45 protein-coding genes are annotated in these 45365 nt (G+C 54.0%); 27 read left to right on the top strand and 18 right to left on the bottom strand.

All coding sequences use genetic code 11. The annotated features are described in order from the left end of the window. Nucleotides 1-740 precede the first annotated feature (740 nt). Entirely contained in the window at nucleotides 741-1472 is a 732-nt protein-coding gene (locus tag B2A78_RS23760) for a class I SAM-dependent methyltransferase (protein ID WP_077732536.1), read from the top strand. Between the two features lie 279 nt (nucleotides 1473-1751). On the opposite strand, the gene B2A78_RS26955 is transcribed toward B2A78_RS23760, so the two are convergent. The 3 genes from B2A78_RS26955 to B2A78_RS23775 are packed head-to-tail and all read right to left on the bottom strand — an operon-like array spanning nucleotide 1752 to nucleotide 3071. Next, nucleotides 1752-2048: a transposase gene (locus B2A78_RS26955; protein WP_276205424.1), complete on the bottom strand. Its 297-nt coding sequence runs from the start codon at nucleotides 2046-2048 to the stop codon at nucleotides 1752-1754. Nucleotides 2049-2052: 4 nt separating this feature from the next. Beyond that, on the bottom strand, nucleotides 2053-2433 hold the full coding sequence (locus B2A78_RS23770) for a PilZ domain-containing protein (protein ID WP_077732537.1): 381 nt from the start codon (nucleotides 2431-2433) through the stop codon (nucleotides 2053-2055). Between the two features lie 17 nt (nucleotides 2434-2450). Next, the gene (locus B2A78_RS23775; protein ID WP_077732538.1) at nucleotides 2451-3071 is read right to left on the bottom strand and encodes an FHA domain-containing protein; all 621 of its coding nucleotides are present in this window, start codon (nucleotides 3069-3071) and stop codon (nucleotides 2451-2453) included. Nucleotides 3072-3384: 313 nt separating this feature from the next. Between B2A78_RS23775 and B2A78_RS23780 the strand changes: the two genes are divergently transcribed. The 15 genes from B2A78_RS23780 to waaA all read left to right on the top strand — a co-directional run bounded on the left by B2A78_RS23780 (nucleotide 3385) and on the right by waaA (nucleotide 18271). Continuing rightward, nucleotides 3385-4791 carry a sigma-54 dependent transcriptional regulator gene (locus B2A78_RS23780; RefSeq protein ID WP_077732539.1) on the top strand — a complete coding sequence of 469 codons (1407 nt, stop codon included), beginning with the start codon at nucleotides 3385-3387 and terminating at the stop codon, nucleotides 4789-4791. Nucleotides 4792-4901: 110 nt separating this feature from the next. After that, on the top strand, nucleotides 4902-6119 hold the full coding sequence (locus tag B2A78_RS23785) for an ATP-binding protein (RefSeq protein ID WP_240502653.1): 1218 nt from the start codon (nucleotides 4902-4904) through the stop codon (nucleotides 6117-6119). Then, a complete protein-coding gene (locus B2A78_RS23790) occupies nucleotides 6103-7446 on the top strand; it encodes a sigma-54 dependent transcriptional regulator (RefSeq protein ID WP_276205423.1) in 1344 nt (447 codons plus the stop codon). Before B2A78_RS23785 ends, B2A78_RS23790 begins: the two co-directional genes overlap by 17 nt. Before the next feature lie 53 nt (nucleotides 7447-7499). Next, entirely contained in the window at nucleotides 7500-7811 is a 312-nt protein-coding gene (gene fliE / locus B2A78_RS23795) for a flagellar hook-basal body complex protein FliE (RefSeq protein ID WP_077732541.1), read from the top strand. Between the two features lie 20 nt (nucleotides 7812-7831). Then, on the top strand, nucleotides 7832-9538 hold the full coding sequence (gene fliF, locus B2A78_RS23800; protein WP_077732542.1) for a flagellar basal-body MS-ring/collar protein FliF: 1707 nt from the start codon (nucleotides 7832-7834) through the stop codon (nucleotides 9536-9538). Continuing rightward, entirely contained in the window at nucleotides 9531-10538 is a 1008-nt protein-coding gene (fliG, locus tag B2A78_RS23805; RefSeq protein ID WP_077732543.1) for a flagellar motor switch protein FliG, read from the top strand. Before fliF ends, fliG begins: the two co-directional genes overlap by 8 nt. Beyond that, on the top strand, nucleotides 10525-11232 hold the full coding sequence (gene fliH, locus B2A78_RS23810) for a flagellar assembly protein FliH (protein WP_077732544.1): 708 nt from the start codon (nucleotides 10525-10527) through the stop codon (nucleotides 11230-11232). The genes fliG and fliH overlap by 14 nt, the downstream gene beginning before the upstream one ends. Beyond that, nucleotides 11229-12590 carry a flagellar protein export ATPase FliI gene (gene fliI, locus B2A78_RS23815; RefSeq protein ID WP_077732545.1) on the top strand — a complete coding sequence of 454 codons (1362 nt, stop codon included), beginning with the start codon at nucleotides 11229-11231 and terminating at the stop codon, nucleotides 12588-12590. The genes fliH and fliI overlap by 4 nt, the downstream gene beginning before the upstream one ends. Before the next feature lie 44 nt (nucleotides 12591-12634). Continuing rightward, nucleotides 12635-13090, top strand: coding sequence for a flagellar export protein FliJ (fliJ, locus tag B2A78_RS23820; protein WP_077732546.1), 456 nt, complete (start codon nucleotides 12635-12637; stop codon nucleotides 13088-13090). A 64-nt stretch (nucleotides 13091-13154) separates the two neighbouring features. After that, entirely contained in the window at nucleotides 13155-14528 is a 1374-nt protein-coding gene (locus tag B2A78_RS23825; protein WP_077732547.1) for a flagellar hook-length control protein FliK, read from the top strand. Nucleotides 14529-14802: 274 nt separating this feature from the next. Then, entirely contained in the window at nucleotides 14803-15213 is a 411-nt protein-coding gene (gene rpsF, locus B2A78_RS23830; RefSeq protein ID WP_077732548.1) for a 30S ribosomal protein S6, read from the top strand. A gap of 57 nt (nucleotides 15214-15270) precedes the next feature. After that, on the top strand, nucleotides 15271-15498 hold the full coding sequence (gene rpsR, locus B2A78_RS23835; RefSeq protein ID WP_077732549.1) for a 30S ribosomal protein S18: 228 nt from the start codon (nucleotides 15271-15273) through the stop codon (nucleotides 15496-15498). 199 nt (nucleotides 15499-15697) lie between these two features. Next, nucleotides 15698-16441, top strand: coding sequence for a hypothetical protein (locus tag B2A78_RS23840; RefSeq protein WP_077732550.1), 744 nt, complete (start codon nucleotides 15698-15700; stop codon nucleotides 16439-16441). Nucleotides 16442-16495: 54 nt separating this feature from the next. Then, nucleotides 16496-16942, top strand: coding sequence for a 50S ribosomal protein L9 (rplI, locus tag B2A78_RS23845; protein WP_077732551.1), 447 nt, complete (start codon nucleotides 16496-16498; stop codon nucleotides 16940-16942). Between the two features lie 60 nt (nucleotides 16943-17002). Continuing rightward, the gene (waaA, locus tag B2A78_RS23850; protein WP_077732552.1) at nucleotides 17003-18271 is read left to right on the top strand and encodes a lipid IV(A) 3-deoxy-D-manno-octulosonic acid transferase; all 1269 of its coding nucleotides are present in this window, start codon (nucleotides 17003-17005) and stop codon (nucleotides 18269-18271) included. Between the two features lies 1 nt (nucleotide 18272). Here the strand turns inward: waaA and B2A78_RS23855 are convergent, their stop codons facing one another. Beyond that, nucleotides 18273-21035 carry an EAL domain-containing protein gene (locus B2A78_RS23855; RefSeq protein WP_077732553.1) on the bottom strand — a complete coding sequence of 921 codons (2763 nt, stop codon included), beginning with the start codon at nucleotides 21033-21035 and terminating at the stop codon, nucleotides 18273-18275. 353 nt (nucleotides 21036-21388) lie between these two features. Between B2A78_RS23855 and B2A78_RS23860 the strand changes: the two genes are divergently transcribed. The 3 genes from B2A78_RS23860 to B2A78_RS23870 all read left to right on the top strand — a co-directional run bounded on the left by B2A78_RS23860 (nucleotide 21389) and on the right by B2A78_RS23870 (nucleotide 24680). Continuing rightward, a complete protein-coding gene (locus B2A78_RS23860; protein WP_143735301.1) occupies nucleotides 21389-22852 on the top strand; it encodes a mannose-1-phosphate guanylyltransferase/mannose-6-phosphate isomerase in 1464 nt (487 codons plus the stop codon). A 33-nt stretch (nucleotides 22853-22885) separates the two neighbouring features. After that, nucleotides 22886-23977, top strand: coding sequence for a redox-regulated ATPase YchF (ychF, locus tag B2A78_RS23865; protein ID WP_077732554.1), 1092 nt, complete (start codon nucleotides 22886-22888; stop codon nucleotides 23975-23977). A gap of 328 nt (nucleotides 23978-24305) precedes the next feature. Further along, nucleotides 24306-24680 (top strand): hypothetical protein, encoded by a 375-nt coding sequence (locus tag B2A78_RS23870; protein WP_077732555.1) that lies wholly within the window; start codon nucleotides 24306-24308, stop codon nucleotides 24678-24680. Nucleotides 24681-24720: 40 nt separating this feature from the next. On the opposite strand, the gene B2A78_RS23875 is transcribed toward B2A78_RS23870, so the two are convergent. The 5 genes from B2A78_RS23875 to B2A78_RS23895 form a co-directional block, all read right to left on the bottom strand. After that, entirely contained in the window at nucleotides 24721-25452 is a 732-nt protein-coding gene (locus B2A78_RS23875; protein ID WP_077732556.1) for an AbiV family abortive infection protein, read from the bottom strand. A 466-nt stretch (nucleotides 25453-25918) separates the two neighbouring features. Further along, nucleotides 25919-26245, bottom strand: coding sequence for a hypothetical protein (locus B2A78_RS23880; RefSeq protein ID WP_077732557.1), 327 nt, complete (start codon nucleotides 26243-26245; stop codon nucleotides 25919-25921). Between the two features lie 325 nt (nucleotides 26246-26570). Continuing rightward, nucleotides 26571-27335, bottom strand: a complete 765-nt coding sequence (locus tag B2A78_RS23885) for a putative DNA-binding domain-containing protein (protein WP_077732558.1) — start codon at nucleotides 27333-27335, stop codon at nucleotides 26571-26573. Further along, complete coding sequence (locus B2A78_RS23890) at nucleotides 27328-28173, bottom strand: DUF692 domain-containing protein (RefSeq protein ID WP_077732559.1); 846 nt, start codon at nucleotides 28171-28173, stop codon at nucleotides 27328-27330. The genes B2A78_RS23885 and B2A78_RS23890 overlap by 8 nt, the downstream gene beginning before the upstream one ends. Before the next feature lie 30 nt (nucleotides 28174-28203). Beyond that, entirely contained in the window at nucleotides 28204-28527 is a 324-nt protein-coding gene (locus B2A78_RS23895; RefSeq protein ID WP_077732560.1) for a hypothetical protein, read from the bottom strand. A gap of 417 nt (nucleotides 28528-28944) precedes the next feature. Here B2A78_RS23895 and B2A78_RS23900 point away from each other — a divergent pair, with 417 nt between their 5' ends. Continuing rightward, nucleotides 28945-29238 carry a zinc ribbon domain-containing protein gene (locus B2A78_RS23900; RefSeq protein WP_077732561.1) on the top strand — a complete coding sequence of 98 codons (294 nt, stop codon included), beginning with the start codon at nucleotides 28945-28947 and terminating at the stop codon, nucleotides 29236-29238. A gap of 161 nt (nucleotides 29239-29399) precedes the next feature. After that, nucleotides 29400-30173: a response regulator gene (locus B2A78_RS23905; protein ID WP_077732562.1), complete on the top strand. Its 774-nt coding sequence runs from the start codon at nucleotides 29400-29402 to the stop codon at nucleotides 30171-30173. A 52-nt stretch (nucleotides 30174-30225) separates the two neighbouring features. On the opposite strand, the gene orn is transcribed toward B2A78_RS23905, so the two are convergent. After that, nucleotides 30226-30771 carry an oligoribonuclease gene (orn, locus tag B2A78_RS23910; RefSeq protein WP_077732563.1) on the bottom strand — a complete coding sequence of 182 codons (546 nt, stop codon included), beginning with the start codon at nucleotides 30769-30771 and terminating at the stop codon, nucleotides 30226-30228. 172 nt (nucleotides 30772-30943) lie between these two features. On the opposite strand from orn, the gene B2A78_RS23915 reads away from it, so the two are divergent. Both B2A78_RS23915 and rsgA read left to right on the top strand, forming a co-directional pair. Beyond that, nucleotides 30944-32188 carry a M48 family metallopeptidase gene (locus B2A78_RS23915; protein WP_077732564.1) on the top strand — a complete coding sequence of 415 codons (1245 nt, stop codon included), beginning with the start codon at nucleotides 30944-30946 and terminating at the stop codon, nucleotides 32186-32188. A gap of 8 nt (nucleotides 32189-32196) precedes the next feature. Next, nucleotides 32197-33144: a ribosome small subunit-dependent GTPase A gene (gene rsgA, locus B2A78_RS23920; RefSeq protein ID WP_077732565.1), complete on the top strand. Its 948-nt coding sequence runs from the start codon at nucleotides 32197-32199 to the stop codon at nucleotides 33142-33144. Between the two features lie 138 nt (nucleotides 33145-33282). Here the strand turns inward: rsgA and B2A78_RS23925 are convergent, their stop codons facing one another. From B2A78_RS23925 to B2A78_RS23950, 6 genes are read right to left on the bottom strand one after another with little or no spacing between them, the layout of a single operon-like run. Next, the gene (locus B2A78_RS23925) at nucleotides 33283-34314 is read right to left on the bottom strand and encodes a DUF2333 family protein (protein WP_077732566.1); all 1032 of its coding nucleotides are present in this window, start codon (nucleotides 34312-34314) and stop codon (nucleotides 33283-33285) included. Nucleotides 34315-34370: 56 nt separating this feature from the next. After that, nucleotides 34371-35294 carry a tyrosine recombinase XerC gene (xerC, locus tag B2A78_RS23930; RefSeq protein ID WP_077732567.1) on the bottom strand — a complete coding sequence of 308 codons (924 nt, stop codon included), beginning with the start codon at nucleotides 35292-35294 and terminating at the stop codon, nucleotides 34371-34373. Nucleotides 35295-35299: 5 nt separating this feature from the next. Continuing rightward, on the bottom strand, nucleotides 35300-36013 hold the full coding sequence (locus B2A78_RS23935) for a DUF484 family protein (RefSeq protein ID WP_077732568.1): 714 nt from the start codon (nucleotides 36011-36013) through the stop codon (nucleotides 35300-35302). After that, nucleotides 36010-36840 (bottom strand): diaminopimelate epimerase, encoded by an 831-nt coding sequence (gene dapF, locus B2A78_RS23940; protein ID WP_077732569.1) that lies wholly within the window; start codon nucleotides 36838-36840, stop codon nucleotides 36010-36012. The genes B2A78_RS23935 and dapF overlap by 4 nt, the downstream gene beginning before the upstream one ends. After that, nucleotides 36840-38087: a diaminopimelate decarboxylase gene (gene lysA, locus B2A78_RS23945; RefSeq protein WP_077732570.1), complete on the bottom strand. Its 1248-nt coding sequence runs from the start codon at nucleotides 38085-38087 to the stop codon at nucleotides 36840-36842. Before lysA ends, dapF begins: the two co-directional genes overlap by 1 nt. Then, entirely contained in the window at nucleotides 38087-38212 is a 126-nt protein-coding gene (locus tag B2A78_RS23950; protein WP_077732571.1) for a lipoprotein, read from the bottom strand. The genes lysA and B2A78_RS23950 overlap by 1 nt, the downstream gene beginning before the upstream one ends. Before the next feature lie 197 nt (nucleotides 38213-38409). On the opposite strand from B2A78_RS23950, the gene mutY reads away from it, so the two are divergent. Next, nucleotides 38410-39459 (top strand): A/G-specific adenine glycosylase, encoded by a 1050-nt coding sequence (gene mutY, locus B2A78_RS23955; RefSeq protein WP_077732572.1) that lies wholly within the window; start codon nucleotides 38410-38412, stop codon nucleotides 39457-39459. A gap of 88 nt (nucleotides 39460-39547) precedes the next feature. Continuing rightward, nucleotides 39548-39820, top strand: coding sequence for an oxidative damage protection protein (locus B2A78_RS23960; protein ID WP_077732573.1), 273 nt, complete (start codon nucleotides 39548-39550; stop codon nucleotides 39818-39820). Here the strand turns inward: B2A78_RS23960 and B2A78_RS23965 are convergent. Both B2A78_RS23965 and rdgC read right to left on the bottom strand, forming a co-directional pair. After that, on the bottom strand, nucleotides 39799-40851 hold the full coding sequence (locus B2A78_RS23965; protein WP_240502655.1) for a L,D-transpeptidase family protein: 1053 nt from the start codon (nucleotides 40849-40851) through the stop codon (nucleotides 39799-39801). The two genes, B2A78_RS23960 and B2A78_RS23965, sit on opposite strands and share 22 nt — an antisense overlap. Next, on the bottom strand, nucleotides 40811-41737 hold the full coding sequence (rdgC, locus tag B2A78_RS23970) for a recombination-associated protein RdgC (protein ID WP_077732574.1): 927 nt from the start codon (nucleotides 41735-41737) through the stop codon (nucleotides 40811-40813). The genes B2A78_RS23965 and rdgC overlap by 41 nt, the downstream gene beginning before the upstream one ends. A 431-nt stretch (nucleotides 41738-42168) precedes the next feature. On the opposite strand from rdgC, the gene B2A78_RS23975 reads away from it, so the two are divergent. Both B2A78_RS23975 and B2A78_RS23980 read left to right on the top strand, forming a co-directional pair. Beyond that, nucleotides 42169-44595 (top strand): ATP-binding protein, encoded by a 2427-nt coding sequence (locus tag B2A78_RS23975; protein WP_077732575.1) that lies wholly within the window; start codon nucleotides 42169-42171, stop codon nucleotides 44593-44595. Then, entirely contained in the window at nucleotides 44588-45349 is a 762-nt protein-coding gene (locus tag B2A78_RS23980; protein WP_077732576.1) for a hypothetical protein, read from the top strand. The genes B2A78_RS23975 and B2A78_RS23980 overlap by 8 nt, the downstream gene beginning before the upstream one ends. The last annotated feature ends 16 nt before the right edge of the window (nucleotides 45350-45365 follow it).

The following is a 45365-nucleotide window of genomic DNA, read 5'->3' on the forward strand; positions in this document are numbered from 1 at the left end:
ATAACGAACGCTCCTAGAGCCGAGGAGTTCCTTTGCTTTCTCAGGAGAACCGGCTTAAAGCAGATCATGGGTGGAATTCATTAGTTCCCGAAATCTGCGATTCAGCACGTAGCCTGGATGGAGTGAAACGGAATCCAGGAGGAGTGGTCGATGAACGAGACGGCATAAGCCCTGGATGCTACTTCGTTTCATCCAGGCTATGCTTGCTCTCAGCGTTTCCTCGACCGGCGGTTCGCCGCTGTTCTGGTGCTCCGGCAGGATTGGCAATTTCCGAAAAGACCGGACCGTCTCCTGCCGGCTCGCCATAGCGCTAGCCGATTTGGGAAACGATGCGCCCAGGGAGGTAGGCTGTCAATGTCGGACATTGCGAGTGTAAGAGTAAACCAGCCCATATCCGAGGCCGGTATCGACTCACTCGATCAAGCACTACCGAAGCCGGACGGTCGGACTTTTGCAATTCGCTTCAGATTTCTTTATGCGGCGCGGCTTGGCAAAACGCAAGGAGTCGAAATCAAAATCAAGCATAAAAAAACCTGACCTGACCACACTCCTGTAGCCCAGCTCGAAACGGACGATTTTAAAGCCGTCAGTCCGAGAAAAACCGATATCCGGATTATTCAGATTTCCCGATTAAACACTGAATTTGACGCGGCGAAAGACCTCATATATTGTCCGGGTTCAGATTCAATGTCGGTTTTTGGAGGCGATTTCACATCGGGCAACTACTTAGGAGTGACAAAATGGACCTGATTCAGAGTCGAGAAAAAGAGTGCGAAGTAATCGTAGACTACATCAAGGCACAATCGACTTCCGCGAAGCCGCTGGAGATACTGGAAGCGGGTTGTGGCCGGAGATGGCAATTGAATCTTAACGGGGTCGAATATGTATTAACCGGCGTTGACCTCGACGCAGCCGCGCTAAAGATGAGAAAGGACGATATCGGCGATCTCGATATAGCGGTTGAAGGAGACCTACGCTCGGTACAACTTCCCGAGCATCACTATGATGTGATCTACAGCTCGTATGTCCTCGAGCACATTAAGGGCGCAGAGCAGGTACTAAACAACCTCAGCCGATGGGTCAAGCCCGGCGGAATCATCGTTATTCGCATACCAGACCCCCATTCCGTTCATGGGTTTATAACCCGCATGACACCGCATTGGTTTCATGTGCTTTATTACCGCATTTTCCTGGGTTTCCGGAACGCTGGCAAACCGGGCTATGAACCCTATCCGGTTCATTACGATCCGGTGGTTTCACGGCGCGGCATATGGGACTTTTGTAAGAAAAATGACTTTACCGTCCTAGCGGAATACGGCGACGGCTACATGAGACCCGGCAAAGGTGTCTTTCGGCTGCTGATCCACTCCGTAAAGGTAGTAGGCAGCATTTTGTCCTTTGGCGCCCTTAGCTCCAGGTACAGCAATCTTCTGTACATTGTGCAGAAACAGCAGGCGGCGCAGCCGATCTGAGTAGGCCGGACTTTCGTTAGTGGCCGCAGATTTGTGGATGTTTACTTAGACGGCCGAAACCCGACGTCAGATAAAAAACTGACCGTACGGCGTGCCCCGGCTTGAAAAGAAGATTTTCATAGTCGCTGACTCACGAAAAATCCATATCCGGCTTATTCTGGTTTTGTCAATCAGCCGCCAAAATGACGCCAAGGAAGGCGTTGATATGGTCCGGTTCCCAATTCGATTTTAGTTTTCCGGGGCCGACTTTTCGTCCGACGTCTAGTACTACAGCCGCAGTTATGGTGGATGACCGCGACAGCGGCGTCGGTAATGGCACTGCCGGCGCTCCACTGATGCCGGTGCCACCAGCTTGACTAGGCCAAGACGTGTCTGGCTGTTCTCGATGCGACCGGCCGTGTCGCTGTATTGCCGCTTCACGCCAACCGAGTGGATGCCATTCTTCAGAGAGCCCGTCTCGTCCACCATCAGCACCGCCTCCGGGTCGGCCAACGGTTTCACCAGGTAAGCCCTCATGGTGGCCTCCTCAGTCGAGTACCATGCCTCGTTAGACCAACAACTGCGGCTGTAGTACAGAGGGTTAATGGTCCGAGCTCGACGCCAGCGCCTGTAAATCTCGCTCGAGCAGTTCCTCGTCGCCCAGATTGAGTTCGACCAACCTCTTCAGCGCGGAAATGCTGTCCAGGTCCGTACGTTGGCACACGAGGCCGATCTTCGTTCCGCTGCGGTGGGCTAAGGAAACGCCCATCAAGATGCGAACCGTCCCGCTCAGATCGATGCGGAGTTCATAGATATAGTCTGGATCAAGGGGTCGGTCCGCATCGAGCTCGATCAGACAGCCCTTGAGCGAAAGGTCCAGGATTTTGCAGGGAAAGCTGTCATCTTTATGAAATAGCGTGGCGGGCGCGTCATGAGCTATACGATGAAAATGGCGTTTTTCCGAACGCCTGATGCTGGACATTAAGCAGCTCCGTGCGGTTACTCTTGAAAGAATTGCATTAGGGATTCATTGACCTTGATGAGATCGCCGTCGTTCAAGAGCACGGCCTGATCCTTTACGGGCTTGTCGTTGATGGTCAGCGAGGTGCCGTCCGCCAAAGGCGAAATAAAATACCCGCTCTTGCGCTTGGCGATGATGACCACGCCGGAGCCTTCTTTTCCGAGACGAACCAAAGATTTCTTCAATGGTATCACCAGCCCGATCTGCCGTCCGTTCAACACCTGCAAGCTGCCATTGAAAAATTTGGCATCGGCGTCTGTCCAGACTTCCGGTTCCGACTCGGCGTCCGCTTGCCTCTCCGATCTGAAGATCTCTTCCTTGGTGAAGAAAATCACATGTTTGCCGACGGTAATTCGGTCGCCGTGACCGAGCGCATGTTCGGCGATCTTTTTGTCATTGACGAAAACAGGAAACTCGCTATCGACTTCGCGAATGATATTTTGTTCGGGCGTGGACTCGATAATCGCGTGTTGGGGCGCAACGGCCAGACTATCGATATGCAAGAGATTGGACGGATCGCGACCTATGCTGATCTCGCCCGGCCTAAGCGTGATGGCCTGGAGTGACTTGCCTCTGAATGTGAGCGTTAATTTGGCCATTAAAAAGCTCGCCTTGATACATAAAGTCGATTGTTGTCAAAAGTATACATGCTATTCCCTTGTCTCGTTCGCGTCACGTTAATATTTGTGTCGCTAATCGGCGACTCGGCTTTTTTCAAATAAATAAAAAATAGCTTATATCGCTATTTCCCGCTCGCTGAATTGATGCATTTCGATGTTCGCCTAAAAAACGTTCTGTTGACGACGATATTTTGACGGCTAAACTTTCAAGCCGTTTGTTGTTGCATATTTACCATACCATCCGAACCGGTCGACTCACGTTTCAGGGTCGGGCCATTGGAGAGCAAACTAGATGGGCTTGCGCCGAATTTTATTACTCCAAAGCGATAGCGCCTTGTTGACCGAACTGAGGATTATTCTTAGGTTCCTTGATTGTGAGGTCATCGCATGCGATTTGGATACCCTCAGAGACGAAACTGAACCGGAATTCGACGCAATCTTCGTCGGCGTGGACGACGACATCGAAAAGGTGGTTTTGCGGATCGTGGAGCTTTACAGGCAAGCGCCGCTTGTCCTAGTAATGGATAAGTCGCCGACAAGACCTTTGCCGGCCGGGTTGGAAAACAGAGCTTCCGCCGTATTGGCCTGGCCGACCAATCACGCTGCTTTGAGCGCCTGCCTCGAAAAGATCAGCCGGGGAGCGCCGGAAGTGGTCAACGTCCGCCCTTCGGAGTTGTTCCGCAGTTTGACCGGCGCCAGCGCAGCCGTCCAACGCACGCGCAAACTCATTCAGCAAGTCGCTCCGTCCGACGCAACGGTTCTGATCTTAGGCGAGTCGGGCACCGGCAAAGAGGTTATCGCTCGCAACTTACATTATTACTCCGCCCGCCGAAGCAAGCCGTTCGTACCCGTGAATTGCGGCGCCATACCGGGTGAGCTGCTGGAAAGCGAGCTTTTCGGTCACGAGAAGGGCGCTTTCACCGGGGCGCTCAGTTCCCGCCAAGGACGTTTCGAAATGGCCGAAGGCGGCACGCTGTTTTTGGATGAAATCGGGGACATGCCCCTGTCGATGCAGGTAAAGTTGCTGCGAGTCTTGCAGGAGCGCTGCTTCGAGAGGGTAGGCAGCAATAGGACCATTCAGTGCGACGTACGCATCATCGCGGCGACTCACCGCAATCTGGAAGAGGAAATCGGCCGGAACCGATTTAGGGAAGATCTTTATTACCGTCTCAATGTCTTTCCGATCGATGTACCGTCGCTGCGCGAGCGACTGGAAGACGTACCGACTCTGGTCGAGGATCTTACCGCCCGTCTCAAAGCCGAAAAGCGGGGAGACATGCGGCTTACGCCGGCCGCTCTTCGGGTTTTGCAGCGGTACCATTGGCCAGGAAACGTACGTGAACTGGCCAATTTGATCGAGCGTCTGGCGATATTATTTCCAAACGGCGTCGTCGATGCGGCAGATTTGCCGGAAAAATTCCAACAGTATGTCAAACCGGAAGACGCCACGCTCAGGCGCGAGCCGAACGCCGAAAGTGTATCCGCTACCGATGGACTCGTCCTTGCCCGCTTGCCGGGAGAAGGTTTGGACTTGCGCGAGCATTTGAACAATCTGGAATGCGAGTTGATCAAGCAGGCCCTGGACGAGTGTAACGGCGTCGTGGCCCACGCCGCCAATCTTCTCAAAATGCGCCGCACGACTTTGGTCGAGAAGTTGCGCAAATACGGCTTGCGGGGAGAAGAGACGACGGTAATTTGACGTCCCTCCAAAAGGAGGCCGTCCAAGCCATTGTTTTTATGGGGCAACAAAGTGGCACTTTGATTGCTTCTCGCCGGTCAGGTTCAACTTTTACCGGACTCGGCGCTCCCTTGGTCAACCAAATTTTCGACAATGCCCAGCGCTTGCAGGATGCCTTCCAGGTATTCAATGCGCTTTCCGAGAATCTGACCCAGTCCTACCTCGACCTCGAAGCCCAAGTCGCGCGTCTCAGCGAAGAGCTCGCGGCTGCCCGAAGCGAGCGACTGAAAACCTTGGCCGAAAAAGAGTTATTGGCCAACCGCCTACAATTACTCCTGAAGACTCTGCCGGGCGGCGTGGTCGTGATCGACGGTCGCGGTCTGATCGTAGAGTACAACCCGGTTGCCGGGCTGTTTCTCGGCGAACCGCTTTTGGGACGGATGTGGCGCGACGTCCTGAATGCCTTGCCGATCGTCGAAAACCCTCACCAAAGACTCTTGCCCGATGGAAAAACCATAAGCCTTACCCTCAGCCCGCTCGGCGATGAACCGGGGCAAATCGTGCTCCTTACGGACGTAACGGAAATGCGCTCTCTCCAGGAGTGGGCGGATCATCAAAGGCGACTCTCGGCACTGGGGGAAATGGTGGCGAGCCTTGCCCATCAGGTGCGCACGCCTTTGGCAACCGCGCTGCTCTACGCCTCTCATCTCGCAAAATCCGATCTTGACGTTTCCCACCGCTCGAAATTTGCAGCCAAGCTGACCGAGCGGCTCCACCACTTGGAGCGTCAGGTCAACGATATGCTGACCTTCGCCCGGATGGGAACCTTGGCCAAGGAGCGGTTTTCGATCAGCGAGCTCATGACCAAGCTCATGGAAAACTGTGAGCCGTTGATGCAGGGCAAACCGATACGTTTCACGGTTGCCAACCGGTCCGACGAAGACGATCTGCACGGCAACGGCGACGCGCTCCTGGGCATACTGATCAACTTGGTCAGCAACGCCGTGGACGCCGTGGGCGGCGAGGGCAGCGTAACGGTCGTGGCGGATCGGCGCGAGCCTCGATATCTGGACATCAGCGTGTCGGACAACGGTCCTGGGATAGCCGAAAACATCAGAGCACGGATTTTCGAGCCGTTTTTCACAACCCGAGCCAACGGCACCGGACTCGGGTTGGCGATCGCCGAATACGTGGTCAAAGCGCATCTCGGGCGAATCTGGTGCGAATCCTCGGAGGGTTTTGGTACGACCTTTCGTATTCGACTGCCTTTAAGTCCTGGCTGCACGCCTTTGCCGGGCAACTTTTCCGGCCGTGCCGCCTTTATGGGAGGAGATGATGCAGCAAACTGACATTTTGATCGTCGAAGACGACCCCTCCTTGTCGGAGGCCTTGACGGATACTTTGGAAATCGCCGGTTATCGGACCATGGCCGCAGGGGATGGCGCGGAGGCGCTCGCCAAATTGGCAGAGTCGCAGGTAAGACTGGTGATCAGCGACGTGCAGATGCCTAAATTGCACGGACTGAGCTTGCTCGAACGCATCAGAGCGGACTATCCGGATGTTCCGGTCCTCCTCATGACCGCCTACGGCACTATCGAAAATGCGGTTCAAGCGATGCAGGCAGGAGCCTGCGACTATCTGGTCAAGCCCTTTGCGGCGGAAACCTTGGTCGAGCAGGTATCGCGACGTATCCTGCCGAAGCCGGAGAAAACAGACGGACGAGTGGCGGAAAGCCCGGCGATGAAAAAGCTGCTAGGCTTGGCGGCACGGATCGCGAAATCCGACGCAACGGTGCTCATTCAGGGTGAGAGCGGAACCGGCAAGGAAGTTCTGGCTCGCTATATCCATCAGAGTTCCCTTCGGCACGAGGGCCCTTTCGTGGCCATAAACTGTGCCGCGATCCCCGAAAACATGCTCGAGGCGGAGCTTTTCGGCTACGAGAAAGGCGCTTACACCGGAGCGGTCCAAACAGTGCCTGGGAAACTCGAAATGGCTCAAGGCGGCACCGTGCTGCTCGATGAAATATCCGAGATGAACCTGCCCCTGCAGGCGAAGTTGCTCAGGGTTCTCCAGGAACGCGAAGTCGAGCGTCTCGGCGGACGCAAGCCGCTCGCACTGGATATCCGCATATTGGCGACCACCAACCGGAATCCGAAAGAATGGATCAGCCGCGGGCTTTTCAGGGAAGACCTTTATTACCGCTTAAGCGTCTTTCCGCTGACCATCCCGCCGTTACGGGAACGGAAGGAAGACATTGTTCCGCTGGCGGAAGCCTTTGTCCGGCGTCACTGGCGTAGCGGCAAACCGTTACCTGAACTGAGCAAGGAAGCGGCCGATCGGCTGTCGGCCTACCGATGGCCGGGTAACGTGCGGGAGTTGGACAACTCGATTCAAAGAGCCTTGATACTCCAATCCGGCGGTCGCATCGCGCCCGAAGATCTGGTGTTCGAGGATGATCTCTACGGCAGCGACGGAATTTCGCCGGAGCCCGATTCATCCGCCGCCGACTCGCTGATGGGCGGCCTGCGGACCCACGAGGAAAAAATCATTCTGGATACGCTGAAGGAGCAGAACGGCAGCCGTAAATCGACTGCGGAGCGGCTGGGAATCAGCGAACGGACGCTCCGCTACAAGCTTGCCAAGATGCGCGAAGCCGGCCATCTGGCGGCCGTATAACGTTGGCGCGGATCATGCATTTATGGGCGTAGTGACAAAAAACGGGCATTACCATGAGCGAGCTCGATATCAATAAGGTTCTCACACAAATGCGCATCATGCGGGATCAGGCCCGCAGCACCGCATTGCCTACCGATAACGCGGTCGATTTTGGCACTTTGCTCAAGGATTCGATCGACAAGGTCAACGAAACTCAGCAGCAAGCCAACAAATTGGCGGAAGCGTTCGAGTCCGGCGCGACCGATGCCAATCTGTCGGAAGTGATGATCTCGCTGCAGAAAGCCAGTCTGTCGTTCCAGGCCATGGTACAGGTCAGGAACAAGCTTGTGGAGGCTTACAAGGACGTCATGAACATGCCCATGTAGTCCGGAAACGATAGCGCCAGATGGAACTCAGTCAAAGCGAAAGCAAAAACCTGGTGCCGGGCGGGCAAGCCGCGGTCGTCCAAAGCGAGAAATCGTCGCCGGTCCTCAGGACCTGGATGCGGATGCCGCGCGGCCGACAAATCGGCTTGATCGCCGCTCTCGCGTTCACGGTGGCGACGGCGATCGCCGTGCTGCTGTGGGCTAACAAAACCGAATATGCAACCTTGTTTTCCAACTTGGAGGAAAAGGAGGGCGGAGAAATCGTCGAAGCGTTGCAAAAACTCAACATACAACACCAGATCCAGCCGACGACCGGCGCCATATTGGTTCCGGCCGATCAGGTCCATGCGGTGCGATTGAAACTGGCCGGGATGGGGTTGCCCAAGGAAAGCGGTACCGGCTTCGAACTGTTGGAAAAACAGTCGGGTTTTGGCGCTAGCCAAATGGTTGAGGGCGCGCGGTATCAACGCGCTTTGGAGGGAGAGATTGCCCGTTCGATCACCACCATTCGGAATGTCAAATCGGCCCGCGTTCATCTGGCCTTGCCGAAAGAATCGGTATTCGTGCGGCAAGCTAAAAAACCCAGTGCTTCCGTTATGGTCGAATTGCATTCGGGACGCGGCCTGGAGCCGGGACAAGTGGAGGCTATCGTCCATCTGGTGGCGTCCAGCGTGCCGCAGTTGGAACCCGGACAAGTTACGGTCGTCGATCAGCGGGGGCATCTGCTCAATGCCAAGGACAACGGCAATGACCTATATCCGAACGCCAAGCAATTCGACTACAAAAAGCAGGTCGAGGAGCATCTCATCGAGCGTATCGAAAACATCTTGAGCCCGGTGGTCGGCAGGGATGGGCTTCGCACCCAGGTCACCGCTGATATCGATTTCACCGTCACCGAGCGCACTCAGGAAGTCTACAACCCGGACCTGCCCGCCTTGCGCAGCGAACAGACCAACGAGGAACAAAACAAAGGCTCGGCAGTGCAGGGCGTGCCAGGAGCCCTGTCGAATCAGCCGCCGCCTGCCGGTATCGCGCCTGAAACAACTGGCGCAGCGCAACCCGGGCAAAACCCTTCGGAGCCTCCTCTCAGCACCGTCAAAAGCGCTACCCGAAATTACGAACTGGACAAGACCATCAGTCACTCCCGTCTAGGGGCGGGTGTCATCCGCCGCATCACCGCCGCGGTGGTAGTCGACTATCAGCACGTTCCACAAGGCGATAATGGGGTGACTCTCCAACCCTACAGCGAGGAAGATCTGACTCGTTTCGCCAATCTGGTGAAGGAGGCCGTAGGGTACGATGCCGCGCGCGGAGACCGGGTTACCGTAACCAACGCGGCCTTCCGCAGCGAGATCGAAACTTTGCCGGTTGCGCCGGTTTGGGAGCAGGATTGGTTTTGGTCGATCGTCAAGCAAGCGGGAGCAGCGCTAATCGTGCTCGTGCTGGTCTTCGGCGTCCTTCGTCCGGCGGTGAAAGGCCTAGTGGGACGAGGCGAATCGTCCGGCGCCGATGCGAATGACATAGCGGATTCGGCTACTAAAGATGGCGCGATCGTCGATGCCCGCGAGCCACGCGAAATCTCAAAGGAGAACGAGGACGAAGAGCTGTTGATGCTGGAAGCGCCCGAAAGTCATGAAAAGCGCGTGGTTTTCGCGCAGAGGGCAGTGGATCAGGATCCAAAGCGCGTCGCGCAGGTCATCAAGAACTGGATGAACGTGAATGGCTGAAGCAGAGTCGAGCAGATTGGACGGGCCGCAGAGGGCCGCGCTGTTCTTTCTGACGGTCGGGCAGGATAGGGCGGCGGAAGTGCTCAAGCACATGTCGCCGAAAGAGGTTCAGCAAATCGGTGCGGCCATGGCTGAGCTTCGCAACATCACCATGCCAATGGTGGAAGACGTCCTCGGGAAATTCGTGGACGATATCCGCAACCAGACCGCCCTGGGCGTGAATTCGGAAGAATATATCCGCAATCTCCTTACCCAGGCCTTGGGAGCCGACAAGGCCAGCAGCGTTTGTGACCGTATCCTGTTGGGCCGCAACAGCAAGGGCCTGGAACAACTCAAATGGATGGACCCACGCGCCATCGCCGATCTGATCCGGCTCGAACACCCGCAAATCATCGCGATCATCTTGTCTCTATTGGACAGCGACCAAGCCGCGGAAACCCTCGGCTATCTCCCTGAACGGGCGCGGCCGGACCTCATCATGCGCGTGGCTACGCTCACCGGCGTACAGCCGGCGGCCCTTCGCGAGCTTGACGACATCATGGAAAGACAGCTGAGCGGGAATGCGAATGTCAAATCGTCGACACTCGGCGGCATCGAAACCGCGGCCAATATTCTCAATTTTATCGAGAGCACCGTCGAAGCCTCGATCATGGAGCAGATCAGCGAAGTCAATCCGGACCTCAGCCAAAAGATCCAGGACAAGATGTTCGTATTCGACGATCTGGTCGATATCGATGATCGGGGCATCCAGACCTTGCTTCGCGAAGTGTCGACGGATTCGTTATTGCTCGCGCTGCGCGGCGCCGATGACGCGCTGAAAGAAAAGATTTTCAGCAACATGTCGCGCCGGGCGGCAGAGATGTTGCGCGACGATTTGGAGGCCGCGCCCCCGGCCCGCTTAAGCGAGGTGGAGGCCGCACAAAAGGATATTCTAGCCATTGCAAGGCGCATGGCGGAGGCCGGCGAACTCTCGTTAGGCGGTAGCGATGAGCTCATTTAAAGGCTTCTCCGCAGAGGAGCTCGCTTCACTCGAACCGTGGAAGCTGCCGGTCATGGGCGAACCCGAAGAGGAATGTCCCGTGGTCGTGGTCGAGGAGGAAACGGACTATCCGGCGATGCCCACGGCGGAAGAAATCGAAGCGATGCAGAAGCAAGCTTATGAGGAAGCCCGCGCCGCTGGATTCAAAGAGGGTTCGGAGCAAGGCTATCGGGACGGTCGCGAAGAAGGTTACCGCCAGGGATACGACGAAGGACGCGTAAACGCAGCGTCTTTGGCCCAGCGCTTACAGGAATTGATCGACTGCTTGAGCGAACCGCTGGCCGAAGTGGGCGATCGCGTCGAGCAGGAACTGGTCGCGTTGGCGATTGCTGTCGCGAAGCAGCTCATTCGGCGAGAGCTGAAAACCGAGCCCGGCGAAATCATTGCCGTGGTGCGCGAAGCCATGGCAATCCTTCCTTCCAGTGCGCGGAAAATAGCGCTTCACTTGCATCCGGACGATGCGGAGCTGATTCGGTCTACACTCGCGCTGGACGAATTGGGGCCACGCTGGAAGGTCGTCGAAGATCCGCTCTTGACCCGCGGCGGCTGCCGGGTAACGACCGACACGTCTTACATCGACGCCACAGTCGAAAAACGCCTCGCATCGACAATCGCACGTTTATTCGGCGGCGAACGGGACGAGGATCGGTCATGACCAATCTCGCTCCGGCACCTAGACTCAAGGAATTGTGGGCCGCGAAACTGGCCAGTTACCGCGCGCGTCTCAACGAGCCGCCGGAATTGCTGGTGGAAGGCAAGCTGAGCCGTATGGTCGGCCTCACCCTTGAGGCAGTCGGCTGCCGAGCGGCCGTCGGAGCTCGTTGCCTGGTCAAGACAGCGCATGGAAACGGCGTGGAAGCGGAAGTTGTCGGTTTCGCAGGAGAGCGGATTTATTTGATGCCGACCGGCGATATCCAGGGTTTGGAGCCGGACTGCCGGGTCATACCGCTGACCAAAACCTCTTCCGTGCGAGTGGGCTTCGGTTTGCTCGGACGGGTGTTGGACGGGGCCGGCAAGCCATTGGACGGCAAGGGGCCTGTGCAGAGCGATTGCTCGATGCCGCTGACCGGGAGCGCGATCAATCCGCTGGCGCGGAAGCCGATCCGCGAGCCCTTGGATGTCGGGGTCCGCGCAATCAACGCCTTGCTCACTGTCGGCCGTGGACAGCGGCTCGGATTGTTTGCGGGAACGGGCGTTGGCAAGAGCAATCTGCTCGGCATGATGACCAAATACACGAATGCCGATGTAGTGGTGGTGGGCCTGATCGGCGAGCGGGGCAGAGAGGTTAACGAGTTCGTGCAGAAAATTCTGGGCGAAGAAGGACGCGCCAAGGCCGTCGTAATCGCAACCCCGGCGGATTACCCGCCTTTGATGCGCATGCACGGCGCTTTGTTGGCCACGAGCATAGCCGAGTTTTTTCGCAATCGAGGTCTCGATGTCCTGCTCTTGATGGATTCGCTGACCCGCTTTGCGCAGGCGCAACGCGAGATCGCTCTGGCGATCGACGAGCCGCCCGCCACCAAGGGCTATCCTCCCTCGGTATTCGCAAAACTGCCGCAACTCGTGGAGCGGGCGGGAAACGGGAACGAAGGGGAAGGGTCGATCACTGCCTTCTATACCGTGCTCGCCGAAGGCGACGATGCCAACGACCCCATCGCCGACGCGGCGCGCGGAATACTGGACGGCCATATCGTGCTGTCGCGTGCCTTGGCTGACTCCGGGCATTATCCTGCCATCGATATCGAAGCCTCGATCAGCCGCGTGATGACGGACATTGCCGATGATCGGCATATGCAACTTGCCAGGCGTCTAAAACGCCTATACTCCCTCTATCAACAAAATCGCGATCTGATCACCGTGGGGGCCTATCACAAGGGATCCGATCCGCGTATCGATGAAGCCATCGCCATGAATCCAGGCATCATGAGTTTTCTGCAACAGGATCTGCACGAGGCGGTCGGCTTCGAAAGAAGCCTCGACGATTTGGAAAAATTATTGGGCGCATCCGCGTAACGACATCCGGCATGCCTCACAACTTCAGAGAACGGGACTAAGGTATGAAACGATCGAAGCGCTTGAGCCCGGTTTTGGAGCTCGCCGAATCACGGGAGAAACAAATGGCTCAAATTTTGGGGGAAAGCCAAAAAAAGGTGGAATCCGCGCGGCGAAATCTCGATAGTCTCATGACGTTCCGCGACAATTATTCAGCCCAGTTTCGACGATCCGGAAACGCGGGCCTCGGAACTCGTCAGTTGATCGAGTACCGGATGTTTCTGGCCAAGATCAATACCGCAATCGCCGACCAAGAAAAGGCCGTTCATGCGGCGCAAGCAGAGCTTCAGAATCGCCAAGCCGAATGGGAAGCGGCGCGCAAGCGAAGTCTGGGCATCAAGAAAGTTTTCGAGCATTCGCTTAGGGAAGAGACGCGCATGGAGGAAAAGAAACAGCAAGCGGAGCAGGATGAGAGAGCGGGCCGCCGCTCAAGCGGCGGCACCTTGACCGTATTCATATGATTTCGATTCAGCATTCTGGCATTCGATTTGCTGACCATGGTCATGCGAACTCGGAATTTATGACATGAACATCAATACTTCTATTACTTCAGTGTCGGCCGCGCCGACTTCCATTCTTGAATTGGTCCAGCTTGTCGGCAATACCTCGCCGGAAAGCAAAGCGGATCCGGCCGCCTTTCTCGCGGCGCTGGTCAGGCAATTTGAAGCGATGAAGGGGAACACGGGATCCAATGGGACCGGAGAAAGTCCTGAAATCGCCGCCGCGGAAACGAACGAAACAGGCGCGGATCCGCTGCAGGAGCTTCTCCAGTATGTATCCAATCTCGAAGCATTTTCCGATCGGCAGTTCCAAGACTATTCGGGTGCTGAAGTGCCCGGCGGCAACGGCTTGCCGGCGGAAGGCAGTTCGTTGCCTAAGTCCGTGCCGCTCGATGAGGATCTGGAGTCTGAAAACGAAAACCGTGCGGCCGATTCGCTGTTGGCGGCACTCGCCGCCCATGGGATTCCGTTGACGTCCTCTCAACAGGCGGAATCTTTAGGTTCTGAGAGTGCAGAAGCATTCACCTCGCAGGACGAACTCATTCAAACAAGCCAAGAGCTCCGCACCAGCGAGTTAGCCGATCATGGTGAATCCCGTTCGCACGACAACCTTGGCGTAGGGCTGCGCGGCGAGCAATTCTTCTATCAATCCCAAGGCGAAGAAAAGGGGTTGACGCCTGCAGAAAAGGGCTTATCCGGAATGGCGTCATCTGGAGTCGAAGAGCCGGATGCGCTCCTGGCGCAATTGCTTGCCGCTGAATCGGACGGTCAGGATTCGACCAAGCGTGGAGCCGGTGAAAGTCTCTTTTCGCAGTTCGACAAGTACATGTCACCGCCGACCGCCGTTCCCGCCGAGGGAGTCCAAAACTCGATCGAGACCGGTTTTCCGTTACAAGCGGTTCCTTCGGCATCTCAGCTCACCACGGTTGTTGCCAACGATTCGATACCGGCATTGGATAAGCCTTTGAATCAAGCTGGATGGCAGGAAGGACTGGGAGAACGCATCCTATGGATGACCGATAAAGGCCTGCAGACGGCCGAAATCAGGCTCAATCCTGCACACTTAGGACCTCTGGAAATCCGTATCCAGATCGATCAAGACCAAGCGACGGTCCATTTCGCGACCCATCACGCTTCAGTTCGGGAGGCCATCGAGGCCGCTGTACCCAAGCTACGCGAAATGCTCGGCGCTCAGGAGATTGCGCTGGCCGACATCAATGTAACGGCTCCGTCGGGATTGTCCGATGAAAGAGGGCAGCCCTTCGATTTCAATCAACAGTCAAGTTTTGGCGATCGGAGCCAGCCTTTTTCGGAGCATGTTTCGACTCAAGAGGAAAATGGCCCCACAGACTCAGATCGAGGCACGGCGGTTAACGGCTTACTCAACTTATACGCATGAATCTTATTGTGCCTTTGCCGTTACGCAACAAAGAAGGCCGAGTGTCGGTTGTGGGGACGTCGGCTCGGCTCAGAAAAATGTCGAGAATCCGATCCGCGATGCCGATCGATTCAAAGTATATTCACGGCTATCGTTCTCTCTCACAGCAATTCATTGACTTGTAAGCTCACGGCGATCGCATTACAATCGCTGATTCTGGTTGGCAGCTCAAAAGGCCGCCACTCCTTGCCTTACCGTCGTGTGCGGAAGGCTGTTTAACCCATAAGGAGCATACATGCGACATTATGAGATCGTTTTTATGGTTCATCCGGACCAAAGCGCGCAAGTCCCCGCCATGCTGGATCGTTATCGCACCATGATCGAGTCCAGTGATGGAAAAATCCATCGCCTGGAAGACTGGGGGCGTCGCCAATTGGCCTATCCCATCAATAAGGTTCATAAAGCACACTATGTGTTGATGAACATCGAATGCGACCAGCAGACCCTTGATGAACTGGAGAGCGGGTTCCGCTTTAATGATGCCGTTTTGCGCAGCTTGACGGTTCGTCGTGACGAGCCGGTAACCGAACCCTCGCCGATGGCAAAAGCCGGCCAGTCCGAACCCGAAGCGGAACGAGGCGAAGAAGTCGCCGCGAACGCCGACGAAGAGGGTGGCGACGAAGCCGAGGCTTCATCGGATACCTGAGGCTGCAAGCCAGTTTCAGGTCGCGTACGACAACCTTAATCAAGAAATAGGTCTTCTATGGTTCGCCAATTCAAGCGTAAGAAATATTGCAGATTTACCGCCGAGGGCGTTAAAGAGATCGATTACAAAGATCTCGACGTACTGAGGGAATATATCTCGGAGACAGGCAAAATCGTCCCGAGTCGGATTACGGGAACAAAGGGAAAATACCAAAGGCAACTCGCCACTGCTATCAAGCGGGCTCGTTTTTTGGCGCTGTTGCCGTATACCGACGCCCACAAATAAGTGAGTTTAGTTCCGGCGGAAGCGCGGCCTGATTATGCGCACGTTGGCCGCTTTTATCATGAGAGGAAGGGTGCAAGCCGTATTTGCGCCCTGCACCCTGGCTCTCGTATCTTGGGTCGTTCCGTTTCTTAGCCTATTAGCTGCGGCAGCCGTAGGCCTCCCCACACTGCGAAAAGGCGTATACGAGGGTGGCCTTATAATGGCGGCATCCATCGTGGTTTTGGGTGCTCTAGGCGGGGCTCTTATCGGCAGCATGGCCGATGCGGTTGGTTACGGGCTTCTCCTTTGGGTTCCGATGTGGCTAACAGCAGCGATTCTCCGAGAATCGGGCAAGCTATCGACCGCTTTGGGATTTGTGTCGATCATGGGCATTCTCATGGTGACCGCGGTCTATTGGCTTCATCCGGATCCTTCGTCCATTTGGATGGAAGGTTTGGAACGGTTTTTCAAACCGTTGATGGATGGCGCTTCTCCGGACTTGGATGCGGATCAGCTCTGGAACGACTTCTCGGCGGTGGCCGCACGTTACATGACCGGGATCGTGTCCGCTAGCCTGGTGATTAGCCTGATGCTGGGTTTATTGATCGCCCGATGGTGGCAATCAGCGCTTTTTAATCCGGGCGGATTCCGTTCAGAATTCATAGAACTCCGTATGCACGCGGCATTTCCCTATTCCGGGATAGGGGCGCTGATAGTCGCTGTTACGGCGAATGGAGGAATGGCGGAGCTCGCTTTGAATTTGAGCCTTCCGCTTTTCGCGCTATTTCTGTTGGTTGGCTTTTCGGTGCTTCACGCATTGGTATCCCGCAGCAAATCGTGGAAAGCTTGGCTAGTCGGAACTTATGTAGCGCTGTTATTCATTCCTTATATTATCGTGCCAATCGCATTAGTCGGGTTGAGCGACCTTTGGTTTGATTGGCGAGAAAGGCTATCGCCAAGCTGAGCTGAACTATTGCTGTCATTATTAGAACGCTAAAAACTATCGAGGCATTCGACGATGGAAATTATTCTTTTAGAAAAGATTGCGGGTCTAGGGAATCTCGGCGACAAAGTTGCCGTCAGACCCGGTTATGGCCGGAATTATTTGATTCCACAGGGCAAGGCGGTCGCGGCTACTGCCGAAAAATTGGCTGAGTTCGAGAAAAGACGTGCCGAGCTCGAGAAGAAAGCCGCTGCGGACTTGGCTGCGGCTCAAGCTCGAGCCGAGGCTATTGGTAAACTAGCCGTAAAGATCGCTCAGAAAGCGGGCGAAGAAGGACGGCTATATGGCTCCGTCGGCACAAAAGATATCGCCGAAGCAGTGACGGCCGCCGGCGTGAGCATTCAGAAACACGAAGTACGCTTACCGTCGGGCCCTATCCGCCAAGCGGGCGATTACGAGATCACCGTGCAGCTGCACGGCGATGTCGTAGCCAGTGTGGCGCTCTCGATTGTCCCTGAATAAAGCCGAAGCGCGTCCACATGGCCTGTAAAGCCATGTGGACCCTCGCCCCCTGCTAGCCTAGTGAGGCTAATCTACTCAGCGCTGTTCTATTTCCTTGCGCCAGCCATCCTTGCGCGCCTCTTCTGGCGGGCCCGTAAGGAGTCAACTTACTCCCAGCGCTGGCTCGAAAGGCTGGCCGTCTATGATTCCGAGCCGGAATCCGGCGTGATTTGGTTCCACGCCGTTTCCGTCGGCGAGGCCGAAGCCGCGTTTCCTCTGATTCGTGCGGTTAAAGATCGTTTTCCGGCAAGTACCATACTCGTTACGGCGACAACACCGACGGGTTCCGCGCGAATAAAAGATGTTTTAGGCGAAACAGCAAAGCATGTTTATTTGCCTTATGACTTACCCGATTGCGTAAATCGGTTTATCCGGCATTACAGTCCGATACTCGCGGTCGTGTTGGAGACGGAAATCTGGCCGAATCTATATCGCGTCTGCGGACTGCGAGACATACCCCTCGCCATTGTTAACGGTCGCCTATCCGAAAAGTCGGCGCGCGGTTACCTCAAGCTTCGTTCCCTAACGCGCGAAAGTTTATCTCACGTCCGGTTGATCGCCGCTCAGACACCGGAGGACGCCAGACGATACGTGGCGATCGGTGCTGATCCGAATTCCGTTGCCGTAACCGGCAACATCAAATTCGACACGGAACTCCCGACCGAAGCGCAAGATCGAGCCAAAGCTCTGCGAGACACGCTTTTCGGTAAACGCCCGATTTTTATCGCGGGTAGTACACACCCCGGCGAAGAAAGCCAAATTCTAAGCGCTTTCGACAGGCTTCGTAGCCAATTCCCTGAACTGTTACTGGTGCTCGCGCCACGACATCCCCACCGCATCGCCGATGTCGTTGCGGAGTGTGAAAAGATGGGCCTGGGGATCCGGCTCAGGAGTGAGAGTGAGCCTTGTGACGAATCCATCGACGTCTTCTTGCTCGACACACTGGGGGAATTGCGCGTTTTTTACGCCGCTTCCGATGTTGCCTTCGTCGGTGGCAGCTTGGCGCCCATCGGTGGCCACAATGTGCTCGAACCGGCCATTGCAGGGGTGCCGGTCTTGTTCGGCCCACACATGTTTAATTTCGCCGATATCGCTTGCAAGCTCAAAGAGAGCGGCGGAGGAATCGAAGTGAAGAACGTTGAAGAGTTAGCCCTTTGGACAGGGCGCCTGCTAACTGACGAATGTCTTCGTAGCGAGGTCGGCGAAAATGGGAAACGCTTCGTTTCGTCGAATCAGGGAGCTGTGGATCGAATAGTCGAACAACTCGGTTTGTTGATCAGCAATCCTTAGTTCAATCGCCCGCCAGCGGTGCCGGGCGCCCGATAAAATAGCCCTGTGCCATATCGACGCCCAACTCGCCGAGCGCAACAAGAGTAGCTTCGTTCTCCACGCCTTCGGCGATCACCTCGATATCGTTCCCATGGGCAAGTGTCGTGATAGCCGAGACGAAGGCTCGATCCTGCGGGTTATCGATTAGGTTGGTCACATAACTCTTGTCGATCTTCACGAATTTCACCGGTAGATGTCTCAAATAAGAGAAAGAAGCGAACCCCGCGCCGAAGTCGTCTATCGCGAAACGGAAGCCCAGAGTGGCGAGATCTTCCATGATTTCTTTTGCTGTACCGAAGTCGGCGATGGCGGCCGTCTCGGTGATCTCGAAGATTAATTGCTCGGGCTTTAACACATTGTTTTTTAGGGCCGATTTTAAAGCCACAGTCCAATCGCGATTGGTCAACGCGGAGCCTGAAAGATTCACATGGACAGCTCCTGCGGGAGCCCGTTCAGCAAATTCGGTTAGCAATCGGATGTTTGCTTCAACGGCATAGCGGTCGATTTCGTTGATTAGACCCGTAAGCTGAGCGAATTCGAGAAACTCTGCTGGCGCGACCAATGAGCCGTCAATCCGTTTCAGACGTATTAATGATTCGAAAAAGCGGATTTCACGCCCCTTGATGACGGCAATCGGTTGATAATGAAATACGAGCCGGCGCGCCGTAAGCGCTTCCTGGATGGCCTGTTTCCACAACGTCCGTTCGCTGATACGCTGCTTGGATTGATCGTCATAAGAAAATAAATGGACCCGGCCGCGACCGCGATCTTTCGCTTGATACATCGCGAGATCGGCATTCGCCATGACCTCGTCCATCACGGTTCCATGCTCGGGAATCATGGCGATACCGATGCTTGCCGAAATCCGGAAGATTTTTTGCTGGATTTTGAGCGGTTGTTCGGTGAGTCTTTGATTCAGAAGATTGGCGAATGCCAATGCACCTTCCGCGGTCTGACTAGGCATGAGAATGGCGAACTCATCGCCTCCCAGTCTCGCTGCGATATCAGTCTTGCGCACGCGATTTTTCAGTTCCTGCGCGATTTTTCGAAGTAGGGCGTCACCGGCGAGATGCCCGCTGGTGTCATTGATGTCCTTGAAGTGGTCAAGATCAAAAAGAAGGATGGCGGCGCGCGTGCTGTTTCTATCCGCTTCGATAAATTGACGCTCCAATTCCTGTTGGAAACGGTGACGATTATATAGGCCGGTCAACGGGTCATGGTTCGCGAGCCAAATCATACGGTTTTCCGCTTCGACTCTATCCGTAACGTCGAGACCGACCGACAGAATCGCAATGCCCTCCGGGTTATTTTCATGGAGCCGGGTGTGCACCCAGACCACGAAGCGGCGCGTCCCGTCTTTACACAGTAATTCCGCCTCGTGCTGCAGACGTTTCCGTTGCCCATTCCATAATCCGAGCAGTGCCTGCTCCAAATCGTCCCCGATTTTGCTTTCCAAAATTAAGGAAAGAAAATCCTTGCCGCTAAGGTCGCTTTGGCTATAACCGGTAATCTGTATGACAAAGTCGTTAGCCGTAAGAATTCGCCCTTGACTTGTTTGGGTCAGGATAATGACCTGCGCAGTGTCCAATAGCCCTTGAACGAAATCGCGCTCGGCGGCCAGTTCGGTGGTCTTGTGCGTTATTGCCTGTGCTTGCTCCTCAAGTTGGTGGGACAGAGTCAATGCTGTTGCACTCAGAATCGTGATTTCATCGTTGAGTCCGGATGCCCGATGGGCAAGCCGCTGTCGAGCTTCCTTATAGGCGCCTTGTGCCAACATCGGTAGAGTGTCGGCCAGCCGGCGAAGCTGACGGATCGGCAGGCGCATTAGTAGAAGCAACAGCAGCTCAGCCGTTAAGAGGCTCAAACCGCTCAGCAAAATACCGTCACGGGCAGCTCGCCTAATGTGACTCACCTGAGCGGTGACGTCGCTTATCATCAGAACCGATCCTTCCGCTTGAAGCAGATTCTTCAACGGCATGACATCGATCGCATAGTAGCGTCCTTTCCAAGTATGAATGTCCTCACTCGCCATAACCGGATTAGGTAAACGCTCGGACAGCTGCTTCAGAAATGGAGCGAGGAGGTCCAAGTGGGTGAGGGCGGCTATCCTCATAGACCACTTAGGGATAGAGTAGGCATTGTCTTCCGTGCCATTCGCGATCAAGATCCCCAGGTCTGAACCGGTCAATGAGCGGTGTTCGACTACGAGCTGCGCGATAGATTGGGTAAGACTGAACACGCCAACGACCTGTCCCTGGGACAAAACCGGTTGGTATGCGTTTAGAGTGCAATGTTGGGCGCACGACAACAACGACAAGGGCTTTTCTTCCTTGAATACCTGTAAAACCGTAGCTTGCTCTTCTGGACGCGGCGCCTGCGCCGGCGCAGGAGTACCCCCCCATTGCCAGAATCGCTGTGCATTCGGCTTAAACAATGCAAGACGCTCGATGTCCAGATCGTACTGAAAATCGTTGAAAACGTTAGCGGCTTGCCGTAATCCCGCATAGTCCTCTCCGGTCAAAGCAGAAGCAAAGCCGCCGACCGAGGCTAGCAAAGAGCCGATTTGCTGCAAACGGGAAGTCGAACGGTCCAGCAAGTCTTGAACTTGTCTGCTTAGCAAACGTCTATCGAGTTGGCGCTGCTCCTGAAATTGGTACTCGAGATAGAAATAATTCAGAATGGCGAAGGCGCTGCCAATTCCGACGATCATGATGCTGAGAAACAAAAAACCTTTCCAAAAGAGGCTCAGGAAGGGTGATCGTGGTTTGGAACTAGCCCGAGCCTGCCCAGCCGAAAGACGCGCCGGATATGATTTCGGTCTGGCAGTACTACCGAATTCGGGTCCGTTGAAAATTTTTCGAAGTGCCAAGATTTTGAACTGAATTGAGAGAACGGGCTTAGGCGTTTATCCGGATAACCTTTTTTCAGTATAACCCATGTAATGATAATCAATCGTTTGCCGCCTCGCTCTTTCGTGACGAATGGAAGTACAAGTCACCTGTGAGCAACTGGGATGGCTAGGATTCAGCCGCCTCGTTTATACTCTTGTACTGATCAGACGATTTTTACGGAAAGCTCATGAAGATATCTGTTCAGGCTGTGGTTTTATCTGGAGGGGCCGGTACTCGATTATGGCCATTTTCACGGGAAGCTTACCCAAAACAATTTCTCCCGCTTGTCGGAGATAAAAGTCTCTTTCAGGAAACGATTTATCGGGTCATTAGCATGGGCGCTCAGGAGGGCCAGTTAGAGTTACTGTCGCCCTTGGTCGTCTGCAACGAAATGCACCGGTTTATCGTGGCAGAGCAGCTTAGACAGATGGGCTTGGACCGAAGCGCTATTCTTCTTGAGCCTATCGGAAAAAATACCGCGCCGGCAGTGACTCTTGCAGCTTTGTACGCTTTAGAGGATGAGTGCGATCCCGTTTTGGTGGTATTACCCTCCGATCATCACGTAGAAAATGTCGCAGAATTTCAGGCGCGAATGTCGAAAGCCGTGGAACTGGCTGCCAAAGGTGACATCGTCACGTTCGGCATAGTGGCTCAAAAGCCGGAAACAGGCTTTGGTTATATTCGGCGCGGGGCTGACATTGAGCAGGGCGTATTCGTTCTAGATGGGTTTACGGAAAAACCGGATGCCAAAACGGCTGCCGATTATCTCGCGTCCGGCCGCTATTTCTGGAACAGTGGGATATTTATCATGCGGGCCGGAATCTGGCTTGACCAAATTAGTCGTTGCCAGCCTGCAATCTTTGACTCTTGCAAGGCGGCATTGTCGGCCAGCAAACGTGACGGTGATTTCATACGTGTCGACAAGGACGCATTTGCACAATGTCCTAGTGACTCGATCGATTACGCTGTCATGGAAAAGCTGAACACCGCGGCGGAGGAGGGGCCTAGAGGCGTCGTGTTGGCGCTGGACGCGGGTTGGTCGGATCTTGGATCATGGCCGGCGCTCAGCGAAGTGAAGCCTGCGGATGATTCCGGCAACGTCGCGATCGGCGATGTCTTTCTCAAAGACACGAGAAACTCGTTGCTGTATTCGCAGAACCGTTTTTTGGCCACGGTCGGTATAGAAGACGTTGTAGTGATCGAAACCACGGATGCCGTTTTAGTTGCCCACAAAGATAGAGCTCAGGATGTTAAGTCGATCACGGAGTATCTCAAGAAAGCCAATAGATCGGAGCACGTGTTCCACGCGAAAGTTCACAGACCCTGGGGTGATTATGAGTCGATCGATAACGGCTCTCGTTATCAGGTAAAACGCCTTACGATTAAGCCTGGCGCGACTCTCTCGCTACAGATGCATCACCATCGCGCGGAACATTGGATCGTCGTCAAAGGCACGGCGCGAGTGACGCGCGGTGAAGATACCTTTCTTCTCACCGAAAACGAGTCCACTTATATCCCGCTCGGCATTAGGCATCGCCTTGAAAATCCGGGCACAATTCCTTTGGAAATCATTGAAGTACAATCCGGAAGTTATCTCGGCGAGGACGATATCGTTCGGTTCGAAGACCGATACCATCGCCTCGAATCTTAAATAATCTACAGACTCTATATAAATTATTCACGTATGACGCTTCACTGCGGAATCGTGGGTTTGCCGAACGTCGGCAAATCCACCTTGTTTAATGCACTGACAAAAGCAGCCATTGCGGCGGAAAATTATCCTTTTTGTACCATCGACCCAAACGTCGGCGTGGTTCCCGTACCGGATCCCCGATTGGACGCACTGGCCGAAATTGTAAAGCCGGAGCGCGTTGTACCGACGACCATCGAATTTGTCGATATTGCAGGCCTGGTAGCCGGCGCGTCTAAAGGGGAGGGGTTGGGAAACCAATTCCTCGCGCACATTCGAGAGACCGATGCCATTGCCCATGTCGTCCGCTGCTTCGAAGACGAAGATGTTGTGCATGTGGCAGGAAAAGTCGACCCCATTTCGGATATCGAAATCATCAACACAGAGCTGACTTTGGCTGATCTAGCTACGGCCGATAAAGCTTTGCAGCGTGTATCGAAATCGGCGAAATCCGGAAGCAAGGAAGATTTAGCAAAGAAGCAGCTGATTGAGAAATTGCTGGAACATCTCGATTCCGGTCAACCGGCACGAACTCTGCCGATGGAGGAAGAGGCCAGAGCGTTTGTTCGCGACCTGCATCTTCTTACGATGAAGCCGACGATGTACATCGCCAATGTACGCGAGGATGGATTCGAAAATAATCCCTACTTAGACCAAGTACGCGCCTTCGCAGAAAAGGAGGGGGCTGTGGTCGTGCCGGTTTGTGCAGCTTTCGAAGCTGAAATAGCGCAACTGGAAGATGATGAGAAAGGAGACTTTTTAAAGGAAATGGGATTGGAAGAACCGGGCTTGAACCGTGTCATTAGAGCCGCGTATCGACTGCTCAACCTGGCGACTTACTTTACGGCCGGAGTTAAGGAGGTACGGGCTTGGACCATCCCGATCGGAGCGACGGCTCCCCAAGCTGCGGGTGTAATTCACACGGATTTCGAACGCGGCTTCATTCGCGCCGAAGTCATTGCATACGATGACTTCATCGGCCATCGAGGCGAACAAGGCGCCAAAGATGCTGGAAAGTGGCGCCTCGAGGGAAAGGACTACGTCATGCACGATGGTGATGTAGTTCATTTCCGCTTCAACGTTTGAGTCTTAATTTAGTAAACGGCATTAGTCATCGAGGCACGCGATAGCAGTGTCGATCGATCTGTTTGTTGGAAGCGGTTCAGAAATGGGAGCCGCTTTCAACACTATGTATTTAGCCCGTGGCTTCTGATTTAACATAATATACATTATGCGTAATTAGCTTAATGGTAATCCGTCACTTACACCGGCGGTTCCGCTGGTTACGGTCGTTCGTCCTTCAAACAATAACAACGAGAGGACAACATGAACGAGTTTTATTGTGTGCGCGCTAAGACGGGTTTCCGGTGCCCCAAGAAGGCCGCCGCGTTCCTGGGGGTGTCCGGTCCGGACCGTGAAGAACTGGGAACGATCCGGCGCACCCGTCGCGATCATCAAACTGTTTCGGCTGATAGCCCAAGACCTAAGCCGGATCGGGCAAGACTGGGAAGGCTTCACTATCCTTGAGGATCGCATCATCGGCCCAGGACGGGCCTTCATCACGCCGGGCATGATCCGGGCGTATCCATACCTCGAAAGCGAACTGGAACGGCGGCGAGCCGCCGACCTGGAACGCTGGCGACATCGGCAACGCCGGCGAAACTGGATCAAGGAAGGCCGGGAACTGGCCGCAACCGCGTTCCAACGCTTCGCACGGTCTCGCACACGCGCGCGAATAACACAAAGGCCGGAACTCTCCAAATTTCCAATACCGAAACTCCCGATTTAAGCCAAGAGTGCCACCCATGGCACTAAGTCCGGGTTATTACTCATGACCCGGACCCTCCAGAATCCTTGCTCGACTTCTCAAACAAAATACCTCGCTTTGCGTACTTGTCTTGATAGGTAACAACAGCTTCCGCCCAGTCCTTTCGCCCCGCCTCCATTTCCGCAACGTAGTACCACCAAAAATCCTCCGTCTTCATTACCGTTTGATACTCTCGAGGTTTCATCGCAAACACCTGATCTTCCGCACGCGTCTTCGCCTCCGGCGTTTTCACCGAAATATATACCTGAGTATGCGCCAGGCACTCTGTAGCCAACTTGATGCAATCCAATGCTGCGTTCTCGCGGACCACTGCAACAGGGATTTGTATCGTTGAGGAATCAGGACGAATATCTGTGTACATGGCTGGCTCTCGTCCATACTTCAAATCAACGATTACTTTGATTGCAGGCATCACAGCTTCACGCGCACTCGGATGGACAAGAAGATAGGCGCTAAATGCCGAGGTAATTTTTTGAGAATGATCCTCCATCGTGCGTTTCAACTTGGATGCCACAGCAGAGTCTGACAGATTTCGCCCCTGACCGTCGAAAGCTAGGAAGGCTTTCCCAGTTTCTTCGATCGACGCGACAGCCAGAAAATACGCTCTAGCGAAGCAACCGTGTTTGTAAAGGATCAAAGCCTCAGAAACGAGTTCCCTAGCATTAGCCAACGCGGCAAGGCTGTAGTCACGAAGGAGTGTGGGCGAAAATTTAATATTCCTGTATTCGCTCATGATCGCTAATGATTAATAAAGAAATCCCTCATTGTCACACCTGCCGTGACCCGCCGGAACCGTCATCAAAAACGTCAAAACTGCCACCCATGGCAGAAAGTACCCGTGTTACAAGCACAGGTACTTCAAAAATAGCTCACGGGCATCCGGGGCGATCGATACTAAACAAGGGTAAGCCGTAGCAGGCAGCGTCACCTATCGGCTCATCGGAAAGGCGGGGCTGGGAGACGGCTCTTCAAACATTTTCGGTCGGACTTGTCGGCGGGTTCCAACTCCACGTAGATGTAAATCTCGTCGCCGGTTGGATCTTTAGTCCATGGAACATCGTCGGCCAGGTCTTTCTGACCAGATTCCATACGAAATCAACTGAACCGACAGAGGAAACTGACCAAGCGCGCCAATCGATCCCGTCATGGAGTAAATTCTTGGTCACCAACGGAAGTTCGTCATAACCAACGATCGGCCGTTAATTTTGAGTTACGTAACGATTCGACTTCAGGTTGGAAATCTCAAGTCCCGCATCATTCAACAGCTTAATTACATCCGCCAACTCGCTTTGAACCTGGATCAGTTCCCGCTGCACCGACTCAAGCTCGGCTTTCATCCGCTCAACTTCATGCCCACCAGTCCCCTTCCCTTTTTCGTCACGTAACGCCTGTAATTCGGCCTGCCTCTTGGCTCGCCATTCCGCCTGTCGCTGCGCATTGGTTTTTGCTTGACCAGTTGAAGGACGCCCCCGTCGACGTTGCAAGGGGGCACTTTTAACGGGCTGCTTATCAGTCTGGTCTTTCATTTCTCGTTACTAACGGCATTTAGCGGAGGCAGTTCTATTATAGTTACGTAACGACTAATTTCAAATATTTTTCATTACGTAACACCTATCGTTTACCGCAGTTGCGACGTCGGACAGGAAGAGACGAAATGCGCCGATATCCAGCCCGAGCAGTAGAACTCGGAGCGTGAAGCCTTGTTGTGACAGCAAGAAAATCGGAGAAACTCCAATGCCAGGAAAAATCCGATCGGGAGCGGAGGAGGCGCCGGTTAAAACGTTTTTTAGTGAGAGGGACAGCTTGGATGCTCGAAGCGCGGAACTCCCCCGCAAATCGAGTGGGCGTTCGTTATCGGCAAATCCCGATGACGCCACGCTCCGCAAGCGATCGCAGGATCTCAGCGCCATGGCAGGCTAAAGCTTGAGGATCTGGATGCCCGATTTCCGCTGCCAACTTGAAGAGGCAATCGATCCCCCGCATCTCTTCTTCTTGTTGAAGAATCTGCAGGAGCCGGCACGTTACGGGGCTAATTTCCAAGAATTTCACCTTATCGGCACGGTCGCGATACACGGCAAGACAAGTGGGCTGGTCCGGTGGTTCGCTCGGCTGCTGCCCCGGGCCGATTTTGTGTACGGGAAATTGGTAAACCAAAGGCCAGGCAAGTTCCGACAGGTAAAACGTTTGCTCCAGCGGGTCATCAGCCGAGTCGATATTTCCTTGTGGCACCTCGCCTTCAGCGATGACTAAAGCCAACTCGGTCCACTCGTAATGCGCGAGTTCCAACAAATATGGCGGATCGCTAGGGCGGCTTATGTATTCATTCTGGAGATGATCCAGAAATTCTTCGGCTATTTCGGCAAAGTACGGCGTTTTACTTCGATGCCTTGCATAGAACGCCTGAACTAAAGCAAGCCAATCAGTCTTGCTCAAGATACTCTTAAGCACCGGAAAACCGGTTGCTAGAAAGTTCTCGATGTTGTTGAAGAACAGTTCTCGGTAAACCTTCATCCGTTCCGGCGCGGGTCCGCACGGAGGTGGATTTTGATGTGGTTCACGAATATATGCGGCAAACGCATATTGTATCTGTTGGAATGGAGCGATCTCTTTAGCCATAACGCCGAACAGGTTGCGACGATGCAGCCGTCTGAAGCGCTCGAATCCGTTGAACTTCAGAAAGAAGTTCGGATAAAGGAGGAATGTTGAAATCCCGCTCTAAAAGAGTCGGAAACACGCCGAATTTTTCATAAGCCATGCTCAGCAATCGCCAAACCGGATCTATAACCGTCGCGCCATGGGTGTCGACCAGAAAATCAACCGCCTCGACGTAGTGTCCCGCTACATGGGCATAGGCGATGCGATGCGCCGGTATCGCGCTCAAAAACGCTTCCGCATCGTAGCCGTGGTTAACGCTGTTGACATAAATATTATTGATGTCGAGCAGCAGGTCGCAGTCAGCTTCTTCAAGCACCGCGTTGAGGAAATCGATTTCTTCGAGCTCTTTGCCCGGTGCGGCGTAATAGGAAATGTTTTCGATCGCTATCCGCCGCTCGAGAATCTCTTGAGTTCTGATGATGCGCTCAGCTGTGTATTTGACCGCTTCTTCCGTAAATGGAATCGGCATGAGGTCGTACAGATGGCCGTCATCTCCACAGTAACTCAGATGTTCGCTGTACAGGCGAATATGATGCCGGTCGAGGAAAGTCTTGAGCTCGGTGAGAAATTCTTCGTCAAGCGGCGCAGGACCACCCAGCGACAGGGATAATCCGTGACAGACGAAGGGAAACCGCTCGGTTAAGGTTCGTAGCTGTTTTCCGAGCTTCCCCCCTATTCTCATCCAATTTTCCGGTGCGATTTCGTAAAAATCGACCGATTCCGGCGGATGCTCGGTAAGCGGGCCAATGAAGGCCCGCCTAAGACCGAGCCCGGCGCCTTGGATGGCGAAATTCTTCATGTTCCCCGGAGGGTGGCAACACGAAGTCGCTTATTGTGGTTTCGTTTCCGTGCTGGGAGGCTGCGCTTGATCCGTTTTCATACCTGCACATTTGCCTTCCATTGCTTTTTTCTCCTGCTCCTGGCTTTGTTTTTTCATGGCGCCGCAATTCATTTCCTGGGATTTCATCATTTGCCCGCCGCATTTCCCCTCGCCGCATACCATTTCTTTTTGCTCCTTGCCGGCCTCTGCCACCTGCAGATAGCCACTATCCAAGTCTTTAATTCCAAATGGGTTTTCGGACGCATTAGCGACAGCGGACAAGGATGTTACGACAGCGGCTCCCATTACGGTTTTTAATACTCTTTTGCTCATTGCCTCTTATTCCTCTCAATCGATTTCGAATTGTCGAGCGCCACGCGCGCCAAACTGTTAGACATCAGGATTCAACAAAGCGGCAGGTCATTCTCCAGGACGGCACGTGCCGGGACGATATCTCCGTGTCAGACTTTGTTAAGTCCGTTATTCTCACACAATAAGCGAAAATTGTGCACTCTATCAGCCCTGAACCGCCGCCTTTTTCCTAAGCTGACGGTGCCAATTGGCCATCACGTTTCTCAGTTGCTGATGAAAATCTCGAAGTAATAAAGGGAACTGTGGCCGGAATGATATGGTCAGCAACTGAGCATTGAGCTATTCTCTCGATTCCATAATTCTCGATAAAGCAGACGCCTTAAAGAAGTTAAAGGCGCTTTTTGACAGGTAGACATAAAGACAAGTTCTGGGGCATGTATGTATTGTCAACATTGCGGAAAAGAGATTAAAGACAAAGCAGTGGTTTGTACGGGGTGTGGCCATCCGGTCGACAGCGTCGGAGACGTCGAAGGCAAAACCGTGGCAGGCGAGCCTTGGAATCTCTTGATGATGAGCGGTTTGATTGTTGCCACCTTGTTTGTGCCTCCGGTTGGCCTCGTCTTTGGGATAATGGGCCTGATGGATGAGGCGAAGAAGGTTCAAGGGGCGATTCTCACGACTATAGGCGTTTTCATGACCCTCCTTATGGTCGCGATCATTCTCGGTTTGTAGGTGTTCGGTAAGCCGCGAAAATAATTTCGCCAGATTATCTCGGCGCTTTTAATTCAATACATCGATTTTCGATCCGTCTGCCAGAACTCATTCGACCGGCTAACTTATTCTTGAACCCTGCTTTGATTATCCTGTCATAAATCTACGCGAAGGGCCTTGGGGTGTTCCGCCAAAAGAACTTCCTGGTTGTCGATGATAATGAGATCAACCGCATTCTCCTGACAACGCAGCTTTCCGATTTGGGCGCGCATGTCATCGAAGCAGGCAGCGGCATCAAGGCAGTCGAGAAAATCCGGACACACTATTTCGACTTGATTTTTCTCGATCTGCGCATGCCGGGAGTAAGTGGCTTCGACGTAATACAAGCCATTCGGATGGACGCTGAGTTTTTTAATCGAAATACGCCGATAATCGCAGTTACCGCCCATGCGCTTCCTCAACAGCGAAAGGAGATTCTCGAAGCTGGATTTTGCGACTGTCTGATCAAACCCATCTTGGAAGACCAGCTTTTGAGAGTCATCGACACCTGGCTGGGCGTCAGTGCAGGCCCATCACCTCGCACCACCCTACCCTCTGCCGATTCGTATGATCTTTATCTCGATGCGATCATCGAAAAAACCGGTGGTAACCGGGCACTAGCCGAAAAACTAATGCTTAGACTGGCTCAAGAACTGCCTGAACAGCTAGCCGACGTGGAAAAAGCACTCTGTGATGATAATTACCGTCAAGCCAGAGAAATTACCCACAAGATCAACGGATCAGCGAGCTTCTGTGGTTTGTTTGGCATCAGAAAGGCAGCTAGCGAATTAGAAACCGCTCTGGTGGCATCACCGTCGCGTGACACCCTTCGCGAGTATCTCCGGGCAATGGAATGCGAGATCGGAGCGTTTCTCTCAAAGAAAATGGGTCTCGTAGGTGCATTGAATAATTCGTGAAGAGGTTTTTCTCGGCACAAGCATTTGTAAATCCAACGGCGGGGAATATGCCTCAAAGCTTAAAGAGGTATTTCCGGTAGTATTGGAGTTCTGCAATCGATTCCAAAATATCGTCGAGAGCCCGATGCGAATTCTTTTTTCTAAATCCTTCTTTGAGATGTGGTGCCCAGCGCCCCGCCAACTCCTTCAGAGTCGATACATCGAGATTACGATAATGGAAATAAGCTTCCAATTCCGGCATCCATCGTGCGAGGAACCGCCGGTCCTGACAGATACTGTTGCCGCACATCGGCGATGCTCCGGCGGGTACCCACTGTTGCAGAAATGAGAGCGTAAGCTTTTCGGCATCCGATTCGGCCGTGCGGCTCTCCCGGACCCGATCGATTAATCCGGATTCCCCATGGTGTTTCTTGTTCCAATCGTCCATGCGAGCAAGCGCTTCATCGCTTTGAAAAATCGCCAATACCGGCCCCTCAGCCAAAACATTCAAATCTTTGTCGGTCACCACCGTCGCAATCTCGATAATATGGTCAGTTTGAGTGTCGAGGCCGGTCATCTCCAAGTCTACCCAGATGAGGTTTTGTGAATCTTGTGCCATGAACGTTCCTTTATTATGGAGGGAATGATGGTGATGGGACTCATCGCAGTTATGCTCTAAGCTCCGCGTGAAAACGGCGAGCTAAGGGAGTCATTAACCGAGAAATCTTGTCAGGGATTTTACCAAAGGCTAAGCTGTAAAGCCGATATAGAGAAACCAAGCCCCTAATCCGATGAACATGTTCACTGTCCTATTTCTCGTGACGCTCGCCCTTGCCTTTGCTATCGAGTGGTGGCTGTCGCATCGGCAGTTGGCTTACGTCCGCACTCATAGGGATGCGGTTCCCGACGCGTTCAAAGACACCATTTCGCTAGAGGCGCATCGGAAAGCGGCAGATTACACGATAGATAAAGCGCGCTTGGCAAACGTCGATCGAATAGTCGGCTTGGTGATCTTGTTGCTGTTTACACTCGGTGGCGGCATCGACGTCGTGAATCGATTTTGGGCAGGCTTCGAGTTGTCCCCCCTCGTTACGGGGATCGCCGTGATTCTCTCGACGATGCTTTTGATCAACCTGTTCGAGCTGCCCATAAGCCTCTATCAAACTTTCGTGATCGAGGAGCGCTACGGCTTTAACCGCAATACGCCCAAACAGTTCATCACCGATCTATTGCTCCAAACCGGGTTGAGTTTGGCTATCGGCGGACCTTTGCTCGCTTTGATACTGTGGATCATGCAGAGCGTGGGAAATTATTGGTGGCTCTTGGCGTGGTCGATCGTGATGGGGTTTTCCATTCTGATGAGTTGGGCCTTTCCTACTTTCATCGCACCTTTGTTTAACAAGTTCACGCCGCTCGAAGATGAGACGCTGAAAAAGCGCATCGAAACTTTGCTGGACCGGTGCGGCTTTCAAAGCAAGGGTATCTTTGTAATGGACGGCTCACGTCGGTCCGGGCATGGAAACGCCTATTTCACTGGAATTGGAGACAGCAAGCGTATCGTTTTCTTCGACACCCTGATCAATTCTCTAAATCATGATGAGTTGGAGGCGGTATTGGCTCACGAGTTAGGCCATTTTCGGCGTAAGCACGTATTGAAAATGCTTGTTGCGAGCGCGCTGATTACACTTACCGGCTTCGCCCTGCTGGGGTGGCTAAGTGGACAGGACTGGTTTTACAGTGGCCTTGGGGTAAGCAGCCAATCGAATGCTCTTGCGCTTCTTCTATTTATGCTGATCGCACCGGTATTCGCCACGTTTTTGCAACCGATCATCGCTTATTTTCAACGACGCCATGAGTTCGAAGCAGACGACTTCGCGGCTTATTACACCAGGCCGATCTATCTCATCAATGCCCTCGTCAAGCTCTATCGCGACAACGCCAGTACCTTGACGCCGGACCCCTTGTATTCTGCCTTCCATTACAGCCATCCCCCCGCGTCGATTCGTATCGCTAACTTGTCGGCCAAGTCTTCATAAGACTGCAGATGAATAGAGGGCGGAATAGCAGAACCGTTACGTCAAAATCTGCTGCTCCGGGCTCTCCGTTCCGTGAGGGGCTCGTGATCGCTCACCTAGGCCAAGGCTTGGCCGTCGAAGGATCACCGGGTGACATAATCCTTTGCCACACCCGGAGGCGCCTGGGCTTCGCCACAGTGGGAGATCGTGTGTTGTGGGAGCCGAGCGAAGGGAATCTAGGGCGGGTTGTGGAAATTCTACCCCGCCGAAACGTACTGACCCGCCCTGGCCATAACGAAACCATACGTCCGGTGGCCGCCAATCTCGATCGGGTTTTCGTGGTCGTTGCCGCCGAACCGGAACCCGATTGGTTATTGGTCGATCAATATCTGGCCGCTTGCGAGCGCCGAGATCTCCGCGCAGCAATTATCTTCAATAAAGTCGACCTACTCCCGAGCCAGGCGGTGGGGGAAGGCTTATTGGCTGATTATCACGGAATCGGCTATGACTCCTTTCTAGTCAGCGTCAGGACCGGCGAAAGGCTCTCCGAGTTGCGAAAAGAGCTTATCGGACAATGCAGCATGCTGGTCGGACAATCGGGCGTAGGCAAATCATCGCTCACGAATGCGCTATTACCGGATAAGCAACTCCAGACACGAACGCTTTCGGAAAAGACGAGTTTGGGTCGGCACACGACGACCACGGCAACCCTTTACCATCTTCCAGATGGGGGAGACCTCATCGATAGTCCGGGAGTCTCGGTCTTCGGTCTGGCTGAAATGAGCATTCGTGACCTGGCATCGGGCTTTCGGGAGTTTCGTCCGTGGATACCCCGTTGCCGGTTCAACGATTGCAGGCATATCAATGATAAAGGCTGCGCCGTGCGGGAAGCAGCGGAGACCGGCGCCCTGCCCTATGCTCGCTATGAGCGCTATCTAAAGCTCATTGAAAAGCTTCCGCCATCGCAAAGACCATAGCGGGTGTCGAAAACTGCCTGTAACTTGGGGCTCTTACGCGTTCGGATGTTCAGGCATTTTTTGAGGGGTATCGTCGATCGATTAGCCGCAAGGCCTTTACTGTGCCGCGTGGAAGCGTGACCGAGTCCAAAACGACAATTATCCTTGCTGGAGGAGACTGCGCAAGTCGATAGTCGCGGCGTTGGCTCTAGCAATGTAGTTAGCCAAAGTGAGTGAATAATTGGCGAATAAGCCAAAACCGCCACCGTTTAGAATGACCGGGCTCAAATATGTGGCTTGGCCATCCTCGAGTTCATGAGTAATTTGCTGCAGCGTCACCGAAGCGGTTTTATTGCCGAGAATGTCCCTGAAATCGAACTCGATGGCTTTGAGAATATGCATCGCCGCCCAAGTATAGCCGCGTGCTTCGAAGAAAACGTCGTCGATAATCAGCCAAGGCGTCCTGGTGACGACGGTACGACGCTCATCGGCACTGACTTGCCTGGTGTCGCCCGCACTGGCACTTAAACGGTTGGAAAGGCTACCCAACCGTTTTTCCAACACCTCTAAATATTGGCGCAGATTGTCGGCACGGGAATAAAAGTTCGCGTCACGTTTCATCAAACGCAAGCGGTAACTTTCAAGTGCCTCGATTCCTTTTTCGTATTCCGACTCGGATGAAGGCAGCTGCCACGATTTGTGATCGAAATAGAAAAAAGGCTCGGCTCTTGCCAGATCCGGATCTTCTCGTGACTGGGTTTGAGCCCGTGCGATATGGTTACGGAGTGCCGTGGTCGCGTCGCGCAACGCCGTAAGAGCGCCGTACTCCCAGGAAGGAATGTTGTCCAACAAAACCCCGGGTGGAAAGACGTCGTTAACCAAAAGACCGCCCGGTTTCCTTAGCAACGTGTCCCCGATTTGCACAAGAGCGGAGGCATACGTGTATCCGAGAGGCAATTCTTTTGGATTCTTGACATTCCCGTGCCTTGCGGCTATTTCGAGTACGTCGAACTTACTGGGTTCTTTACTCCAGTACCATGAAACGGCGACGAAAATCAGCACGACCACAACCGCTAACGCACCGATTACCCAAATGAGCCCTTTTTCGGTCGTCGTTTTGGGGGTGAATACTCCCTTAATTCGCGAACCGAGTGATTCCGGCCGACTTTCGGTTTGTTCTGGCACTGACATGAATAAAGCCCTTTAGCGGTTCCCCGAATCAAACCATTATAGCGTAAAGGTTCTGCTTAAGTCACAGAAGAACCCGGACGCCGCCTTTTCGCACGAGGATGTGACTGATCGTATACGGCCGCCAAATGCTGAAAATCGAGATGGGTGTATATCTGCGTGGTACTGAGATTGGCATGTCCAAGTAATTCCTGCACGGCCCGCAAGTCTCCGCTGGACTCCAGTATGTGGCTCGCGAACGAATGTCTGAGCATGTGCGGATGCACGTGTTCAGGCAAGCCCAGCTTGCGTTGCCAGCGTTCAAGGCGCAACTGAACCGTTCGACCGGCGATTCGGTTCCCTCTCTTGCTGACGAACAACGCCTTCTCTCCGGCGTGCGCGTAGCGAGATCGCAAGACCAGCCAGCGCTCGATGGCTTGGCAAGCGCATTGACCGACCGGTAGGATGCGAGACTTCTGTCCCTTACCGTGCCTAACCAGCATGGATCCAGCGTTCAAATCCAGATCTTGAATTTCGAGCGAAACCAGTTCGCTCAATCGTAGGCCCGAGGAGTAGAAAAGCTCCCACATGGCCACATCGCGAATCTCCAGTTCGTCATCTTGCTCACCTTCCAAGAGCCCCGTCATTTGATCGGCATCCAATAGCGCCGGCAGTTTCCGCGGCGATTTGGGAGGACGTATTCCGCGTGCGACGTTGTCCGGAACTTGGCGTCGTTTCACCAAAAAATTGAGGAAGCTGCGGATCGCCGACAGTTCTCGTTGAAGGCTCCGGCTGCTCAGCCCCTCGATATGACGGGAAGCGATATGGTCCCGAACATGCCGAGGGATTAAAGCGTCCCAGCACGGTATGCCATGAACGTCGCAGTATCGCTTTAGCTGCCCTAGGTCGCGTGAATAATTGGCCAAAGTATGTGGGGATACCCGCTGCTGAAATCGCAGAACATCGAGAAAATCGGTAACCTGCTGTTCCGCGTCTTTTTGCATCAAGATTACGTCGCTTCGCTAAGCAAAGATGCCAGTCGGGCGGAAACGACCTCCCCCAACTGCCCGAGAAAATGTAGTCCCATACCGGTTTGGAATCGGCTTGCGTCACGGCTGCCGATAGCGAGCAATCCCTTAAGTCCTGCATGTTGCAGGGGTATCAGTGCGTATGAGAGCACGCCGGAGGCGTTGTTGCCGAACATGTATTTGGCATGAACCGGGTCCGGCTTTCCGCAGTAGGGTTTTCCAGTCTCCAAGACCGATGCGAAAAGAACTAGCCCAACGTCGTCGGAGGGCACGTAAAGGCCGGCGATTGGGCTTTCGATGGATGGCTGCACAATTTTTACCGTGACGAAGTCGGCTTGAAAATACTCGTGCAGGCACCACGTCAGACTGCCTAAAGTGTCGTCTAGAGTCGCAGCATCGAGTAACGTCAGCGTCAATTGATGAATCCGCTGATGCAAGGCATCGTTATCGCGGGCGATTTGCAAGATATCGTTCAACTGTGATTGAAGTTGCCGATTGCTGTCCCGCAATAGCGAAATTTGGCGCGCCACCAGGGAAACTGCCTCCCCGCAGGGATGCGGCACCTTCAGCATTTCCAGCAAATCCAATTGATCGTAAAAAAAATCGGGATGTTGGCGCAAATAGGCCTCCACTTCGTCAGCGGAGATAGTCGTTTCTTTATGACGCTTTGGCGCCTTTGGAGTAATCAAGCTCATAATTCGATTTCGCCCTCGAACACGCGAACGGCCGGTCCAGTCATGAACACCGGCCTCCCCCGTCCTTCCCAAGTTATATTAAGGGACCCGCCAGGGAGATCAACTTGCACCGGACTGCTCAAATCTCCCTGCTCTATGCCAACAACTGTTGCGGCGCAAGCTCCACTGCCGCAAGCCAAGGTTTCTCCGGAACCGCGCTCAAAAACTCGGAGCCTAATGTGATGTCGGTTGATGATCTGGACAAAGCCGATGTTTGCGCGTTGCGGAAAAATCGGATGGTTTTCCAATAGCGGTCCTACGGTTTCGACCGGCGCACGATCTACATCACCGACCTTGAGCACGGCGTGCGGATTGCCCATCGATACAGCGCCGAACGGCCGCGGGTTCCCACCCACCACCACCTCATAAAGAACAGCCTCATCCGGAATGTCCAGCGGGATTTCGGCAGGAGCATGCCTGGGAACTCCCATGTTAACGGTCACGAGTCCATTATCTCGAAGGAGCAAGCACAATTGACCGGCGTCCGTATCGACTACGATTTCGCTTTTGTCGCACATGCCGTGATCGTGAACGAATTGTGCAAAGCAGCGGGCACCGTTTCCGCATTGCGCTACTTCGGAGCCATCCGCATTGAAGATTCGATAGCGAAAATCGGCGTTTGAATTGATCGGGGCTTCAACGACCAACACCTGATCGCAGCCGATTCCAAAGTGTCGGTCTGCAATATGACGGACCTTTTCCGGCGTCAATGAAACGCTCTGCCGCACGCCATCGATAACAACGAAGTCGTTGCCTAGCCCATGCATTTTGGTGAATTTCAGTGCCATCAGTCTACTACGTGCTCGCCCTGAAAAAGTTGCGCGGTGGTCTCCCGCTCTCGGATCAGGTGAGTCCGGCCTCCATCCACCATGACTTCGGCGGGCCGGGGGCGGGAATTGTAATTTGAACTCATGCTGAATCCGTACGCGCCTGCGGAACGGACTGCCAGCAGATCGCCCTCGGCGATCGAAAGCTCGCGCTCTTTGCCGAGAAAATCGCCGGTTTCGCAAACGGGTCCGACGATATCGTAGCGTTTTTTGTCCACGCTGCTTGCCGTTCGGACCGGCACGACTTCCTGCCACGAATCGTAGAGCGCTGGTCTAATGAGGTCATTCATAGCGGCATCGACGATGGCGAAGTTTTTCTCCTGATTGGATTTCAGGTATTCCACGCGGGTCAGCAAAACGCCGGCATTGCCGATAATCGCGCGGCCGGGTTCGATGAGAATCTCGTAATCCGTTTGCGCGAGCCGTCCCAACAGCGCAGACGCGTATTCGCGAGGCTCGGGCGGCTGCTCATCGCGGTAGCGTATGCCTAGACCTCCCCCTAAATCCAAGTGATGGAGGTTGATCCCCTGCTCTTTCAAGGTATCGACAAGCGCCAGAACTCGATCGAGAGCATCGAGGAAGGGCCTGACAGACGTCAGCTGAGAACCAATGTGGCAGTCGATGCCGGTAATTTCGAGATGCGGCATATCGGCTGCACGCCGATATTGATGCAGTGCTTCGCTGACGTCGATGCCGAATTTGTTTTCCCGAAGCCCGGTAGAAATGTACGGATGCGTAAGAGCGTCCACGTCCGGATTCACGCGCAGCGAGATCGGAGCTTTTACACCGAGTTCTCCGGCGATTCGATTTAACCGATCCAGTTCGCCCGGAACTTCAACGTTGAAGCAACGGATACCGACTTCCAGAGCGCGGCGTAGTTCATCTTCGCGCTTGCCCACTCCGGAAAAAACGATCTTCGCCGGCTCGCCGCCCGCCGCCAGTACCCGCTCCAATTCGCCGACGGATACGATATCGAAACCCGAGCCCAGGCGCGCTAAGACGTTCAGCACCGCCAGATTGGAATTGGCTTTCACCGCATAGCAGACCAAATGTGGCTCACCGGCGAAAGCGTCGTCGAAAGCCCGCCAGTGGCGTTCGATCGTGGCACGCGAATAGACGTAGCAGGGGGTCCCGTAACGCTCTGCGATGGCAGGCAGGGACACATCCTCGGCGTACAACGTACCGTCGTGATAATTGAAATAATCCATCAGCGCTGTTCTTCTTTCGAAGCAGGATCTTCGCTGGGTATGTAAAGTGGTCCTTTCTGGCCGCAAGCGGAGAGGACGAGACTGAAAAAAATCAGCGGGAGGAGTGTTCGAAACGAAAGAGACATGATTTTTCGGTTTGCTGCGTCTTGTCGACAATAATCTTGCTTATTCTAATGGAAAAATGGGGGCGGCCCAATGCACGGACCGCCTTATATCGTTTATGCAAAGGAAGACTGACCGAAGCTTCAAGCGTCCGTTCCGGAAAAATCTGCGGACGCCTGAAATTTGAAACCAGCCGTTCAATCACTCGTCTTACACGCGTATGCAAAATGAACTATTCCGGGCGACCGTACTTGCCTGGTTCGATCGATACGGGCGCAAGCAACTGCCCTGGCAAGTCGACCGAACACCTTATCGAGTTTGGATCTCGGAAATCATGCTCCAACAGACCCAAGTCGTAACGGTCATCCCGTACTTCGAGCGTTTTGTAGGCCATTTTCCTGTTGTCGACGCGCTCGCCCAGGCATCCTTGGACGAGGTTATCGCACTTTGGGCCGGGCTCGGCTACTATGCGCGCGCTCGTAACCTACACCGAGCGGCGCGGATAATCGTGGAACAGCACGACGCACAGTTGCCCGTCACTCTCGAGGAATTGAGCGCTCTGCCCGGCATCGGACGCTCTACGGCTGGAGCGATCCTGAGTCTCGGATCGGGTATTCGTGCACCCATCCTGGATGGCAACGTCAAACGGGTTTTATGCCGATATCAGGGTATCGAAGGCTGGCCTGGAGACACCCGGATTCTCGCGAGATTATGGCAACTCAGCGAAGAATTGACGCCTTCGCTCCGTATCGCCGACTACAACCAAGCCATGATGGATCTGGGAGCAACCGTATGCACCAAGCGGAAACCGGTTTGTTCCGCCTGTCCGATCAGCGCGAACTGCGTGGCACTTCAGTCGGGGCGAGTCGACGCCATCCCAGCGCCGAAACCAAAACAAACCCTACCTGTCCGACAATGTTTTATGTTGGTGTTAAGAAACGCCTGTGGCGAGCTTTACCTGGAAAAGCGTCCGAATACCGGCATTTGGGGAGGTCTTTGGAGCTTGCCGGAGTTCGATAGCGAAGAGGACGTATATGCTTGGTGCACGAAACAGCATATCGATTGTTTTGAGCTTGAGCGCCTCCCGCAGCGCCGGCATACTTTTTCCCATTATCACCTTGATTTTGTTCCGCTGGTGGCTCGCACACATTCCGAGTACTACGGAATCAGCGAACCATCGCTCTATCGATGGCTTACACCGGATAAAACGATCGGGCTCCCGGCGCCGGTACTGAAACTGGTAAACGAGATTGCCGGCCAGGATCGATAGCTGCGAATTCAAGCGAATTCAATGGGCGCGGATGGCGCGGAACGAGTCGAATTGGGTTTCTATAGTGCTGATCATTACGAGGTAACTGATGACGCGACGAGTTAAATGTGCACGTTTGGGAGTCGAGGCCGAAGGCTTGGAGAAACCGCCCTTCCCTGGAGTAGAAGGGCAGCGGATTTTCGACCATATCTCCGCTCAGGCATGGCAGGATTGGCTCAAACTCCAGACCATGCTGATCAATGAGCACCGGCTCACACCATTCGAGCCCGAAGCACGACGATTCCTGGCGAAGGAGCGCGAGAAATTTCTATTCGGCGGCGGAGCTCAGATGCCTGAAGGCTACGTGCCGCCCAAAGTCTGAATCGGCTCCGGAATCGGCTCAGACGGTTTGGAGATAGCGACCGGAATACCAGTTGGCTGCTGCAGCGCTTGCTTTAGCGCTGCGCCATCGAGAATGATCTCGCGACCCTTCGTTTTCTTCTCAATCAAATCCATAGCCGAGTCGAGCAACTGTTCGTAAGTCATGCGGTCTTCGTCCAACGGCTGATGGACTTCCATATATAAAATCCCTGCCGACCAGCCCAGCTTGACCGGCTGGTTGACCAGATGGACCGGGGTACCGACATTGACGAGCGGAAAAAGCCGCTCGATATCTTCTGGATACATTCGAATGCATCCGTGAGTGACTCGCATTCCGATGCCGTAGGCCTTGTCAGTGCCGGTGCCGTGGATAAGGTAGCCCGGAACGCCAAGCCGCATGGCGAAGCGGCCGAGCGGATTCAGAGGTCCCGCTGGGACCACGTCCGGTAAAATATCCCCGTCCCGGGCGTGTTCTTGCTTGATGGTTTCCGGAGGTACCCAAACCGGGTCCTTTACTTTCTGCGCAATTTTGGTGGCGCCCAAGGGAGTGCGCCAATCCATTCGGCCGATGCTCACCGGATAGCTAACGACTTGTATCGCTTTCGCTTTCCGCTGAGCCGGATAGTAGTAAAGGCGCATTTCCGGAATATTGATGACAACGCCGGAACGTGGCGCATCGGGAAGGATAAATTGGCGTGGGATCAATACATCCTTACCGTCACCAGGCAACCAGCGGTCGACGGTCGGATTGGCCATGACGATTTCGTCCTGACCGACGCTGAACTCCCGCGCAATATCGATGAGCGTATCTTCATGCTTCGCCTTCGTATATCGAATCTCGCCGATTAGATCGCTACCGTCCGTCGGAAGTGCGAACACCTCCGCTGTAGAATTGAGCGGGGCAGCAAGCATGAGCGCGATCGCTAGCCAGGCCGCCCCCCGTCTCTTGATGCGCGCCAATTCGATTGTTTTCAGCAACATTGCGTTTTTCCTACACCACAGGTTGTTTCGTTTGAAGGTTTTCGCCGCCAAAGAGCTCGATGAAGCGTGGCAAGAATGTCGCTAACTCGAGGCTCATGATTGCAAAATCCGCGTCGAAGCGTTCTACCGGATCGGACGTTTCGATATCCGCCGCATCTTCCTGTACCAGGTCCAGAAAACGGAGTTTCTTGATGCCAAACGCCTCGTCGAGAACAAAGCTTAGACGGTCATTCCAAGTGATAGCCAATTTGATGACCTCTTTACCGGCCTCAATGTGATTTTGAATCTCCGGTGCGCTCAGATCGTGGCGGCGGCAGCGCACGATACCGCCGTCTTCTTCCGGAGATCGCAACTCGCATTCGCTTTCCAGAGTGATATCCGACGGCAAGTCGGCATCCATAACCCAGTGGGTCATGATAGCACTGGGCCGCTCCTGGGTCGCAGGAGGAACCACTGGCAAAGAACCAAGACACTGACGCAGCAGCGAAGCAATTTCCTCGGTTTTCTTAGCGCTGGCGCTATCTGCAACAAGCCAGCCGCCCTTCGGGTCAATGTAGGCATAGGTGCGCCGGCTGTGGCTAAAGGCGCGAGGCAGTAAATCCTGCATCACCTCATCGCGTAGCGCGTCCCGCTCTTTCCGTCGCATCGGCCGGCCTTGCCGGTCTTCGACTTCGGCTACCCGCTCCGAGAGGATTTCGTTAACTACCGAGGCAGGAACGATTTTTTCCTCCTTTTGAACACACACCATCGCAAATCCGTTGGTGACGTGGACCAGGGGAAAAGTATCCTTGCCGAGCGGTGCGCACCAGCCGTAACTGACGGGCTCTAGACTCCCGCAAGGACGAAAGCGGCGTTGATCGAGCTTTTGCTCGAACTCTGCGACGTCAAGATCGAAAGGTTCTGTAAAACGTAATAAAGATAAGTTCTTAAACCACATAATTCGGAAGCGGCAACCAAAAGGGGCGAATTATGGCGATTGGCGCGTTTTTTGTCATCAATACCGTTTAATCGCCATTTAAATCAGTCTGAAAACTCGACCTAAAGTATATTCGTTACATGTAGAGCGGAAGATCAGGCCTGTCATTGGATGTCAGAATCTTCATTATCATTCGTCGCACTACATTATGATTGATGAAAATGCCCTCGGAATCGGCTTGTCAAATTCGGGAATTAATTGACGCCATCCAGTCCTAACTATTTTGTGAGTTCCATGCTGATCTTTGTTCGAGAATTCTAGCTTTCCGGAATCAGTTGGAAAAATCGGCATTTAAATCATCTCGGATTCATGCTGAGCCATGAGTGATTGCCGGCCTTATTGAAATATCCGACTATTTTTTCGACCATCCTTTTGAAGAGTTGAGTAATTCTATGGGCTACTACCGACAGTCTCTTCCAGCGAGCGTTCTCTACAAAGCGTGCGATCCACAGGAATTCGACTTCTCCACCACCGACGAGTTGGCCGATATCGGTGTCGTGATAGGCCAAGAGCGAGCGCTGGATGCAATTCAGTTCGGCATTTCCATCGTCCAGAAGGGCTACAACATTTTCGCTCTAGGTCCGAGCGGATCCGGGAAGCTGGCGGCGGTTAAGGAAATCGTCGGCCGCGAAGCTGAAAACCGGCCGGTACCCGACGACTGGTGCTACGTCAACAACTTCGGCGAAGCTTCGAAGCCCAAGGCCTTGAGATTGCCGGCCGGTCAGGGGCGCCGCTTCGCCCGGGACATGGAGCAAGTCATCGAGGAACTCAGTACCGTCATTCCGGCGACGTTCGAGGGTGAAGAATACCGCGGTCGCGCAGAAGAAATCGAGGAGGAAGCAAAGGAGCGCGAGATCAATGCTCTAAATGAGTTACGCCGAAAATCTTTGCAGCACGGCATCGCTTTAATCGAAACGCCTACCGGATTTGCGTTTGCTCCGGTGGACGAAAAAGGCGAAGTGCTCGGACCCGAGCAATTTCAAAAGCTTTCGGAGCATCAGCAGGAACAGATTCAGGAGGCGGTAACGGATTTGCGTCAGCAGTTGCAAAAGCTGTTGAAGCAATTTCCGGTGTGGCGCAAGGAAGCAAAGGAAAAGCTGAAAACGCTGAATCGAGAAATTGCCGAGTTTGCCGTCAACCATTTGATGGACGATTTGAAAGCCCGTTACGAAGCCATTCCCGGAGTCGTTCAGTATCTGAATGAAGCTCAACGGGAAATCATCGATCACGCGGAAGATTTTTTCCCGAAGCAGGAAGGTGGCATAGCGACGTTGATCGGGCATGCGCCGCGGCCAAGTCCTTTTCTGCGCTATAAGGTGAACCTATTGGTCGACAATAGCGAGTGCAAATATGCCCCAGTCGTCTTCGAGAGCTTGCCGAGTCACAACAATCTGGTGGGACGGGTTGAATACCAAGCCTACATGGGCGCTCTGGTCACCGATTTCACAATGATCAAACCAGGCGCCTTGCATATCGCCAACGGCGGCTATTTGATCCTGGACGCTCGCAAAGTGCTGATGCAGCCGTTCGCTTGGGACAGCCTGAAACGCATTCTTCAGTCGCGCGAAATCCGTATCGAATCTTTGGAGCGTGCGCTAAGCGTAATCAGTACCTCGAGCCTGGAGCCGGAACCGATTCCGCTGGATATCAAGATCATTTTGATCGGGGATCGCGTTCTTTATTATTTGCTCAATGTTTACGATCCTGAATTTCGCGAGCTTTTCAAAGTTTCGGCGGATTTCGAAGAAACGATCGATCGAGATGCCGACGGCAATGCACTATACGCTCGGCTTATCGCCAGCCTGGCGCGGAGAAACCAGTTGCGCCCGCTGGACAAGGAAGCGGTAATCCGGGTAGTGGAACATGCGGCTCGCTTGGTGGAAGATTCGGAGAAATTATCCACCCATTTGCGCAGCCTGGACGATCTTCTCAAGGAAGCCGACCACTGGGCGGCACAGGTACAGCGCGCGATCATCACTCGGGACGACGTGCAGGCCGCCATCGATCACCAGATCCGTAGGGCTGACCGGCTCCGCGAGCGAGTTTATGAAAACATTCGACGCGGAACGATTTTCATCGACACTGAAGGCGCGGTGGTTGGCCAGGTCAACGGCTTGTCCGTAATCAGCTTGGGTGATTTTTCATTCGGCCAGCCGTCCCGCATTACCGCCACCACTCGGTTGGGCAGCGGCAAAATTCTTGACATCGAGCGGGAAAGCGAACTGGGCGGCGCCATTCACAGCAAAGGTGTGATGATTTTGTCCGGTTTCCTAGCACATCGTTATGCTAAGACCCGGCCGTTTTCAGTGACCGCCAGCCTCGTCTTCGAACAATCCTACGGCCAGGTCGAGGGCGACAGTGCGTCCTTGGCGGAACTCAGTGCGATTTTATCGTCACTGGCCGATTTACCGATTCGCCAGTCGCTGGCGGTAACCGGTTCGGTCAATCAAAATGGACAAGTTCAACCTATTGGCGGGGTCAACGAAAAGATCGAAGGCTTTTTTGACATTTGCGCCTCGATTGGCCTAAGCGGAAAACAGGGAGTGATCATTCCCCGTGCCAACGTCAAACACCTCATGCTGCGGCAGGATGTAGTCAAAGCCGCGGAATCGGGCAAATTTCACGTCTACGCGGTGGACACGGTAGATCAGGCTTTAGAGCTGCTCATGGATAAGCCGGCCGGCGAACGTGACGTGACAGGCGCATTCCCGCCAGATAGCATTAACGGGCGTATCGAACAACGCCTCAGGGAGTGGATCGATATCCAGAAGGAGTTCAGGAGTCAGGAAAGAGCCGGAGAGAATCAAAGCTATGGCTGAAGACGCTCCCATCTCCGAACGAGTCGTGGTTGCTTTGAACGTGCTGCGCCATGATATCGGTATTCTCGAATTGGCGGCGCATCTCGCCGCACGAAAGCAGGCGCAGTTGATTGCAGTTTATGTGGAAGAGACGAACTTAATCAATTTGGCCGAGCTTCCGTTCGCGATAGAGATTGATCGCATCTGCGCGGCCGAGCGTAAAGTCGATTTGCCACGCCTGATGCGCACCCTGCGCTCCAGCACCGAACAAATTCAGCAAACGTTGTACCGGCTGAATCAAAGCCTGCGAATTGACGTAAGTTTCCGGACAGTGCGCGGACATCTCGTTTCCGCCGTCATGTCACAGATCGAGCAGGTTGACGTCGTTTTCCTTCCCAAGAGAACCGAGCCGTATAAAAGGGGCGTTAAGAAGAAGATCTCTACATTCCCTATCTGGGTTGTATTCGACGGATCTATGGAAGCTAAGCGCGCCTTACGGATGTCTGTCGAGTTGGCCGAGCTCGAATCAAGCCGACTTAATGTTGCCCTTCCGGCCGAAACTGAGGCCGAATCCGAGGCATTAAAAAGGTTGGCGTTGGAAAGCTGTGTTCAAAGCGCAGCCGCGCAGTTTGTTTCCGTCCGCCCGCTTGATGCTCCAAATTTACTGCGTTCGATGCAGCGCACTGGCTGCCGCTTGTTGGTAGTCAAACGTCAAAACGGCGATTTCAGCAAAGCCATTTCGGAGATCGTCGCTTGCCCCGTCGTCCTGGTTTGAATCGCGGCTATGCCGG

The sequence above is a fragment of the Methylocaldum sp. 14B genome (assembly GCF_002005105.1).
In the GTDB taxonomy this organism is placed as follows: domain Bacteria; phylum Pseudomonadota; class Gammaproteobacteria; order Methylococcales; family Methylococcaceae; genus Methylocaldum.

Excerpts from the sequence above, each read along its gene's own strand:
- B2A78_RS23885 (WP_077732558.1), bottom strand. The coding sequence starts at position 27,335 with ATGGCTAAAGAGATCGCTCCATTCCAACAGATACAATATGCGTTTGCC.
- B2A78_RS23975 (WP_077732575.1), top strand. The coding sequence starts at position 42,169 with ATGGGCTACTACCGACAGTCTCTTCCAGCGAGCGTTCTCTACAAAGCG.
- B2A78_RS23860 (WP_143735301.1), top strand. The coding sequence starts at position 21,389 with ATGAAGATATCTGTTCAGGCTGTGGTTTTATCTGGAGGGGCCGGTACT.
- lysA (WP_077732570.1), bottom strand. The coding sequence starts at position 38,087 with ATGGATTATTTCAATTATCACGACGGTACGTTGTACGCCGAGGATGTG.
- B2A78_RS23915 (WP_077732564.1), top strand. The coding sequence starts at position 30,944 with ATGAACATGTTCACTGTCCTATTTCTCGTGACGCTCGCCCTTGCCTTT.
- fliG (WP_077732543.1), top strand. The coding sequence starts at position 9,531 with ATGGCTGAAGCAGAGTCGAGCAGATTGGACGGGCCGCAGAGGGCCGCG.
- rplI (WP_077732551.1), top strand. The coding sequence starts at position 16,496 with ATGGAAATTATTCTTTTAGAAAAGATTGCGGGTCTAGGGAATCTCGGC.
- fliF (WP_077732542.1), top strand. The coding sequence starts at position 7,832 with ATGGAACTCAGTCAAAGCGAAAGCAAAAACCTGGTGCCGGGCGGGCAA.
- B2A78_RS23890 (WP_077732559.1), bottom strand. The coding sequence starts at position 28,173 with ATGAAGAATTTCGCCATCCAAGGCGCCGGGCTCGGTCTTAGGCGGGCC.
- xerC (WP_077732567.1), bottom strand. The coding sequence starts at position 35,294 with ATGCAAAAAGACGCGGAACAGCAGGTTACCGATTTTCTCGATGTTCTG.
- B2A78_RS23950 (WP_077732571.1), bottom strand. The coding sequence starts at position 38,212 with ATGTCTCTTTCGTTTCGAACACTCCTCCCGCTGATTTTTTTCAGTCTC.
- B2A78_RS23775 (WP_077732538.1), bottom strand. The coding sequence starts at position 3,071 with ATGGCCAAATTAACGCTCACATTCAGAGGCAAGTCACTCCAGGCCATC.
- fliH (WP_077732544.1), top strand. The coding sequence starts at position 10,525 with ATGAGCTCATTTAAAGGCTTCTCCGCAGAGGAGCTCGCTTCACTCGAA.
- B2A78_RS23935 (WP_077732568.1), bottom strand. The coding sequence starts at position 36,013 with ATGAGCTTGATTACTCCAAAGGCGCCAAAGCGTCATAAAGAAACGACT.
- dapF (WP_077732569.1), bottom strand. The coding sequence starts at position 36,840 with ATGGCACTGAAATTCACCAAAATGCATGGGCTAGGCAACGACTTCGTT.
- B2A78_RS23900 (WP_077732561.1), top strand. The coding sequence starts at position 28,945 with ATGTATTGTCAACATTGCGGAAAAGAGATTAAAGACAAAGCAGTGGTT.
- B2A78_RS23780 (WP_077732539.1), top strand. The coding sequence starts at position 3,385 with ATGGGCTTGCGCCGAATTTTATTACTCCAAAGCGATAGCGCCTTGTTG.
- orn (WP_077732563.1), bottom strand. The coding sequence starts at position 30,771 with ATGGCACAAGATTCACAAAACCTCATCTGGGTAGACTTGGAGATGACC.
- B2A78_RS23980 (WP_077732576.1), top strand. The coding sequence starts at position 44,588 with ATGGCTGAAGACGCTCCCATCTCCGAACGAGTCGTGGTTGCTTTGAAC.
- B2A78_RS23880 (WP_077732557.1), bottom strand. The coding sequence starts at position 26,245 with ATGAAAGACCAGACTGATAAGCAGCCCGTTAAAAGTGCCCCCTTGCAA.
- B2A78_RS23840 (WP_077732550.1), top strand. The coding sequence starts at position 15,698 with ATGGCGGCATCCATCGTGGTTTTGGGTGCTCTAGGCGGGGCTCTTATC.
- fliE (WP_077732541.1), top strand. The coding sequence starts at position 7,500 with ATGAGCGAGCTCGATATCAATAAGGTTCTCACACAAATGCGCATCATG.
- rdgC (WP_077732574.1), bottom strand. The coding sequence starts at position 41,737 with ATGTGGTTTAAGAACTTATCTTTATTACGTTTTACAGAACCTTTCGAT.
- B2A78_RS23770 (WP_077732537.1), bottom strand. The coding sequence starts at position 2,433 with ATGTCCAGCATCAGGCGTTCGGAAAAACGCCATTTTCATCGTATAGCT.
- fliI (WP_077732545.1), top strand. The coding sequence starts at position 11,229 with ATGACCAATCTCGCTCCGGCACCTAGACTCAAGGAATTGTGGGCCGCG.
- B2A78_RS23960 (WP_077732573.1), top strand. The coding sequence starts at position 39,548 with ATGACGCGACGAGTTAAATGTGCACGTTTGGGAGTCGAGGCCGAAGGC.
- B2A78_RS23895 (WP_077732560.1), bottom strand. The coding sequence starts at position 28,527 with ATGAGCAAAAGAGTATTAAAAACCGTAATGGGAGCCGCTGTCGTAACA.
- B2A78_RS23760 (WP_077732536.1), top strand. The coding sequence starts at position 741 with ATGGACCTGATTCAGAGTCGAGAAAAAGAGTGCGAAGTAATCGTAGAC.
- B2A78_RS23875 (WP_077732556.1), bottom strand. The coding sequence starts at position 25,452 with ATGAGCGAATACAGGAATATTAAATTTTCGCCCACACTCCTTCGTGAC.
- B2A78_RS23790 (WP_276205423.1), top strand. The coding sequence starts at position 6,103 with ATGATGCAGCAAACTGACATTTTGATCGTCGAAGACGACCCCTCCTTG.
- mutY (WP_077732572.1), top strand. The coding sequence starts at position 38,410 with ATGCAAAATGAACTATTCCGGGCGACCGTACTTGCCTGGTTCGATCGA.
- B2A78_RS23925 (WP_077732566.1), bottom strand. The coding sequence starts at position 34,314 with ATGTCAGTGCCAGAACAAACCGAAAGTCGGCCGGAATCACTCGGTTCG.
- rsgA (WP_077732565.1), top strand. The coding sequence starts at position 32,197 with ATGAATAGAGGGCGGAATAGCAGAACCGTTACGTCAAAATCTGCTGCT.
- ychF (WP_077732554.1), top strand. The coding sequence starts at position 22,886 with ATGACGCTTCACTGCGGAATCGTGGGTTTGCCGAACGTCGGCAAATCC.
- B2A78_RS23825 (WP_077732547.1), top strand. The coding sequence starts at position 13,155 with ATGAACATCAATACTTCTATTACTTCAGTGTCGGCCGCGCCGACTTCC.
- rpsR (WP_077732549.1), top strand. The coding sequence starts at position 15,271 with ATGGTTCGCCAATTCAAGCGTAAGAAATATTGCAGATTTACCGCCGAG.
- fliJ (WP_077732546.1), top strand. The coding sequence starts at position 12,635 with ATGAAACGATCGAAGCGCTTGAGCCCGGTTTTGGAGCTCGCCGAATCA.
- rpsF (WP_077732548.1), top strand. The coding sequence starts at position 14,803 with ATGCGACATTATGAGATCGTTTTTATGGTTCATCCGGACCAAAGCGCG.